This is a genomic window from Flavobacterium sp. ABG, from assembly GCF_001027725.1.
GTDB lineage: Bacteria > Bacteroidota > Bacteroidia > Flavobacteriales > Flavobacteriaceae > Flavobacterium > Flavobacterium cupriresistens.
Genome location: NZ_LEKS01000020.1, coordinates 1 through 57671 on the forward strand (window position 1 = coordinate 1; position 57671 = coordinate 57671).

Below are 57671 nucleotides of genomic sequence, written 5' to 3' on the forward strand. Positions count from 1 at the left end.
CAGTTTGTCCTTTCGACGAAGGAGAAATCTCCGCAAGAAACTCCGTAAAAACAAGCTCAGCAAAGGCAGATTTATTTGGTTTATTCGCTTTCGTTCGGGTCACCTTCGTGAAAAAAGACAGAGTGAGTGTCTGACTTTTGTAGCCTTAGTGACTCTGTGAGGTTTTATTATTTCTCTACAACAATGTGTCTTGATCCGAAATAATTCGTGCAAATTGGTGCAACTCGTGGCAAATGGTTAAAAAATGTCGCAAAGTCGCAAAATCGCAAAGTTCTAATGAAAAAGTAGAAAAAACTTTGAGACTCCATAACATTTTTAGAAATCCAAGGTGAGAAAGTAGAAAACGGAAAGGGTGAGCTAAAGAAAAGAAAAAAAACTTAGCGGCTTGGCGTCTTTGCGAGATCGTCAAAGACAGAAGTTGAGGAATAGAGGCTTAAGAAGCTATGATAGAAAAGTATAAGATCGTCAATAAGTGTTTTGTATTGTATTGTTTTTTGAAGAAAGAGCAGAGTAGATAAGAAAAAAACCGCCCCTTCCTAAGTTCTCTCATATTTACCTTCCCATTGGAATTTGGAATTTAAAAAATTTGGAATTTTAAAAAAAAATAAGCCCCTCAAGGCGCAATTTTTTTCTTTAGGTATTCCAGCATCGGTTGTGTGACAGGTTTGGAAAGAAAATCGATGATAATAGGATATTTTTTTGCTTTGGCTAAATCTTCAGGGTCAATTGTGGAAGATAATACGATGACATTGGCTGTATTGAATTCGGCATAATCCGGAGAGGTAAAGTGGTCCAGGAACTCCCATCCGCTCATAACGGGCATGTTAAGGTCTAAAAAGATTAATTCCGGTTTTTTGTTGACTTTGTTTTTGCAGTTATTGTATTTTAAGGTGTTAAAGTGATGTAATGCTTCTTCGCCATTTTGTGCTGTGATAATTTCATTTGAGAATGAAGATTTTGAAATTACTTTTTTGCATAACATTAACGTGATTGGATCATCGTCAATGCATAAAATTTGCTCAAGCATAATGTTAATTTTTAAATGTTATTGTAAATGTAGTTCCTTTGTTGACTTCGCTTTCGATGCTTATTGTTCCTCCCATGGTTTCTACCTGTGATTTTACGAGATATAAGCCTAGGCCTTTGCTGTCAGGATAATTGTGAAATCTCTGGTATAGCCCGAATACTTTGTCTTTATTTCTTTCCAGATCTATTCCGATTCCGTTGTCTTTAAAGGTTAATATGGCTTTGTGGTCGATTTGTTCAGCGATAATAGATATTTTTAACTTTCTGTTTTCGGATTTGTATTTGATGGAATTGGTTAACAGGTTGAGTAAAATACTTTCAATATAAGCTTTATTTGTGTTTAATAAAGGAACTCTGTCGAATTTGAGTTTGATAATTGGTTTGTGTAGTTCGATCTGAAAAGACAGTTGACTGAAAACGTTTTCAAAAACTTCTTTCAAAGAAACTTCTTCTTTTTGCATCGAAGGGTTGTCTTTGATGATGATTACTTTTACTAAATCGTTTATTGTTTCGTTTAATAAATGTGTCGATTTGTTGAAACCGGCTAGGATTTCTTCGAGTTCGGGATTTTCTATCGGAATATCCTCTATCAGGTTTAAAAGTCCGATTAGATTAGAGAGCGGTGCCCTTAGGTTATGAGATGTTATATAAGAGAATTGTTTTAAATCTTTGTTGTTTTGTGTTAGTTCGCGAATAAGATGTTCTTTCTCTGTTTCTAGTTTTTTCTCATCTGTAATGTCTCTTTGAATGGAGATCCAGTGGGAAATAACCCCTTCGTTATTGAAAATCGGAATCATGGAAAACCGAACCCAATATTCTTCTTTTTGTTTGGTGTAGCCTATCGTTTCGATCAGGCATTCCTCTTCGTTTTTAATTGCTTTTAATAGTTTTTTCAACTCATCTGAATCTGAATTTGGTCCTTTGTTGAAAATGTTTGTTGATTTTCCTATTATTTCATTGGGCTGGTAACCCGACATTTGTGAGAAGGCGGGATTGATGTAAACTATTTTAGGAATTCTGCCGCTTGCTGAATTGGCTTCTGTGATTAAAATCGAATCTTTAGATTGTGTGATTACCGTTTCTAAAAGTTTCAATCGTTGTTCTTCTTCTTTCTGTTTTGTAATGTCCTGAATAGCTCCAATCATTCTGATGGCTCTGCCGTTTTCATCTTTCAATAAAAACCCTCGGTCTAAAACATATTTATAAGTTCCGTCTGCGCATCTGAAACGATATTGATCCTGCCATTTTTCTGTTTTCTGTTCAATAAAAGAATAAAGTTTAATAGACATTCTGATACTGTCTTCCGGATGGATTTTATCAAACCACCATTTTGATGTTTTGCCTACCTCTTTATGGTTATATCCAAAAACGCTTTCTATTCCTTTGTTCCATCCGATGCTGTCTTTCTGAATTTTCCAGTCCCAAATGGTATCGCTCGTTGCTTTTGCTACAATGTCATATTTTTCGTTCGATTCTTTAATGTCTTCGTTTGTTTTCTTTAATTTTTCAAAAACGGCAACATTTTTACTTTCGTTTTTTGCTAGTATGTATTTGAAAATAAGACCAGTTATAAGTATGAATAAAATGTCTTTAATGAAAAATAAATAAAAATTTTCTTTGGAGGAAATGAAGCTGGCGAGTAGTTTATGACAGATTATAGCCATAAATAACGAAATGATAATATAAATTAGAGTAATTTGGAGAGTTTTACTTTTCATCACTCAAATATAGTTAAATTAACCATAATTAAACAATAATTAAAGTTCATTTTGAGGCGTAAATTTACATTGATTTAAACAACTAATTGCTTGTCTGTACGCAAACTATCGCAGAAACGTTTTTTATATCAAAATAAAGTGTACCTTTGCACCCATTAAAAATCACAGATGGAATCTATTAGAAACATTGCAATTATTGCCCACGTCGATCACGGTAAAACCACTTTGGTTGATAAAATTATGTATCACTGTCAATTATTTCGTGACAACGAAAACACAGGTGATTTAATTCTTGATAATAACGATTTAGAGCGCGAGAGAGGTATTACTATTACTTCTAAGAACGTATCAGTTCAATATAAAGGAACAAAGATCAATATTATTGACACTCCTGGCCACGCGGATTTTGGAGGTGAAGTAGAACGTGTTTTGAACATGGCCGATGGTGTATGTTTGCTAGTGGATGCTTTTGAAGGTCCAATGCCACAAACGCGTTTCGTATTACAAAAAGCGATTGACTTAGGTCTTAAGCCTTGTGTAGTTATCAACAAAGTTGATAAAGAGAACTGTACTCCTGAAGAAGTTCACGAAAAAGTTTTTGACTTAATGTTTGAATTAGGTGCTGAAGAATGGCAGTTGGATTTCCCAACCGTTTATGGTTCTGCTAAAAATAACTGGATGTCTGACCATTGGGAAAACGTAACTGATAATGTTGAAGCATTATTGGATATGGTTGTTGAAAATGTACCAGCTCCTAAAGTATCAGAAGGTAATCCTCAAATGTTGATTACATCTTTAGATTTCTCAGCTTTTACAGGACGTATCGCTATCGGTCGTTTAGAAAGAGGTGTCTTGAAAGAAGGAATGCCAATTTCTTTGGTAAAAAGAGATGGTACTGTATCAAAATCTAGAATTAAAGAATTACATACTTTTGAAGGTCTTGGACGTAAAAAAGTAACTGAAGTAATTGCTGGAGATATTTGTGCTATTGTTGGTGTTGAAGGTTTCGAAATTGGAGATACTATTTCTGATTTTGAAAATCCTGAAGGTTTAGCTTCTATTGCTATCGATGAGCCAACAATGAGTATGTTGTTTACTATTAATGACTCTCCTTTCTTTGGTAAAGAAGGTAAATTTGTAACTTCTCGTCATATTAGAGAAAGATTGACAAAAGAATTAGAGAAAAACTTAGCTATGAAGTTAGGTGAAACTGATTCTGCTGATAAATTCATGGTTTTTGGTCGTGGAGTACTTCACTTATCTGTTCTTATTGAAACAATGAGAAGAGAAGGATATGAGTTACAAATCGGACAACCACAAGTTATCATCAAAGAAATTGATGGTAAAAAATGTGAGCCTATCGAGGAATTGACAATCGATTTACCGGAATCACTTTCAGGTAGAGCGGTAGAGTTTGTTACCATGCGTAAAGGTGAAATGTTGAGTATGGAAACTAAAGGGGAACGTATGATTGTTAAATTTAATATTCCATCTCGTGGAATTATTGGATTGCGTAACCAATTACTTACTGCAACAGCTGGTGAGGCTATTATGGCACACCGTTTCATTGGATATGAGCCTTACAAAGGTGAAATTTCAGGACGTAACAAAGGTTCGTTAATTTCTATGGAAAAAGGAAAAGCTATTCCTTATTCTATCGATAAATTACAAGATCGTGGTAAATTCTTCGTTGAGCCAAATGCTGAAATCTATGAAGGTCAGGTAATTGGAGAAAACTCTCGTGGTGATGATATGTGTGTAAACGTAACGAAAGAGAAAAAACAATCTAACGTTCGTTCTTCTGGAAATGATGAAAAAGCGAGAATTATTCCTCCAATCATTTTCTCTCTAGAAGAAGCATTAGAGTACATTCAAAAAGATGAATATGTAGAGGTTACTCCAAAATCTATTCGTTTGAGAAAAATCTACTTGACAGAAACTGATAGAAAAAGATTTAAATTCTAAGTTATTTAAATTTCAATATAAAAATCCCAAATTCCAACTCAGGAGTTTGGGATTTTTTTTACAACAAATATTGGAATTTGGAAATTAGAAAATTGGATGTAAGAATTGAGTTTGTCCTTTCGACGAAGGAGAAATCACACAAGAAATTCCGTAAAGAAAAGCGCCAATCTTTGTCGAATATTGGATGTGATTTCTCCTTCGTCGAAATGACAGAACCATAGGCAGAGGTTTAAAATCCAATATAAAAAATCCCAAATTCCAATTCTGGAGTTTGGGATTCTTTTTTTTATATAAGTATTGGAATTTTAAATTTTTAATATTAGATGTAAAAATTGAGTTTGTTTAAAAGAATTATTTCAAAAAACGCACTTAGCTTGTCCTTTCGACGAAGGAGAAATCACACAAGAAATTCCGTAAAGAAAAGCGCCAATCTTTGTCGAATATTGGATGTGATTTCTCCTTACGTCGAAATGACAGAACCATAGGTAGGGGTTTAAAATCCAATATAAAAAATCCCAAATTCCAACTCAGGAGTTTGGGATTCTTTTTTACAACAAATATTGGAATTTGGAATTTAGAAAATTGGATGTTAAAATTCAGTTTGTCCTTTCGACGAAGGAGAAATCACACAAGAAATTCCGTAAAGAAAAGCTCCAATCTTTGTCGAATATTGGATGTGATTTCTCCTTACGTCGAAATGACAGAGACATAGACAGAGGTTTAAAATCCAATATAAAAAATTCCAAATTCCAATTCTGGAGTTTAGGATTCTTTTTTTTATATAAGTATTGGAATTTTAAATTTTTAATATTAGATGTAAAAATTGAGTTTGTTTAAAAGAGTTATTTCAAAAAACGCACTTAGTTTGTCCTTTCGACGAAGGAGAAATCACACAAGAAATTCCGTAAAGAAAAGCACCAATCTTTGTCGAATATTGGATGTGATTTCTCCTTACGTCGAAATGACAGAATCATAGGCAGAGGTTTAAAATCCAATATAAAAAATCCCAAATTCCAATGCCGGAGTTTAGGATTCTTTCTTAATAAGTATTGGAATTTGGAATTTAAAAAGATTGGAATTTATTGAAAGTCATCTTTTAAGACTAAAATGACCTCTAGAGTTTGGAATTCTTTTTTTACAATATGTATTGGAATTTGGAATTTAAAAAGATTGGAATTTATTAAAAGTTATCTTTTAAGACTAAAGTGCCCTTTAACATTTTTGCCATTAATGAAGTTTAAATCAAACCAATAATCCGCTGCGGGTAATTGCTGGCCGTTGAATACTCCATTCCAGCCTGAGCTGTTTTGATTCATTTGTTTTAATAATTTTCCGTAGCGGTCAAAAATAGAAATGGTGTAGTTCGGAAGTTGGTCTAAGTTTTCGATTAGCCATAAATCATTATGGCTGTCTCCATTTGGAGTAAAAAATCTTGGGTAGTCTAATACATAGACCAAAAACAAATTGGAACTACCACAACCGTTTTTGTCTCTCGCAATGGCATTATAGATTCCCGGGCTTACTCTTGTGAATAAAGGGTCGTCTTGAAAAGAAATTCCGTCTAACGAAAATTCATAGTTTCCAACTCCGGTATATTTTAGTAGAACAGAATTATCATTCGCAGAGAAATCTTTAATAATAGCATCGGTAATAACAGCCGGTTCAGATAAGGTTACTTTGTATTTTTTAGTCTTTTCGCAGCCGTTTACATCAGTCACTTTTACCGAATAATCTCCGGGATTAGTAACGGTAATACGATTGCTTGTGTCTCCTGTAGACCAAACGTAGCTGCTAAAGCCGGGATCTGCTACCAGATCAATCTGATTTCCTTTGCATAAATAAGCGGCTTCATCTTCAAAATTTGGCGGATCAAAAACATTTACAACCAAAGTAATTGGGGTAATGTCATAACAATCGGCTCCATTGACCACTCTTGCATAAATGGTTTGGGAATACGCTGTAGTGTTTTTAAAGAGATTTGGTAACGCATTTACTTCCGTTATAGCATCAATTGCATTGAGATAATAATAAGGAGTTAATCCGCTTGGTAAACCTGTGGTAAGTTGTGGGTTCACTTGTGCTTTAAGATCAAATTGATAGAACCCATCAGGATTGCCATCGTCGTCACAGGTTTTTATTGGATTTTGATCAGCGATTGTTGTGGTTGCAATTTGTAAAGTGACTTCGACAATTTTATAACATTTGTATTGGTTTTCAATTCTGGCATAGATAATTTGATTGGGGCTTTTATTGATATAGTTTCCCGGATTTGCAATGGCGTTTGTTTTAGCTTGTGCATTAGTCAGGGATTCGTAATACCCATTGTTTGTAATGGTCGAAACATTGTTTTTTATAATATTATCTACTTTGGTCAAATTGAAGATTGAAAAACCGTCGGTATCATCATCACATTGTAAAAGGAGAGTATCTGTTGAAAGTATTTCGGGAGCATAATCAATTTTGATTTCTCCATAGGCTGTACAGCCTGTTGTTTTAAGTGAAGCTTCAATTTTATAAGTTCCGGCATCAGTCACTTCAAAAGTTGCATTTGTACCTAAAATAGTTGTAGGGTCTTCTTTTTTATACCATTTAAAATTATAGTCTGCGATGTCCAGTTTGGAGTCTAGTACTACCTTTTCTCCAAAACAAGCAGGATTATTGGCAGCAATCGTACGGTCTTCACCTAAGTTAATTTTCGAAAGAAAACTTCCGGCTTCCAGAAAAATGGCTGACTCGAGATTTTTATTTTGATCATCGGCTATGACTAATTTTACATGGTATGTTTTTCCTGAGACTACAGTAGACTGAGCGGTCATAACTACTGTTTGTCCTGCGTAATTTACCGGACTGGTATTGGTATTTAGACCATTAAAAAAGTTTAGATTTGAAGCAGGGCAACCCGTATAGGCAATCCCTCCTGGTCGCACTCCGGGACCAATTGCCGGACGAATGTTTACAGAAGAAACGGGAGTGGTAGTTTTGGGTAGTACCGCCAGATTGGTGTAGGGATCGCTTGTTCCGGCTTCTCTAATTAAAAAAGCAAACCCATCCGAATATTGACACGGATAATCGTATTGGTATTCGTTTGAAGCAAAAATATAATTAAAACTCAATGAATTTGCGGTAGCAACAAAATCAAATTCCAGCACTGTTGCATTTACAGACTGAATTCCTAGTACCTGATCCAGATTAGTATCCCCTATCCAGCTATCACTATCACTGCTTACAACATTACTTACATAGGGGCCTATAGCGCTTTGAGCAGTTGATGTTGCTATTACGATTCCTTCTGCAAAAGGAAAATTGCTTCCATTTCGGTTAAAATAGGCAAAACTTTTTTTCCCAGGTCTAAACGTATCCCCCAAACCTGTCGCGTTGGTAGCAGCAGCACAAGAGCTGGTAACTAAAACGTCTTCAATGAGAAACGTAGGATCTTTTTGATCGTCAATAGTGATGTTTTGCGCATTTACTTTCGCAAATGCGCAACTGATAAATAAGACTAATAAAATGTTTTTTAAATAGTGCATAGTATAACAAATATACTATAAATCTCTATTTTTTAATAATTTGTATGAAGAATAGACGAAGATAAATGTCCAGATTAAAACAATCAATATAGGAAGATAATGTACACCATAATCTTTAGTACTTTCAACTCCCATTTGAGTTCCGATAGTTTTTATTACCGACAGTCGTGAAAAGGGTTCAATGATTAAATTTGACATTGCTTCTAATGGAAAAAATTGCATTATGTAATGACCGATGTTACTATCCGGGAAAATTTTAAAAGCCAAAATTCCTTTAACGACTCCTTCGATTATACTCCAAACCAAAAGAAAACCCAAAGCAAATGCAGATCGTTTTACCAAAATTCCTAAAAACAAACAGAACGAAAAGAAGCCCGTTAGTTTTACAAAAAAGGCTAAAAGATAATCCAAATCTGTAAAAATAATTCCGAATTCGGTATAAGAAGAAAAGCACAATCCTAAGATTAAGCTCATCACAAAGACAAAAATTGTAGAGCACAATGCAAAAACAACAACGGTTAGAAATTTAGACAATATAAATTCTTTTTTGCTTAAACCGTCAATCAGATTTTGTTTTAAAGTCCCGTAACTATATTCATTAGCCATCATAGAAACAATAACAATGGCGAGGAAAAACTTGAGCCATGCCGCAATATAAGTGTTAAAATGCCAGATAAAAGGGAAATTGAAAATTCCCATTTCTGCCAGATGGAATTTAAAAACACCAATATCAAATTTGATCGAAGCAATTAAGGCAATGAAGGAAAGTAAAATGAAATAGGTTAACGTTAAGACACGACTGGCTTTGTTTTTCCAGATTTTTTGCAATTCTATAGAGATAAGTCTGTTCATGGTTTAGTTGTTTTTTGGAGTGGTATTTTTGGTTAATTCTAAAAACTGGGCTTCTAAGCTGTTTTTGCGTTTTACTAAATGACTTAGTGCAATGTCTTTAGAGAATAAATACAAATTCAGTTCAGAGGCAGACAAATCGGACTTTAGGTATACCAAAACCTTTCCTTCTTCTTCGACCACATGGTCTACGGTCGGATGTTCTTGCAGCACGTTTTTCAAGGCTTCATTATCATTGGCCTGAACTTCAAAAAAGCCTTCGTTAGCAGACATTCCGTCAACAGAACCGGAGTATAGAATTTCTCCTTTTCGCAGTACAATTACATGCGAACATACTTTTTCGACTTCGTCCAGCAAATGAGAAGCCAATAAAATAGTAGTTCCTTGTGAAGCAATTTTTCGGATAATATCACGAATCTGGTGAATTCCCTGTGGGTCTAAACCATTTGTTGGTTCGTCTAAAATTAAAATTTCAGGATCATTTAACAGCGCCGAAGCAATAGCGAGACGTTGTTTCATTCCTAAAGAAAAAGTGCTGAATTTGCTGTTTTTTCTTTCCGTTAGACCCACTAAATCCAGCTTTTCATTAATTTTAGAATAATCAATGCTTTTTATTTTGCAAACCAATTTCAGGTTTTCTTCTGCCGTCATGTAGGGGTAAAAGTTCGGTCTTTCTATAATGGCACCTACCTTTTTTAAGGCATCGTGGGTTTGGATTTGTCCGTTAAACCAACTGTAGCTCCCTGATGTTCGGTTTACAACATTCAGGACAATACCCAAGGTGGTTGATTTTCCACTTCCATTGGGACCTAGTATGCCATAAACACGGCCTTTTTGTATTTCAAAAGATACATTTTTTAAGGCTTGAATGCGGCCGTATCTTTTGTGAAGATTTTCGATAGTAAGAATGGTTTCCAAATTTATTTCGGTTTTAGTTTTTAGTATGACGATTCAAGTTGTTTATTGTTACGTCAAATTTTATTTATGTGTTTAAAATTATAATTTACTGTAAATTTGTATTAAAGATATTCAAAATGAGCGAGCCTTTAATGGTCTTAAAAAAACCATCTTACCCTTTATTACCCTCTCTTTTAAGTTACTTGGAACGATACGAACGAATCTCGAAAGTATCTGTGTTCTATGATGATTTATTGCGGTTTTCCGGTTCGGTAAATGTCTATGATAAAAATGAAACAGACACTTTATGGATTCGGGTGTATTACAATGAATTTGAACGAAATGAAATCGATTTAAATTTAAAGAAAATTTATTCTCTTTTACATTCTGATGGTAATAGCGAGATCATACAGTTTTTGAATATTGATGCGATTGATTACTGTACCTTCGGAAATTCGAAACCATTCCGGATAAAAGTCCGAAATATTCTCAATGACAATTACGTTCATTTTTATATTAAAAAAGCAGATGCTTCGAGGATTTACGGACTGGAATTGGAAGATATTCTTTCGCCGGATAAAATTAACTTTTTAGTTTATAAAGATACTCTAATCGAAGAGCATATTATTGGGATTCCCGGTGATGTTTTTATGGATACGTTGTTGCACAATTGTACAGAGATGGAAAAATCTCAGATCGCAAAAGAGTTCGTAAAGTTTAATGAGCGTTGCATGATTCGGCTTTTGGGAGACATGAGGGCGTATAATTATGTGATTGTACCGATTCATGATTTTGATCAGGTGGTTTATAAAATTCGCCCAATAGATTTTGATCAGCAGTGTTACGAGGGAAATTTTAAGGTCTATCGTCCTCAGTTTTTTAAGGAAAACTATCCGATGATTAAATTGATTAAAGAAAAGTTAGAAGAACGTTCGATCCTTCAGTATAAAGATGAGGAAAGGGCTATTTTGGCCAAACGTATTCATTCTGCCGAGAACCGAATGAAAAAGTTGTTGAATATTATGTGTCACGACACGATTTCGACAGAAGAACATCTGAATCAACTAAAAATGGAATTGTATCGTTATACTAATGATATGAAATTTAAAAATGCCAGATCGATGGGGCATATTATGTTTGCTGCTTTTGAGTTTATTACGCGTAATTTTAAAAATACGAATTTAGTTTAAAATTAGCTTGCCACAGATTGCACAGATTTAAAGGATTTTTTTAATCATTGTAATCTTTTAATCTGTGGCAAAAACTTTAAAATATTTATTTATGAGAAAATTTTTTCTACTTGCTGTTTCAATTGTTTTATTAGCTTGTCAGCAACAATCAGGTAATGATTTAAAAACGCTTTTTTCGCTTCCGAAAAAGCTTAAGGAAGTTTCCGGGATTACTTATTTTCCTAAATCTAATTTGATTTATACTTTGGAAGATAGCGGGAATGCCAACAAAATCTATGCATTAAATGCGGAGGGCAAAATAAATAAAACCATTACCGTTACCAACGCCACAAATGTAGATTGGGAAGATATTACAAAAGATCAGGCCGGAAATATTTACATAGGAGATTTTGGGAATAATGATAATAAACGCAAAGACTTGTGTATTTATAAAGTGGCTAAAAACGAATTGAATAAAGAAAATGCCGTTTCAGCATATAAAATTTCCTTTTCGTATCCGGAACAAACCGAGTTTCCTCCAAAGAAAAAAGAACTATTTTTTGATGTTGAAAGTTTCTTCGAATATCAGAACAACTTTTATCTTTTCACCAAAAACAGAAGCAAAGGCTTTGACGGTACCGTTTTTATCTATAAAATCCCAAATGCGGCAGGAACTCAAAAAGCCACTAAAATTGGTGAATTTAAAACCTGTGCCAACTATAATCATTGTGTTCTGACCAGTGCAACAATAAGCCCTGACGGAAAAAAAGTGGTGCTGTTAAGTCATGATAAACTTGTTTTATTCAAAGGATTCAAAGGGGATTTATTCCACAAAGGCTCGCAGACTGAAATAGAACTGAATGATTTTTCACAAAAAGAAGCCATCGTTTTCAAAGACAATACAACCTTACTCATCGCCGATGAAAAAACAAATAAAGTAGGAGGTAAGGTTTATGAGTTTAAGCTGAAGTAGTTGTGGGGGATAATTAGATAATTAGAAAATGTGATAATTAGAAAATGGATAACGTGAAATGGGGATGGTGACATGCCTGTTTTAAAAGCTAAAAGTGAGCTATGAAATGGTAATTGCCAAATCATAGCTCACTTTTTTAATTATGAATAAACCTCTGTTCCTTTGAACCTTGTTAAAAGCTATAGGCCGCTCCAAAAGTTAAATAATGTGAAATGTGAGTTGTGAAACAAAATGTTTTTATTGTTTATTTTTTACGTCATTATTCTAAAAAGGGTCGATATCATTGAGATGCACCCATTTCGTATTTCACATTTCACAAAGAAAAAACTTAGTTACTTAGCAGCTTAGAGCCTCAGCACCTCAGAAAGCTAAAAACTATAGGCCGCCCCAAAAATTACTCTACCCACCTCGTCAGGGGATTTAAAATAAGAGATTCTTGCTGTGACTGTATTTACGGCATTGATCCAAAGTCCGCCACCGTAATCCTGGTGCCATTTTCTGGAGTTTTCTCCGTCTAGCCAAATTCTTCCGTAATCAAAACCGGCCAGAATTCCGTAGGTTAATGGTACGATAGTGCGTTGAATTTTACCGATAGAAAGTCTTAAATCACTGCTTTGAGAGAAGTAAGAATTTCCTAAGAAACGCTCGTTTCTATAACCGCGGAGATCTTTATCACCTCCCAGAGTGGCTCCTTGATAAAACTCGTAATTGTCATTTAATATTGCTTTTCCTTTAAGGTAAGTGGCCAAAATCAGTTTGCCGTTTTTGTCAATTTTATGTGTAAAACCTAAAATACTTTCTAACGATGGGAAGTTTTGTTTTGCATCGTCTAAATTGGCGGTCCAACTCGCTTCAATCGAAAAAGCCATTCCTAAAGTCGGTTTTGCTTTAAAGTCGGAATTTTTAAAACTGTATTTCACTTTTACACCTCCAAAAAGTTTACTGTCAAAAACATCAGGATTGATACTGTTAGGTACGTTTATGAATCGGTCTCTGGTTTCTTCCACTTTCATTTGTTCCAGGAAGGGTTTGAAAGTAAACTCACTTCCGTAACGACCAACGTGTCTGATGGCTCCAGCGACTTTAAATTGCTGAATGCGGACTCTGTTGTAATCCATGTCAAATTCCTGATCCTTATTTTGGGTTTCATTTCCGTAACCAAAATAGTTGATGGCAAAATTAGGTGTGGTGTATTTTGACTCCACATCAATAACCCATTTTCCTAATAACCCGGGGAAATGAGCATCATAAGTAAATTCCAGACCTCCCGTTGCAAAATAATAAAAACCGTTTAAAACATGTTTTTGCGTATACGGATTCTGTTTAAAATTGTTAACCGTATAATTTAAATTGAAACCCAACTTCACACCATCATCGGGATTATAACCAATGTTCGGAAGCCCCGAAACTACATTGTATTTGGGTTTTTCGTAATTGTATAAATTGACATCATAATCGTCAGTCAATTGTGTTTGTGTTTTAGAATCTAAATTATAAGTATTTTGTTTTGATTTAAAATCATATACAATCACTCGTTTTCCGTTTTCAATGTTGTAAATGTCATTGTTCTGACCTCCAATTAAACGAATCTTTATATTTGATTTGTGCTTTCCAATTACTTGAAAAGTATCGTTGTCATCTAAACCATACACCCATAAATTTTCGGTTTTGTCGTCGGTGATGTTTTTGGTGTAAATTAAATCATCTCCTTCTTTTTTAACTCTGTACACCTGAATCTCGATGCTTTTTGCGGCATTGTGATTGATGATAAATTTGTCTTTTTTGTCTGTTCCGGCAATCATGACCGTATGGCTCAAAACTTTAAAATAGGTAGAAGCATATTGATCAAGTTCCTTTTTTCGGTTCTTTAGTTTTGCCTTAATCTCTTCAATGGTTTGATCCTGAACTTCTTTTGGCAGTTGTTTAAAAGCATGATCGATATCGCTGTCGGTTAAGTTTTCCTGAATAAATTTTGCCTGCGCCAGCCAGTCTTTTTCGTTCGAAGTTTTTAGAAAGGCCAAATCAAGTGGATAAGGTTCTCTGTTGAACCATTTAACGTTGTCGATTTTATCCTTAAAAGTGCGCATATGACGAAGTGCCGGAATGTTCATTAACAACGAAAGCAAAGCTCCGTCGTATTTTGAAAAGGCCTGATCGCGATCGCGCGGAATCGGTTTGTAAATTACCTTGCCGTCTTTTTTATATTCGCCCCAACGCCATTGATCGCTATGTCTGTCCCAATCGCCAATAAGCATATCAAACAAACGGGCTTTTATATATTCATTTTCATCAACACTGTATTTTTCATCCTTGTGAAGATTCAGCATCATATCGGTAGTGCTGATAATATCGCTTGGATTTCCGTAACTTTTAACGTCTAAATGGTTGTCGGCAGGTCGTTCTTCCACCATATACAATGCATCTCCGAAGTTGGAGTTGTATTCTTTTAAAGTGCTTTGTTTTGGAATATAGTATAAAACCGGATTTGTATGTGGTAAATTCAATTTATCTGCCATTTCACCAACCGCAAAGGGCGTGTAAGGATGAGAAGTGGTATAAAAATCCAACAAGAAATCTTCGGCATACGTATCCTGAAAATCATTTACAATATACTGATCCTTAAAAGCTACAGCTTGTAAAAACTGTGTAGCGCTTTTTTTCATGGCACGCATTACATATTCGCGACCTTTAGCATCAGACATTCTTAACGAAATAGATTGGTGACCGCCACCTTCGCGAATCGGTTTCACCCCCCCCATAAGCGTATCCAATGTGGCCGTTTTAGCTTCAATTGGCAGGCTGTAATATTTTCTGTAATGTTTTCCGAATAGAAACGAATGAACGAAACTTTTTCGGGTCATTTCCTTAGTATAAATTGAAGTAGTAAAGGTGGGCGGAAAATTATTTGGAATCTCGGAAGCCCAGTTAAATTCTTTTGCTTTTATAATTTCATGTTCAAAAAGCTTTTTTTCTTTATTGTTTTCATTTCCAAAATACGTCACTTTAGCATCCCCGCTTTTAAACAAAGTCAGTGTAGCGTACCCATTTCCACCATACGAAAAATCATTGGCGTTAATCGCTCTGGCAGCTTCAGATTTGGAGCCGGCACCGCTTATGATCTGTTTGATGTTTTCTTTATTGACATACTGCAGATTATGATCGTGTCCTGAAACAACGATCACATTTTTTTGCTTTTGTAAAAGAGTTTTAATCCGTTTGATATAAATTGTATATTCTTTGTTTTGAATATCCTGTGGACTTACCCCGGAGGTTTGACGTAACAAATTGATAAAAGAACCTATAATCGGAAGCGGAATTTTTTGTTCTAAAGGGAATAATTGTTTTTCTAATGAAAATTGTCCACCATGCGATCCATTGCTCATCAGAGGATGATGAAGGGCAATGATTACAGTCTTCTCTTGATTTTTGTTTAAAAGGCTTTCCAGTTCATCAAAAAAAGCTTCTCTGGTTTTGATTTCGCAATTGTCATTGATAGTGGGGTGGTTGTCCCAATCTTCCAGAAACCATTCACTATCAATAGCTATCAGCGTGGTGATACTGTCGATTTTAACATCCTCGATTGCACAGCTTTTTCGGGGTAGGAATGCTTTTTTATCCTTAAGATAATCGGTTACAAAAGCAGCCTGACGCTCCAGCCCTTTAATGCCATTATACCAATCATGATTTCCTGGAATTACAATGGTTTTTCCTTTAAATCCTTCTGTTAGTTTTAATTGATTGGTAAGTTTTGTTTCCGCTAAAGTCTTCTCAGCAGCATTGTCGTTACTGGGAAAACCTTTTGGATAGATATTATCCCCTAAGAAAAGTAAAGTGGCTTTTTTGCTTGATTTTTTTAGTTTTTCATGCAATAATTCCAACGTTTGTTGTGCTTGTACCTGATCTGCATTGCCGGCATCGCCCACTAAATAAAAAGTGTGCGCAATTTTTATGGTATCGGTTGCGTTTTCGTCTTTATTGGCACTCACATTTTTCCCGTATTGGGGTTTATGTGTTGCACAAGAGCCTAGTATAAGCAGCAAAGTTAAAGTAGTGGAATAATTTTTAATTATAGTAATGAAAGGATTATCCGAAAACATTTTCATAATTTCGTAGTATTAAAATATTCTTTATGAATCTAATAGAACAGTCCGAAGATTTCGTTAGTAAATTACTCAAAGATAAACTTTCTAATTTATATTCTTACCATAATATTAACCATACTTTTAATGTAATAAGTGCTGTTAATAAGCTTTGTGCAAAGGAAAATGTAGATGGGGCAGAGAAAGATTTACTTTTGGTAGCGGCATGGTTTCATGATACCGGTTATGTAAACGGTGTTGTAAACCACGAAAGTGAAAGCGTAAAGATTGCCACAATGTTTCTAAAAGAGAAAGGGCAGTCTGATGAATTTATAAATGAAGTTTCTAAATTGATTTTGGCTACCGTAAAAGAATATGTGCCACAAACTGAATTAGAAAAGATCATTAAAGATGCCGATTATGTTCATATTACGAGTTTAGAATATGAGTCGACTTGCGAATTATTGCGTTTTGAATTAAAAAACAGCATGAATCTTTCTTTTTCTGATCTGGATTGGGCGAGGGAAAATTTGAATTTTTTAATGAACAAACATCGATTTTATACCGATTATGCGATTAAAAAGTGGCAGCCATTAAAAGAGAAAAATATCGTCATGGTTCAAAAAAGAATCAATAAGCAGGAACTGAAAAAGGTAAAAGAGCTTGAGGACGAAGAAAAAAAGAGAGAAAAGATTGAAAAACCGGATCGCGGAATCGACACCTTGTTTCGCGTTACCTTAGGAAATCATACCCGTTTAAGCGGTATTGCAGATAGTAAGGCCAATATTTTATTGTCTGTAAATGCGATTATTATTTCGATCGCGCTCTCTACGATTATTCCAAAATTAGACAGTCCAAAAAATGTACATTTAGTAATCCCGACTTTTGTCATGCTGATGTCAAGTGTGATTACGATCATTTTTGCTATTCTGTCAACACGACCAAAAGTAACTTCAGGATTTTTTACACGAGATGATGTAGAAGCAAAAAAAGTAAATCTGATGTTTTTTGGAAATTTCTACAAAATGCCTCTTGAAGACTATGATTGGGCTATGAATGAAATGATGAAAGACCGTGATTATTTGTATTCGACCATGATCAAAGATTTGTATTATTTGGGATTGGTTTTACAGCGTAAGTATAATTTACTCCGAATTGCGTATAACTTTTTTATGTTCGGAATTATTATAACGGTTATTGCGTTTGTAGTAGCGTTTAAAAATCTTTAAAAAAAAGCTCAACTAAAAATTAGTTGAGCTCATCTAATAAATCTTGATAAGTGATTTTTTTTGCGTTTGTATTCGTAATGTTGTTAATCACTTTTACACGAATGGCTCTCAAGCCTGAAACCCCTTGCAAATCTTCAACTTCAAATTGTTCGATGGCAGGTTCAAGTATTTTTTTGTGCTGTAAGTACTTAATATACTTTAGATATTCTGTTTCTTCGCTGTTTTGAGAATATACAATTGTAATTTTTTCTTTCTCTGTAATACGATCCTTTGTTCCTTTGATGTTGGCTTTATCAATACGTTTTTTTACAACTTCATATCGGGCATTATAAGTCCCGTCAACATCAAAACGTTTTTCATCCATTCTGAAGCGAATAGAAATCGCTGCGCTGAATACCAGGATCAAAGAAGTTACATCCAATTCATAAGGTAGAGACTCTTTCAGTTGATGATGCTCCAATTCCATTTCACATAAAGTCTGCAATTGCCATAAACGCAGGTTGTGCAGGTACATGATATCAAACGGTTTTGTTGGCGCAATCGAAGCGCCTATATACAAATTGTGCTCCACACCATCCGTTTTAAAACGTTCATAATAGTGCGGATATATTTGTTGTGCTTCTACTTGTTTTCTGTCCAGAACCGAAGCCAGTTTTTTATTGATAATCGACATCGCATTATCAAATTTCTTTCTTTCCTGATAAAACATTCCGGTTTTTTGATCCAGAGTAGCAAAATACAATTCTTCCAGTTTTTCACTTTTAGCCGTATTTTTTGTGTTTTTCAGGATCGGATGAATTTCCTCCTCAATATAACGCTGAATGTGCTGTTCTGTATCTGCTTTTAAAGGCTGATCCAATTCGTCACGAAGTGATTCCAGTTCAAATTTACGCTGTTCCAAAAGCATCAGATTCGTGTTTGGCTTTTGGTTTTCGAAAATTTCTAAAATCGTAGTCAGCTGATTCTTCAAATCTCGTTTTACGGTTTCGTTTCGGTGTTCCGATGAACCTTTAATATCGATTTGTCCGTATAAAGGAAAAACATTTTTAAAGACAATTTCCTTAAAAATATAATCTTTGGTCGGATTGGTGTTTTGAAAATAGTTTTGAGATTCTTTTTTAAACTTCCAATATACACTTGGATGAATCGTCGTATACTCCCGCTGAATTATCGCTTCAACCTGATGTTGCATATCGGTATTATAGCGGTCAATTGTATCGGTTAAATACGGTAACACCAATTCGAGTTTGGTAGCGTTTATGCTGTTGAGCTCTCTTGGTTTTTTAGAAACTAATTCTACAACGCCCAATAAATGCCCGTCTTTTATAACCGGTGCAAAAACGCAGCTCTGAATATTTTGTTTTAATAAATGCTCGCCCAGTCTTTTATTTTCCGATGCTTCGGTAAATTTTTGAACGTTAGAGATCACAAAAGGCTCTTTATTGTCCAGTAAATTTTCAAAAGAACAGCCAAAAAAAGCATTTTTACAATCTACTTCCTGATCAGACGAAAGTAAAAAACTTTGCATTTGATGATCGTATTTAACCGGTTTGATAAATTTTTCGTCTTCGGGATTGTAAATAATAAAACCAACTTCAAGGTCCGGAATTTTGAAAATAGACCTAAAAATGGCAGCAATCACTTCGTTGGTAGCAACGGACTGTGTATCGGGTTTTAATAAATTGCTTTTTAAATTAGAGATGGCGCTTTCTGTAGTAGCATCAAACAAAGAAACAATTCCAAAACCCTTCAAAGTCCAACTTCCGGGTGGGAACTTAGATTTCCAAAGTGTTATGTCATTGTAATTGTCGATTAACAGATCAATATCGTCTTGTGTAAGCGGTAATGCGTTTTCTGTTGGCGTGATTTCCATAAAATCGGCATTATACAAAATGCGATAATGTTTTTCTACACCGTCTTCATCCGGGATATCATAAAAGAAGGGTTTATTAAAATCGATCTTTTGTTTGTAATAACTGCTTAGAATTAAACAACAGTTATTGATATAGAATTGATGACTGTCAAAATCACGAATTTCCATGTAAAATTCATCGCCCGCATTTCGTAAAATTTTCTTGAAACGCTCGGTATAGTTGAAGGAGATATTTTGAAAGGGGATTGTAATCGCTTTTATCTCGTTATTGGTTAAAGCAGTTGGGAATAAATCAGCTGATATGTTTTTGATTAAAGCTTCATTTTTTTTAATGATGCTGAAATCTTCAATTCCGGTTCTGAACTCGGGTATCGTTTCTATTTCTTTCAAAATAGCTTTGGCGTAGTTAGAGCGATAATCAACATTAGATAAGGCAATTTCCTCAAAAGATTCAATTAGCCTGTGAAAGGAGATTATGGTTTTGAAAGGACTTTCGCTGTTTAAAAGACTATCCATTTTAATTTGTTTTTAGGCTGTAAATTTAAGTATAAATTAAAGATGTTTACTCCTTTTATTATTTCTTTCGTTTATGACCCCATAGATTTTTTTACTAAGGGAGCAGCGCAATTGCGGAGGTTGTTTTTTTTTAACAAAGTATTAACTAAACCAATAACGGAACGATCGTTCCGTTATTATATCTTTGCCCTGTAATAATCAATTAATCAATACTATAAAAATAATAAAATGAGAAATTTAGAAAAAAAAGTTGCCATTGTAACGGGCGGAAATAGCGGAATTGGGTATGCAACAGCAGCGGAATTAGCTGAACGTGGAGCCAGTGTAATTGTTACGGGAAGAGACCAAGAGACATTAACGAGAGCTGAAAAAGAATTAAACGTAACAGGAATTGTTGCCGATCAATCGGATTTGAAATCAATTGATAATTTGGTCTCAGAAGTTTCAGCGAAATTTGGCAAAATTGATATTGTCTTTTTGAATGCCGGAATTGCTTCTTTTGCTCCATTAGAATCAGCATCTGAAGGACATTATGATTCGATTATGGATATCAACGTAAAAGGCGTTTATTTCACACTTCAAAAGTTATTACCTATTTTGAATGATGGCGGTTCGGTTATTTTTAATACTTCAATAAATGCCAGTGTCGGGATGCAAAACTCAGGAGTTTATGCCGCAAGTAAAGCAGCGCTTTTATCTTTAAACCGTGTCTTTGCGACTGAATTAGCACCAAGAAACATTAGAATAAATGCTATCTCACCAGGACCAATTGAAACACCGATTTTCGGAAAATTAGGTTTAGAAAAAGAAGAAATCGATGGATTTGGAGCAGCTTTAAGCGATAAAATTTTATTAAAACGTTTTGGTAAACCTTCAGAAATTGCAAAAACAGTTGCTTTTCTTGCTTCAGACGACGCTTCGTTTATAACAGGGACAGAGATTGTCGTAGATGGTGGGCTTATCGTAAACACTGTTGTCTAATTTTTTGCTCTAATTACGGAACAATCGTTCCGTAATTTTTTGTATCTTTGTAACGGAATTTAATTACGAAGTCATGGCCAGAACAAAAGAATTTGATGAGGATCAGGCTCTGGATAAAGCGATAGAAATCTTTTGGTGCAAAGGGTATAACGGTACTTCAGCGCAGGATTTGGTATCTCATTTGGGCTTGAGTCGTTCGAGTTTGTACGATACTTTTGGAGATAAGCAAAAACTTTTTTCAAAAGCTTTAAAAAGATATCTCAAACAGGGACAGGAGGAGGCTAAGGACCTTCTAAACCAACCCGAGGACATAAAAGTCATACTGACAGAACTCTTTAAACAAGCCATCATTGAAAGTTTGGACGATCGAATGACAAAGGGCTGTTTTGTAGTAAATGCTGCCGTTGAACTGGCGATGCATGATGAAGAGATTGCTAAAATTGTTGCTGATAACAGACAAACAGTAGAGGAGATTTTCCTGGCGGCTGTCAAAAAAGGGCAGGAAGCAGGACAGATTTCAACACGACTGGAAGCAAGAACACTGGCTCGTTTTATCTTTAATAATTATACCGGAATCAGAGTGCTGGCTCGTTCGGGCGAGAAGGACAAACAAGTTTACGATGATATTCTCAAAGCACTGTTTTCTTTGTTTTGATAGTTGGAAAATATACCTATTAAAAAACGGCAATTACAAAGAGTAGTTGCCGTTTTTTGTTTAAGTAAGTAATAGAAAATGAATGACTACTAGCTTTTTTCTTCTTTATTGAAGTAAACTAAATAGTAATACATTTGTTTTTCTTCATCCCAGCCTTTTTCAACAAATTTTTCTGCACTTTCAGGGTTGATAAAATCCATTTTAATCTGAATATGAGTATCCAGGTTAATTACGTTTTTAATCGATTTTCTAGCGTCAGAAACCGCTGAGTTGGCAATAGGGAATGAGGTTACATCTTCGATGCTGTATTTTTCTCCTTTATCAACTTTATAATTTTTGAATTCAGGAATTAAGTCAGGATTATCTAATACTTCATTTAAGAAATTTTGTTCTTCAAACTGATCGTTTTTAGCGAAATAATTCACAGATCGGTTCATAAACATTACCTCTTCTTTTTTGTCTTCGGCCGGTAAAACCACATCTTTCGCGAAGTTTTGACAGAACTTTAAGTATTTTTTAGTGATGAAGTTTTCATCTTCAAAAGCATCAACAGATAAAAAGTGCTCTAACCAATAACGTGCATCATAACGGTTGCTGTCTACAGTCAGAATTTTGTATCCTTCTTCTTTTTTATAATTAAAAATCAAACATCCTTTGTCCAGTTTACTCAAGTTGATTCCTTGTTGCAGGATCATCTCAAGGTTACTGTTTTTTTCTTCAAATTGTAAAAAGTCAGCCTGTAATTCGCTCTTAAAAATTCCAATCGCATCAACTACATTGTTGTCAATGCTCAGATTGGTTAAATACGTTACATAAACCTCTCCGTTTTTAATGTGTGGATGGTTCGACTGCTCAAATAAATGTGTCGTGATTCTTTTAGAAATCTCTTGTACATTACCCGGATTATCAAAAATCTCCGAAGCATATTTGTACATATCATTATAATCCAAATCTACTTCGTGCGCAAACTGATAATAGTTTTCTTCTTTTTCTCTAAAAGGCTTAAAAAAGTACTCTTTTATCAGAGGCACAATTTCGTCATTTAAGTTAAATGGTTGTTCCGATAAAAAAATCGCTTCATTTCTGCTTTTGTTTCCTACGCGGTGTATCGAAAGCGACTCGATGTGGGTGTTGAATAAGTTGATCATATTTAAAGGTTCTGAGGTTCTGAGTTGCTAAGGTTCTGAGGTTTTAGTTTCTTTCTTTTAATTTCTTAATAAATGAAACTAACATTCTCTCTACTTCGCGACTGTCCTCATATAAATTATTAAATTCGTTTTCGTTTAGATAAGCAATGTTTTTTGCTATTTCTAATTGGGTTTGCATTTCAAATAATGAACCTATCGAAATACTTAAAAAGCGTAAAAACTCTTTATTGCTTTCTCTTCCAAAACCTTCCGCAATATTACTGGGTATTGAAATTGAACTGCGTCTTATTTGTGAAGTTAATCCAAATATTTCTTCTTTTGGAAAATGGTTAGTGGAAATATAGATTTTGGTAATCAAGCTCATTGACTTCTGCCAGATTAAAAGCTTTCTGAAATTGCTCATTTGTAATAATTTAAATTTTATTAAAAATAAGAAAATTCTGTAAATAAAAAAAACTTAGAACCTCAGTAACTCAGAACCTCAGAACCTTACCTTAGTTCCAATTCTCCTCAAATCCGAAATCTTCAAAACTATCGTCTCCTTCAAACATATCCAGATCATCTTCGTCTAAATCGTCCTCAAATTCGCCGTAGATATCATCGTGCATGTCTGCTTCAAAGTTTTTTTCTATGGCTTCGTCCGGCATTTCTCCGTGAGAGAATAAGGTTTCCGGATAAGTTGCTCCTGCAGATTGCTCTTCGATAGCAGCCAATTCAACTAAGAAAGTCCACATGTTGATAAAATCGTACACATAGATAATTTTGGTATTTTCTTTGTCTAAGATATCAGATAATGGATAATCACTCATGATTTTATGTTCACCCGGAACGTCGCCAGTATCAAAAAGTGGAATTTCATCTTCCTGATTCCAAGTTTCATCGCAGGTATAAAACGAAGCTACTTCCATTCCGTCAAAACCAAATGCGTTGAAGATCGCATTGTGTAAATCCTCAAGCGTATCGTCTTCAAGAATTGCAATGTCTCTGAAAATGTCTTCTTCGGCGTCTAGAATTACTCTAAATTTATAAACCATAATCTTTGTATTTATTGAGAGGTCAAAGGTAAAATATAAAAAACGAAATACGAATTGTGAATTACGATTTGTTGAAAATATTTTAAAGACGAATTAATCTTACGGATCTAAGCCTTCGACTCCGCTCAGGGTGACATAAATGCGACTGAGACTGAAAACCGAGACTAAAAACCTCCAACTGTCAGGCTGAGCGAAGTCGAAGCCCTTCTCAACGATCAAGCCTTCGACTGCGCTCAGGGTGACATAAATGCGACTGAGACTGAAAACCGAGACTAAAAACCTCCAACTGTCAGGCTGAGCGAAGTCGAAGCCCTTCTCAACGACCAAGCCTTCGACTCCGCTCAGGGTGACATAAATGCGACTGAGACTGAAAACTGAGACTAAAAACCTCCAACTGTCAGGCTGAGCGAAGTCGAAGCCCCTTCTCGACGAACCAGCCTTCGACTCCGCTCAGGGTGACATCGTGTTACAGAAAGAACTTTACTTCCGAGTCAATCGCTGTCTAATTTTATGATAGTGTTTGTGATAAGTACTATGACTTGGATAACTTCTACTCGAAGTCATATTATTAAAAATCAAAGCGGTAAGCAGCAGCACTAAAACCCCGATTAAGACAGGTGAGAATACATATTCATACCCCAGGTTTTTGATCTGATCAGAGCCTGTAACGGCAATAAGTGCTGTTGCGCCTCCGGGAGGATGTAGCGTTTTGGTAATTTGCATGAAGATAATCGAAAACGAAACGGCCAGCGGGGCAGAAAGCCAGGCAATGTCCGGAACTAATTTCTGAATCGTTACGCCAATAAAAGCAGAGATAATATGTCCGCCAACTAAATTTCGAGGCTGTGAAAACGGGCTCTGAATGATTCCGTACACTAAAACACTCGAAGCGCCAAAAGAACCAATTAAATAAACAGCATCGCTGCCGGAGAAGTTTTTAGACTGCAGGTAAGCCAGAATTCCGATTCCGACGAAAGAACCTAAAAAGGACCAAAAGTGCTCTTTATAGTCGATTAGGGTTTCTTTATAAAGGATGTAGCGTGTTTTGCGGTAGCTTCTTTTTATTTTCTGAACAGGCATGTTTTTATTTTATTAGACTTGGTGAATACGTATAAACGGTATACGGATAAATCATTTTTGCCGTGTATTTAGAAATCAGACAAACTGCTAAAATGGGTAAAAATAAGGTATAGTCATTTGTTAATCCACAAACTAAAAATATCGCGGTAAAAGGAGCATGGATACTGGCGCTCAGCACTGCTGCCATTCCGATAATCATAAAATTGACCGGAATTACCTGGGTATTAAAAAACGTATTTAAGATTGAAGCTACTAATAATCCTAAAAAAGCACCGATAAAAAGACTCGGAGCAAAAACACCACCATCACCACCTGAGGCTAGTGTTACAGAAGTTACGACTGGTTTTAGGATCAAAATTCCGATGAAAGTTAAAGCTAAAGTAATCGTCAGAGGAAGCTCGGAAGAAGTGCCAAAAATCATTTTAATAGCATGATAACCTTCTCCATACAATTGTGGAAAGACAAATAAAGAAATGCTTAAAACAATCGAGCCTAAGAGAATTTTGTAGTAATGCGTTTGGATCTTACCGAATTGAGATTTGAAAAACAATACACAACGCGTTAAATAAACCGAATTTATTCCCGCTAAAATCCCTAAAAGAATAAAATACGGAATGGCTTTTAAGTGCCAGGTTGTAACGTTGACCGTAAATAAAGGTTCTTCTTTTAGAATCGTAATCAAACCAAAAGCGATTGAAACCGCAATTCCGTTTGTGAGGATAAAGGCACGGGTCACTTTTCGGGAAATAACCTCAACTGCAAATAAAATTCCCGCAATCGGACTGCTGAATAATGCCGTGATTCCTGCGGCAACTCCTGCGCAGATTAATTCGGTTTTGTATTTTCGAAAAACATTTTCTTTTTGCTGTGCTACCGAGCCAATTGTTGCTGTGGCAACTACAGTTGAAACTTCGATTCCGGTTGAACCTCCGAAAATAACGGTTAATAATCCGTTTATAAAGTGAGACGGTATTTTGTACGTTGGTAAGTTTTTAGATTTTGATTGGGTGCTTTCAAAAACTTCCTTAATTCCTTTATTCTCTTTCTTTTTGAAAAGATATTGTCTTAAAAAATAAATAACGGACAATCCGAAAACCGGGAAAATAACGTAGAAGATAGGATTTACCGAAACTTCATGAAAAAAGATTTCTTCGTAATACTCTGTAATTTTTTTTAGTGAAATTCCTAAAAAAGCAGAGAGAAAACCAATTAACAGGGAAACAACAACTAATTTTTGAAAGACAATAAATTGATGATTTTTTTTGATTTGCGCCGTTTTGTTCATCAGAAGTAAATTTGAAAATCGCACTATTTTTATGCGATTCACAAAATTAAAGAATCGAAGTAGTATTCTCCTAATAAATCAGCATATTATTGTGTTAAAAGTAACTGAGTGGAGATTTTATGTGGATTTGCCTGAATTTAGGGTTCTTTTTCGGCTAAAGCCTTTCATTGGGTAATTTCTATTTTACCTCCATCTAAAGCTGGAGGCAATTGATAAAATGATAACAGTTTTGAAATCAATTTTATAATGTGTTTTGTTGGGCGATATAACAGAATATTTTTTTTAGAATTTTAGCAATGAATTGTTTTTTACACTAATTTCATTTTAAAGGTAAAAGCAATGTTTGAATAGCCTCCTGCTTTAGCTGGAGGATAATTCAAGGAAGAAGATAAAGGCTTTAGCCAAATTTATGGCGCTTTTTTGCTAAAGTCTGTCATTATGAGATTTCTTTTTTACCTCTAGCTAAAGGACGTTGTCATTAAGTTAAGAGCTTTTTCACGCAGATTTTGCAGATTTTTTTATTTGATTCTGCTAAAATCTGCGTGAGACTTTTTTAAAGAGCAGAAAATCCAACTAAAGAAGGATAAACGATTTATCTCTCGTAAAATTCAATCGGCAGTAAATCCGGATCCGCTATAAAAGTGAATCTTTTTTCTGTTGTTTCATCTATTCGGATTGGCTCTGATGTTATGTTTTTTGTGTTCAAAAAAGCAATCGTTTCTTCCAAATCGGTAACTTCAAAAGCCAGATGACGCAAGCCAACAGCTTCCGGTCGTGACGGTCGTTGTGGCGGATTCGGAAAAGAGAATAATTCAACAATATAACTGCCGTTTAAAGCCAGATCGAGTTTATACGATTGGCGCTCGTCGCGGTAGATTTCGCGGATAACAGTAAGTCCGAGAATTTGAGTGTAGAAATATTTAGATTGCTCATAATCGGAACATAAAATAGCGATATGATGCACTTTATTTAAGGTAAGCATTATAGTTTTGATTGAGGTTCTTGATTTAATTTTCTAATCACTTTTGCCGGATTGCCAACGGCTAAGGAATTGTCCGGAATGTTTTTGGTTACCACAGATCCGGCTCCAATGACACAGCCTTTACCGATAGTGATGCCGGGACAGATTACAGAGTTACCACCAATCCAACAGTCGTCTCCGATAGAAATAGGTAATGCATTTTCTAATGTTTTCCTCAATTCGGCATCCAGTGGATGAGTTGCAGTATAAATTTGAACATTGGGTGCAAAAAAAACATTAGATCCAATAGTTACGGGGGCACAATCTAAAACGACACAGTTTACATTAAAATAAACATTATCTCCACAAGAAATATTATACCCATAGTCGCAGTGAAAAGGGGGCTCGATATAGAAATTTTTACCTGCATTCGGGATTAATTCGGCTATAATTTCTTTTGCTTTTTTTGTCAAACGATATTCAGTTACGTTTAAACGATGTAAGAGATTTTTAGCTTTTCGGCGTTCTTTTATTAAAATAGAATCGCCGGATATATAGTATTCGCCGGAAATCATTTTTTCTTTTTCAGTTTTCATATAGGGAGTTACATTTTTTTCTTAGCAATTTTATCGTGAAGTTTTAGCACTTCCTGCAGGCTTGCTGATGAGTACCAAGGAGTAAGTTCAGCTTCGAGTAATTTGGCCTGAATGGCAGGGTCTGTCGCGACAAGCGCATTGGCTTCTTCGATAGTTTCGACATTAAAAATATAAATTCCTCTGTAATTTCGTTCGTTTTTCATAAAAGGTCCCGCGATCACTAATTTTCCTTCTTTAACCAGTTTGCCGATATTGGTCATATGTCCTTCAAACAATTTTTTGGTTTCTTCTTTAGATGCCGTTGTGTTAGTTCCGGATTTTAAAAGACAGAAGACATATTTCTTCATGCCGTATTCGTCGGCATTTAGGGATTTTGCTAATTTTTCGTCGTATTTGGATTCGGTTGCTTGTGCGAAACCAACTAAATTCAAAAGTAAAAAGGCGAGTGTGAATATTGATTTTTTCATAATAGTAATTTTTTTTTAAACACATAGAGACATAGTTTGAAAACTTGGTAAAAGGCGTTTCACTTAACATGAAATCGCATAGAAAAAATGGTGATTTTCTAGAATAATCTCAAGTATGATCTATAAAATCTATGTGTTACAAAATGGAGTATTGAAGTTTATTTTTTTCATAATAGTAATGATTTTTTTTAACACATAGAGACATAGTTTGAAAACTTGGTAAAAGGCGCTTCACTTAACATGAAAACGCATAGAAAAAATGGTGATTTTCTACAATAATCTCAAGCAAAAACTATAAAATCTATGTGTCTATGTGTTATAAAATTGAGGTATTGAAGTTTGTTTTTTTTTTTTCATAATAGTAATGATTTTTTTTTAACACATAGAGACATAGTTTGAAAACTTGGTAAAAGGCGTTTCACTTAACATGAAATCGCATAGAAAAAATGGTGATTTTCTAGAATAATCTCAAGTATGATCTATAAAATCTATGTCTCTATGTGTTAAAAAAAATTTTGAAACGAATTTAAAGCAACTTCTTCAAAATAACAATCTGTCCCAAATGATAAACGTCATGTTGAATGATTCCATGAATGTGCTCGTAGTAGGTGTGATTGTTAGTAGGATATATTTTTTCAAAATTGCCATCATCAAAAGTATCCAGAAAGGCATTCCATAATTCTTGCGATTTGGCCAGACTTTGTAGAGATTGTTCCCACGCGGCTTCAGAAGAATCTAATACGGGGACAAAATAATTATGATCCGGAGTGGTGACCGTTTCGCCCTGAACACGTCGTAGAATGTTTCTTCTCCATTGTATAAGATGATTGACAATTTCCCAAATCGTATTCAGTCTGGGGTTTATTTTTCGATAAGCCTGAGCTGCAGTTACATTTTTTAAGGTATTTTCTAAAGTTACTTCCAGCCAGGGATCTCCATTATAGATGGATTGATACAAATTTGAAACTCTTTTACTTTCTAACATAATCAGTAGTTTAAAAACGCAGTAGCTAAGATACAAATAAGTAATTTACAACTCATCCATGAAATTCTACAATTGGGTTATTAAATGTTTTTTAACTAAAAGTGTTAAAATATATTTGTCTCATCAAAAACCAATGACATGAAAACCAAGATTATTTTTACAGTTGCATTTTTATTTACAACGGCTTTTATTTTCGCCCAAAATACCATTTCAGGAAAGGTGGTAGATCAAAAAGGAAAACCAGTTCCGGGAGCCAGTATTTATATCGATGGGACTTATGATGGTGCTACAAGTTCTGATACCGGTGAGTTCTCTTTTGAAACCACAACAAAAGGAAATCAGTTTTTAATAGTGAGTTTTTTAATTTATGAAACGTACAAACAAGAAATAGATGTTGCGAATTTTAAAGACCAGACAGTTAAACTTCGAGAGAATGTAAATGCGCTTGATGCTGTTGTCATTACCGCAGGAACATTAGAATCGGGTGATAAAGCCAGAGTTTCGGTACTTAAACCATTAGATATTGTAACAACAGCGGGTTCTGCCGGAAATATTATTGCAGCCTTACAAACATTGCCCGGAACACAAAATGTGGGGGAAGACGGTCGTTTGTTTGTACGTGGAGGAGAAGCCAGCGAAACACAAACTTTTGTTGACGGACTTCGTGTAGCGCAACCGTATGGCGCAACCACCAATAATTTACCAACCCGTAGCCGTTTCTCTCCTTTTTTGTTTAGTGGAATCGCTTTTTCTACAGGAGGATATTCGGCAGAATACGGGGAAGCGCTATCCAGTGTTTTGCTTTTAAACACACAGGATGAGCCGGACCAAAATAAAACAGATATTGCTTTGATGACGGTTGGTTTAGGAGTAGGGAATACCCAAAAGTGGAAAAAAAGTTCGTTCAGTATCAATACCAATTATATCAATTTGGCTCCGTATCAGGCCGCTATTCCGCAAAACGTGGATTGGAATAACCCTTATCAATCTTTGGGTGGTGAGGCGGTTTATCGCTATCACTTTGAAAGAGGGGTTCTTAAACTGTATGCCGCTTTTGATTCGGAAAGATTTGATTTAAATTCAAAAAATGTAAACTTTGTTGATCCGATCAGAACCGATTTAAATAATAACAACTTTTATTTGAATGCTTCGTATAAAGGAAATTTCGGAACGGGATGGCAAGTGACTTCAGGAATAAGTTACGGTTACAGTAAAAATAAGGTGTCGTTTGATATCAATGATGTTGACAGTAATGAGAATGCCGCACAGCTGAAATTGAAATTGAGAAAAGATTTTTCTAATTATTTTAAATTGTCTTTTGGAGCAGATTATTTCATCACCAAATTCAATGAAAATTTTGATGATAATGCATCCCTAAAAGTGGCTAACGGGTACGATTCAGGAATCGCTGCTTTTTATACAGAAGGGGATATTTTATTCTCTAAAAAACTGGCCGCCAAAGTAGGTTTCCGACTTTCCAACAACAGTTTATTAAACGAAACGAATATTGCTCCAAGAGCTTCTATTGCTTACAAAGTTTCCAAAAACAGTCAGTTTTCTTTTGCTTACGGAGATTTCTCGCAGACTCCTGTAGTGGACTATATCAAATATTCAAAATACCATCAGTTTGAAAGTGAAAAAGCACAGCATTATATCTTGAACTATCAATTTACAAAACCGGGTCAGACTTTCAGAGCTGAAGCATATTATAAGAATTACAGCAATTTGGTAAAATATGACACTAGAGACATTCAATACAATTCAGCATTCAATAACAACGGTTCGGGGTATGCAAAAGGATTGGATTTATTCTGGAGAGACAGCAATCTGTATAAAAACTTAGAATATTGGATTTCGTACTCGTACATTGATTCAGAAAGAGAGTATAAAAATTTCCCAACGATGGCAACGCCTAATTTTATTGCCAATCACAGTCTGTCAATTGTAACTAAATATTTCATAACCGATTGGAAATCACAGATCGGTTTTACCAACAGCTTTAGTTCAGGAAGACCTTATAATGATCCCAATCAAACGCAATTTATGAATGGAAAAACAAAATCGTATAATAGTTTGAGTTTTAACTGGGCATATTTGCTGACCACGCAAAAGATTCTTTATTTCTCGGTTTCGAACCTTTTAGGAACTCAGAATGTTTTCGGATATGATTACGCAAGATCACCGGACACAAACGGAGTTTACAACAGACAAGCCGTTATACCAACAGCAGACCGATTTTTCTTTGTTGGTTTCTTCTGGACAATTAGTGAGAATAAGAAAGAGAATCAGTTGAAGAATCTTTAACGGAGGTGCTAAGGTTCAGAGTTTCTAAGTCTCTAAGAAGAAAAACTCAGAAGCTTAGCCACTCAGAACCTCAGAATCTTAAAAAAAAAACATTTCAGTCACCAAATTCAACAACTCGGTAGGAATTAGTTTTTAAAGCGGAAGAACCGACCTACTTTTGAAGTATAAATTAAAAGAGTTTCAATCAGTATCAAAAATCAGAGTCTTAGAGATTCAAAAAACTAAATAAATAACTTTTTAAAAACAAGAAATCATGACCAAAATTATTACAGCCATCACATTGTTTATCTGCGGTTTATTATCTGCACAAACACAATTCGAACAAGGAATGGGAAAAGCATTCGGACTTTGGAAAGAAGGAAAAAGTACAGAAGCATCGGCTATGTTCGAAAGAATTGCTTCTGCTGAAAAAAATAGCTGGTTGCCTAATTATTATGTGGCTTTAGTGAATACAACAGCAGCTTTTTCAGAAAAAGACGGATCTAAAGTTGATTTGTTATTGACAAAAGCGCAAGATGCACTTGATGTTGAGTTCATAAAAGATCAAAACAATGCAGAATTATATGTGTTACAAGCTTTACTTTACACGGCTTGGGTGGTACAGGACCCAATGACAAATGCTCAGAAATATTCGGGTAAAATAATGGAAAATTATGCTAAAGCAAAAGCTATAGATCCAAATAATCCAAGAGCAGTTTTTGGTGAAGCGGATTATCAGTTAGGAGGGGCAAAATGGACAGGTGTTGACACAAAACCATTATGTGCTCAGGTTGACAAAGCTATAGAACTTTTTGCTACATTTAAACCGGAGACTCCTTTTTCACCAAAATGGGGATTAGACAGAGCTTTAGAAACACAAAAAAGTTGTAAAAAATAATACTAAAAATAGTTTGTAATGAAAGACCATAAAAATCCATTTGCCAATTTGAAAAGCGGAACAATCATTTGTTTAAAGATTTCTATGGTCATTACAATACTGTTTTCTATTTTTTTGGGATCTGAATTTAATCTGAAAAATGTAGCGCTGACGTTCTTAGTGAGTTGCGCTTATTCTTTTGGACTTGGCTTTGGTAACGGATTCCTCAATGTTCTTTTAGATAAAAAATGGGATTGGCTCGAACAAACCAATTTGAGAGTGTATTATGGAATTCTGTGTACGGTACTCTATACTGTTCCGGCAGTTTTAGGAATCAATTATGTCATTTTTGTATATGTGCATGATATGTCTCCGGAACAATTTCTAAGCGAAAGAATGATTTGGACGCACCTTTTTTACATTATTTTATCATTAGGGATTTCAACTTTTATGCAGGCCAGAAGCTTCATGGTAAAATGGAAACAGGCTTCTAAATTTGAGGTAACCCAACAAAAGATTATTGCCGGAACTGCCAGTGCTAAATTCGAAAGTTTAAAAAATCAGATCGATCCACATTTTTTGTTTAACAGCCTAAACGTTCTGAGTTCTTTGATTGAAGAAAATCCTGATAATGCGCAGCGTTTTACGACTTCCTTGTCTAAAATTTATCGCTATGTTCTGGAGCAAAAAGATAAAGAGTTGGTGTCGGTTGAAGATGAATTGTCATTTGCCAAAACGTATATGAATTTGTTGAAAATGCGTTTCGAGAATAGTTTGTTTTACGAAATGCCAACAACAGATATAAATCCTGATGCAAAAGTGGTTCCGTTGTCTTTACAGCTTTTGCTTGAAAATACTGTAAAACACAATGTAGTAAGTGAGCAGAAACCGCTTCATATCAGAATTTTTATTGATGGAGACTATCTCGCGATCCAAAATGATTTTCAGAAAAAAGAAGTTTTGCAAGATCGCCAGGGAGTTGGTTTGCAGAATATTGTAAATCGTTACGCAATCGTATCCAACAGAAAAGTAGTGATCGAACAAAATGAACAAAATTTTACGGTTAAAATACCAATTTTAACAAAACAAGTTACAGTTATGGAAACAAGTTCAGATTATAACGATGAAACTAAAGCCTATTTCAGAGCTAAGAAAAGAGTGCAGGAATTAAAAGGATTCTATGGTAATGTAATTTCTTATTGTTGTGTAATTCCTTTTTTAATTTTTATAAACTTAAGATTTTCTCCCGGATTTCAATGGTTTTGGTTTTCGGCTTTAGGCTGGGGATTTGGTGTTGTAATGCATGCTTTTAAAGTGTTTGGTTACAGTTCAGATTGGGAAGAAAGAAAAATCAGAGAGATTTTGGAAAGAGAGGGTAATAAGAAAAATTGGAAGTAAGGATGGAAAGAATTTATACAGAAGAAGAAAAGCGTTATCAGCAAGCTCAAAAAAGAGTAACAGAGCTTAGGAAATTTTACAAGCATCTTGGAGAATTTGTGATTGCAAATGCCATTTTAGCAGTCATAAATCTGATGACTTCACCGGGATATTTATGGTTTTTATGGTGTCTGTTTGGCTGGGGGATTGCCATAGTAATGGATGCAGCGAAGGTTTTTAATGTTTTTCCTTTTTTTACTAAGGAATGGGAAGAACAAAAGGTCAAAGAAATTTTAGAAAAAGAAGCTAAGAAGGAAACTAAGAAATAGGTATGGAAACAAATTTTAATAAGAACATTGAAGAGTATGAACTCCAAAAAATGGCAAGTAAAAAAGTAGTAAAGCTAAGATCGTTTTACAGGCATCTGATTATCTATGTTATTGGCGTACTTATTTTTGTTTCAAAAGAGTATTTCGGAGCGCCTCTAAATTTCTTTCCGATAAAGCATCTCAATCTGCTTATAATGGGAGTCTGGACAGTCTTTTTAGTAGTGACGGCAATTGATTTGTTTGCTTCTTATAAAATATTTGGAGAGGAGTGGGAAGAGCGTAAAGTAAAAAGTATCTTAGAGAAAAAGTCAAAAACGCAAAAATGGGAGTAATCATGGAACTAAATTTTAATGAAGAGGATCGATATTTTTCCGCTAAAAAGAAAGTAGAAAAAATCAAAGGGTTTTACGGTAATCTGGCATCTTTTATAGGTGTAAATATAGTTTTACTGGTTATAAATTTATTGACATCACCGGAGTATTTATGGTTCTATTGGCCCTTAATGTGGTGGGGTTTAGGAGTTCTTTTCCATGGACTGAAGGTTTTTGATGTGCTTCCGGTTTTAGGAAAAGACTGGGAAGAAAAGAAAATTAAAGAACTCATGGAAAAAGAAAAAAACAATAATAAAGAAAAGTGGCAATAATCTAATAAAAATAAAAATGAGACACTATAAAAGAGATACACGAGAAGATTATTTTGAGCAATTTGGTGATGATGAGAATTTTGATGCAGCGTACAAAAAAATGCGCAGAATCAAAGGGTTTTACTCGCATTTGAGGATTTATGTTATTGTAAATATAATCATAATAATAACCAACTTAAATCGAGATTGGTTCGGGAGAGGAGCAGATCTTTATGAGAGTGGATTGTTAGACTGGCATACCTATTCTACAGCGCTTTTTTGGGGGATTGGTTTGTTTTTTCATGCATTATCTGTTTTTGGAGAGAACTTGTTTTTTGGTCAGGAGTGGCAAGAAAAGAAAATTCAAAAATATATGGATAAGGAGCGATCTAAACTCAAAAAATAGTACTAATTTTAAGGTTATTTTTGTAAATCCTTGCATTTTATTAAATGACCACATTAATTATTGAAGACGAAAAGCCGGCAGCAAGATTGTTGCAGCGCAAGCTTGAAAAGCTAAATATTAGCGTAGAAACCATGTTACATTCTGTTGAAGAATCAATAGACTGGTTTTCGAATAACAACCATCCCGATCTGATTTTTTTGGATATACAGTTGTCTGATGGTTTATCGTTCGAAATTTTTGAAAAAATAGACATTAAAAGCGCTATTATTTTCACTACTGCTTATGACGAGTATGCTTTGAAAGCCTTTAAACTGAACAGTATCGACTACCTTCTGAAACCTATTGACGAAGATGATCTTGATGTTGCCGTTACTAAATTTAAAAGTCGTCTTCCTAAATTAGATATGGAGAATACCAATCTTCAGCTTGATTTTGAACAAATCAGGAAGATGTTGTCAAATCCCTTTGAGAAAAACTACAAAAAACGCTTTACCGTTAAAATCGGTCAACAGCTCAAAGTAATTACAATCGACGAAATTGAATGTTTTTTTAGTGAAAATAAAGGAACCTACATTCATACTTTTGAAAACAGAAACTATTTAATCGATTCGACTTTAGAGATTCTCGAACAAGAAGTTGATATGAAAGATTTCTTTCGTGTAAGCAGAAAGTTTATTGTACCACTAAAGGCAATAAAAGAAATACAAGTATACACCAATTCCCGTCTTAAAGTAATTTTACCTTCGTATAAAGAAGATGAGGTAGTGGTAAGCCGTGAAAAAGTTCAGGATTTTAAGAATTGGCTGAACTAGGTTTTTGCGCTTCCAAAATCATATAAAACTGAATTCCGAATAAGATAGAGGCCAATACTAAATGTATGGCCTGACTTCCAATTGGGAAATCAAGATAAGCCATAGCCATTCCGGTTAGAATTTCAATTCCGATAAGAGCCAATACCCAGTTCATCTTTGAAAATCCTAAGTTTAGTTTTCTGTTTTTAGTGAATAAATACACATTTACAAGTAAAACAATAACAGAGAAAGAACGGTGAATATAAAAGGTAATAGTAGGGTTTTGCAGCCAAAGAATACTTTCAGTTAGTCCGTTTTTTATTTGCTGATCTACTTGCTGACGTACTTGTGTACCAATAGCCACTTGTATTAAGGTCAGTAAAAGAGAAAGTAGTAGTACATTTTTGAACGCGCTATTGTACGTTACTGCTGCAAGTTTTGGTCTTGCTACCTGTATAATGTATAAAATCACGGCAACAATAACCAAAGCCATAACCATATGGACAGTAATTTTGATCGGGTTTAATACCGAATACACCACTTTTGCGCCTAACCACGCCTGAAAGCCCATCATAAAAACAACTAACCAGGAAAGAAGGGTAATTCTTTTCTTTTCTTTCCAAAATTTAAAGGAAGCAATAGCCATAAAAAAACAAGCCATTCCTGCCAAAGCACCACACAAACGATTGATATATTCGATCCAAGTATGAAGCGGATTAAAAATGGCATAATCGTGTTTGGTGTATTTCTCCCAATGCGAAACATCAAAATTAGTCTGAGTTGTAAAATTGTCTTTGGCAACCAATAAGGTTTCGTCTTTAATGATTACCTGTCCTTTTTCGAAAACACGATTGGGTGCCCAGGTCAGTTCTTTTAAATCCGTTGGGGGAATGTAATATCCAAAACACTTTGGCCAGTCCGGACAACCCATCCCGGAACCTGTCATACGTACTAATGCTCCTGCAACAATTACTAAATAAACTAAAACTAATGCTGTTTTTGCGATTGTAGGGAAGTGTTTTTTCATTCTTTTTAAAAGTTGCTGAGGAACTAACTTGCTGAGGTTCTGAGTTTGTAGTGGTTGACCACGTCTTTTTTTAAACAGCAAATGTTCTATTTACAATATTTTATTTTTTAATAATCAGTATTTTGCTTTCGTGAGCGCTGTAGTCTTACAGTCTTAGAAACTTAGTTACTTAGAGGCTTTTATCAACCCCATCTTCTCCGCTCTTTTTACAACAAAATCATAAGCAGCCTGATATTCGTTAGGGATTTCACCTTCTAAAATGGCTTCTTTTACCGCTTCTTTCAAAACGCCGATTTCACGCGATGGCTTCAAATCGAATAGCTCCATAATTTCCTCACCCGAAATTGGTGGTTGAAAATTACGCACATGATCGCGTTCTTCAACTTCAACAATTTTTTTGCGGACCAATTCGAAGTTTTTATGGTATTTTTTGAACTTAGACGGGTTCTTAGTTGTAATATCAGCTTCGCACAAGGTCATTAGATTTTCTACATCTTCTCCGGCATCAAAAACCAAACGACGCACAGCACTATCGGTTACAAGATCCTGTGCCAATACAATTGGACGTGAACTCATAATAACCATTTTCTGTACAAATTTCATTTTGTGATTCAAAGGCATGTGCAAGCGTTCGAATATTTTCTTAGCCATTTTTCCACCTAAAAACTCATGTCCGTGAAAAGTCCAGCCTTGTTTTTTATTGAAACGTTTTGTTGGTGCTTTTCCAATATCGTGCAATAAAGCAGACCAACGCAACCAAACATCATCGGTATTAGGACAAATATTGTCTACGACTTCCAGTGTATGGTAAAAATTGTTTTTGTGGGTATGACCTTCAATTTCTTCCACCTGATTCAATGCAGTCAATTCGGGTAAAATAAGATCTAAAAGTCCGGTTTTATATAAAAGTAAAAACCCGATAGAAGGTTGGTCTGTCGAAAGGATTTTGTTTAATTCATCGACAATTCTTTCTCCTGAGATGATATTAATTCGGTCTGCATTTTTAGTAATGGCATCCAAAGAATTCTTTTCAATCTCAAAACCTAACTGGGTAGCGAAACGAATGGCGCGAAGCATTCGCAACGGATCATCAGAATAAGTAATACTTGGATCTAAGGGTGTTTTGATGATTTTATTTTCTAAATCTGCCAATCCGTTAAAAGGATCAGAAAGATCTCCGAAAGTTTTTTCGTTTAGCGATAAGGCTAAAGCATTTATCGTAAAATCACGACGATTTTGATCGTCTTCAAGTGTTCCGTTTTCGACAAGTGGATTTCTACTGTCAAAATTATAAGATTCTTTACGGGCTCCGACAAATTCAATGTCCGTGTCTTCAAAGCGCAACATAGCAGTTCCGTAAGTTTTGAAAACTTGTACTTTTGGATTTTTAGGAAGTAATTCAGATACTTTTAAAGCCAATTCGATACCGCTGCCAACGGCCACAACATCAATATCTTTTTTTGAACCACGGTTTAAAAGTAAATCCCGTACAAAGCCGCCAATGACATAACTGTCTACGTTTAGTTCTTGAGATGCCTGCGAAATGATTCCGAAGATTTTATGTTGTAAAGCTGTTTTGTAATTTGTTTGTATAGCCACGAATTCACGAATTTTAAATAGTACGTCTTATTCTTGAAGAGAATGGAACGCGTGCAAATTTACAACATTGAAAATGCCTTTTATAATCTATCGCTCACTTTTTTATCGAAAGTCTTAGTTTTATGGTGTAATTATGGAATGTTAGGCGTAAACAGGAAAAAGGCTTGACACGAATTACACGAATTATCACGAATTTTTTGGTGCGGCTTGTGGAGTTTGATTCGTGAAAATTTGTGTAATTATAGAATGTTAGGCGTAAACGGGTAAAAGGTTTGCCACGAATTACACGAATTATCACGAATGTTTAAGTATGGCTTATGCAGTTTAATTAGTGAAAATTGGTGTAATTCGTGTTTAAAAAAATAACCAACGAATCGGTTATTTTTATAAGAGCAATTTGTGTTTAGATAAAAGGCTTGCCACGAATTATCGCGAATGTTTAAGTATGGCTTATGCAGTTTAATTAGTGATAATTCGTGTAATTCGTGTTTAAAAAAAAATGAAGCAACGAATAGGCCTATATCACCATCGAACAAATCAATCCTGATTAGTTATTTTTAGAAATGCAATTTGTATTTTTGGGTCACTTAAAAATGCACAAATGAAAATTGTTATATCGCCTGCGAAGTCATTAAATTTCGAAAAAGAATTACCAACTACTCAATATACAGAACCGTCTTTTTTAAAAGAAGCCCGTGTGGTTCATAAAGTTTTAAAACCTAAAAAACCGGCAGATTTGGCTGCGTTGATGTCGATTTCCGAAAAATTAGCCGATCTGAATTGGCAGAGAAATCAAGTTTGGAAAACACCTTTCACTCCCGAAAATGCACGTCCGGCAGTTTATACTTTCGATGGTGATGTATATACCGGTTTGGATGTGTATACTCTTCCGTTAGAAAAGTTAGAGGTACTGCAAGATAAACTCAGAATTTTATCAGGACTTTATGGAGTCTTAAAACCTTTGGATCTCATGCAGGCGTATCGTTTGGAAATGGGTACAAAACTACCCATCGAAGAGTATAAAAATCTACATGATTTTTGGAAAGGACCCGTTACAAAAGCGCTGAATAAAGAACTGAAAAAAGGAGAGTTGTTTGTGAATTTAGCCAGTACCGAGTATTTCTCCGCTGTTGATGTTAAGAATCTAAAAGTTCCTGTAATTACCCCTGATTTTAAAGATTATAAAGACGGCAAGCTAAAAATAATCAGTTTCTTCGCAAAAAAAGCAAGAGGAATGATGGTGCGTTACATTATCGATACGAATGCTGAAACGATTGATGATTTGAAAGGCTTTAATTATGAAGGGTATCAGTTTGATGCGAATCTTTCGAAAGGGAATCACTTGGTTTTTACGAGGTAGGTTTTTTTGTTTAAAGTTTCAGGTTTCAGGTTCCAGGTTTAATAGCCCCCAGCTTCAGCTGGTGGGACCAGGGGTGTTTTTTTTAAAGGCTTTAGCCAAATTATTTAATTTATAGACCTTAAAATCTCATTATAGAATTTTTCGAAGTAAAAAAGCCGAATTCAATTTTGAATTCGGCTTTTTCAGTTTTATTAAAAATTAATGCATCGCATCAGCAGGATTAATTTTATTTTTTCCTTTTTTGATGAAAAATATAATCGGAATACAGCATAAGAACATAATTCCTAAATACATAAAAATATCAATGTATGACATTACTGTACTTTGTTTCAAAATAGCATAATCTATTGCCTGATAGGCCTTTTTAAGGGCAACATCGGCACTATATCCTTTGGACATAAAAGCATGTTGCATTCCTGAGATACGTTGCTGCACATCATGATTTGCAGGATCTAAATTGTTGATCAGATTAACTCGGTGTTCTTGACTGAAACGGGTGATAAAAGTGGTGATAATGGCAATACCAAACGATCCACCTAATTGACGCATCATTCCGGTAAAAGCAGCTCCTTCACCAATATGTTTCCCTTTTAAAGTCGAAAGCGAAAGTGTTGTAATCGGCACAAAAAGTAAACCTAATCCAATACCTCTTAAAATCAACGGCCAATACATATGTTCTACTCCGGTATCAGGTGTCATACGGGTTTGCATCATAAAGGTAAAGAAGAAGAAGACTAAAAATCCAACTCCAACCATATACCCTTGCGGAACCCCTTTCTGTATCATGTTTCCAACAAATGGCATCATGATCGCTGTTGTAATCGAACCCGGAATCAATAATAGTCCCGCATCAGTTGCCGTCCATCCTAAAATGGACTGGGTGTAGATCGGGATAATCAATGTCGATCCGTATAAACCGAAACCTAGAATAAAACACATTACCGTTCCAATTCTTAGATTTCCATCTTTTAATACACTCAGATTTACAATCGGATATTTATAAGTCAGCTCTCTCCATATAAAAAGCACTAATCCAAAAACGGTAAGGACACTTAATCCTGTAATTAAGGGATCATTAAACCAGTCGTCTTGTTGTCCGTGTTCTAAAACAAATTGTAAAGAACCGATAAACGTTGCCAAAAGAATAATTCCCCACCAGTCAACCTGATTTGCTTTTAGTTTTTCTCCATATTTCGGACTTCTAACAAAAGTTAGTGCTAAAATAGTAGCAATAATTCCCAAAGGAATATTGATATAAAAGATATAAGGCCAGGAATAATTATCTACTAAATAACCTCCTAAAGGCGGACCTAAAGTTGGACCAACAATTACACCCATTCCGTAAATAGCCTGTGCCATACCACGTTTTGCTACCGGATAACTTTCGGTAATAATGGTTTGAGCGGTTACCAGTAAGGCACCTCCACCCATACCTTGTACGAACCTGAAGGCTACCAGTTCCCAGATATTACTGGCATTTCCACATAAAAAGGAGCAGACTGTAAATAAGATGATAGAGGCCACAAAATAATTACGTCTTCCAAATTGCTGCGAAAGCCAGCTTGTCATCGGTATTACAATAACATTCGCAATGGCGTATGCTGTAATAACCCAGGCCACATCAGTCAAAGTAGCACCAAGGCTACCTCGCATGTCTGTTAGTGCTACGTTTACAATCGTGGTATCAACAATTTCCAGTAAGGCACAAAGTACCGCTGTAATCGTAATAATGACACGTCTGAAACCGTATTCTACTAAATCATCTTCTGCTTGTACTGCTGTTGCCATATTTTATTTCAAATGTACATCTACATCAACATTCATCCCCGGACGCAATAATTTTACTTTTTCAGGATCGTTTGATTGATCTAAACTGATTTTTACCGGTAGTCTTTGGATTGTTTTTACGAAGTTACCTGTAGCATTATCAGGAGGTAATAAAGAAAAACGAGATCCTGTTGCCGGTGAAAATGAAGTTACAACTCCTTTAAACTCATAGTTTGGATAAGCATCTACTTTTAAAGAAACTTTTTGCCCCACAACCATTTTGTTTAATTGTGTTTCTTTAAAATTTGCTACAACCCAAGCCTCATTGTTATTGATGATATAAAATAAAGATTGTCCCGGTTGAACTAATTGTCCCGGCTGAATATCAACTTTAGAAACCTGACCGTCAATAGCGGCAGTTACAACCGTGTAAGTAAGGTTTAATTTCGCAACATCCAACATTGTTTTAGCTCTTTTAATATTGGCAGCTGCAACTTCTGTTTGTTTGTCAGAAGCCTTAGATTTTGATTCAATTACCGATTTTTGAAAAGAACTTGCTCTTTGTTGTTGTTGTAAAACACGTACCTGATTTTCTGCTTCTTCTTTTGCAGTCAAAGCTTGCTCATACTGTTGTTTTGTGATGGTATGTGTTTTGTACAAATTATTGTAACGGTTGTAATCGTTTGTAAGTTGTCTCAATCTTATTTTTGCACTTTCGATAGAACCACTTGCAGATTTCATGTTGGCGTCAGAAACAGAGATGCTTGCGTAAGCACTTCCAATATCGGCTTTTGCGGCTTCGTATTGGCCTTCAGCTCCTAATACTGCAGCAGTAGCTTCGTCAATTTTTAATTGATAATCTCTTTTGTCAATAGTAAATAAAGTATCTCCTTTTTTTACAAAATCATTATCTTTTACATATACTTTGCTAACATAACCAGATACTCTCGGGATAATCGGGTTCATTTTTTTCTCAATCTGAGCATCATCCGTTTCTTCGTGAGCTAAAGAATGCATGTATTTTGTTATTCCGTAAGTTCCGCCCACTAAGACCAATACGGCTAGTATAATGATGAATTTAGTATTTGTTTTTTTCTTTTCCATGAGAGCTATCGATTATATTTTAGAAAGATTGAATGATTGTGATAATTGTCCTGATACTGAAAGTAATTCGTAATATTTTTGAATAATGGTTGCCTTAGATACAGCCGTATTGATTTTAGCGCTTAGATGCTCAACATCAGCTTCAACTAAATCATTGGTATCAGATAAACCATTATCAAATTTGTCTTTTACAAGTCTGTAGTTTTCTTCGGCCTGTTGTAACGCTTCATCATAAACCACACTTTGATTGATTGCCAAGTCATAGTCCTCGATAGATTTCTGAACTTCAACTTTAATTCGATCCGTCATGATAGCCTCTGTGTTTTTTACTTCCAAAGCCTTGCTTTCAGCCGCTTTTACAGAAGCGCTGTTTTTTAGAATTCCCGATAAGTCATAAGATAAACCTACTCCAAAATTCATAGCATATTTTACGGTAATAAAATCTTTAAGGTCAAAAGCAGTGTAACCACCTAATAAAGCTAGTGTCGGATAGTATCCTGATCTTGCAACCTTGATGTTTGCCTCACTTGCTTTTTGTTGAAAACGAATTGCTTCGAGATCTTTTCTGTTTTCAAGTGCCATTGCATCCGAAGTTGGTGCATTGTTTGTTTTTAGATTGAAGAAATCAGACTCATTAACCTGAAGTTTTACGGTAGGATCTAATTTTAGTAAGGTCGTCAGGTAAAAATTGATGTTATTGAGGTTATTATTTGCTTCATCAATAGATAATTGCGTTTTTGAAACCAATAATTGCGCTTTCAATAAATCATTTCGTGGGATGATGCCATTTTTCTCTAATTCTTTGAAATCAGTAACACGTTGTTTGGCTTGCTTCTGATTTTCGTTTAATAGATCTAATGTTTTCTGCGCTTTGTACAAAGCAGTGTAGTAAGTGATGACACGTAAGGCTACATCCTCTTTAGTTTTAGCCGCACTTGCAGTTTCAGCTTCGTAAAGATTATCGTAAGCGTTGATGCTGTTTTGAATTTTAAATCCGGAGAATATCGGAAGACTTAGAGTCGCCTGACCAAATAGTACCTGATTGGGTGCCGGCATTGGTTCGCTACTAGCCTCGTCATTATGCATATCAATCGACGCTTTTGTTAAACGCTGGTATTGACCCGCAATTTTAATATCGGGATATTGATTGTTTTTGACGTTTTGTAACTCGTATTTTTTTGAGTTTACCTTAGTGTTGGCAAGCGTAACTTCGTTACTTTTTTCCCAAGCCAGTTTAACGGCCTCGTCTAAGGTTAAACTTGTTTTTTCTTGAGCTTCTATTGATGAAATTCCGATAAAGAAAATCCCAAAGAGCATTAATTGACTAATTTTCATAAACAAGTAGCGCTTTTATAGTTTGTTGAATGTGATTTGTAAGACTGGTTTTAATGTAAGCATCATACTTCGCTTCGGTATCTAATTGAAGTAAATCCTGAAAGAATGTTTTATTCATATGAAAGTGGAAAAAAGTCCCCATTATAGTTGGAGTGATTAATGGAATGATAACATCTTTTCTAAAAACACCCTTTGCCTGTCCTTCCTGAATAATGCTTTCTACAAGTTTTAAATTCCCTTTTTTCAGTTCTGTAAAGGCTTGTAGATTCTCTTCTTTCTTTCTGGACGCAAATTCAAAGTGTAAAACTCTGAAAATCCCTTTGTTACAATTGATTCTGTGAATGTAAATTTCGATTAATTTATTGACTTTATCAATGGGTTCCAGATTTTCGTGTAATAAATTTTCAATTTTTAACTTCAGATCAGAAGTTTTGTAGATGATTAAAGACTCTAACAAGCGGTCTTTAGAACCAAAATAATACGAAACCATGGCAATATTTATTTTTGCCGCTTTTGAGATGTCCCGTATAGATGTGCCTTCAAATCCTCGTTCAGAAAAAAGTTTTTCTGAGACTTCCAGAATCTGAATTTTTTTATCGTTTAATTCGATTTTAGACATGGTATTTTTCTAATAGAGTACAAAATTAAACAAGCGTTTAATTTAAACGCTTGTTTAATTTTATTTTAACAAAATATTAACATAACGTGAAGGGGAATTTTTATGAAAAATTATCATAAATAAAAATTGGTCTTAACGCTGAATTTCGAACTCAGTGTTAAGACCAACTGTACAAAGATTTTTTCTCTGTGGATAAAAAAAGACCAAAGTATTTTTATCGCATATAATTTTTATAGTAGGGAGTGAGAGTGTCCTCTTTTTCCATAATGGGAAAGATGTTTTTAGTTTTATTAACTTTATTACAAATACAGTAGAGGCATGAGTAACTAAGATTGCGATCAGAGCGTTTTAAATTTAAACGCCGTTTTTGATTTATAAACTAAAAAGAAATCTATCTGATTCCTCCAATAAATTCTTCAATTTTTCCACTTCCGCTTTCCGCTAAATGTTTGATAAAAGCACTTCCAATTATAGCCCCTTTTGCAAATTTGGTTGCTTGCGTAAAAGTTTCTTTATTCGAAATTCCAAAACCAACAATTTGTGGATTTTTTAGCTCCATGGCTGCGATTCTTTCGAAATAATTTTCCTGTGTATTTCCGAATCCTGCCTGAGAACCGGTTACACTTGCAGAACTTACCATATAAATGAATCCGTCTGAAACACTATCGATAAAACGAATGCGTTCCTCTGAAGTTTGCGGAGTAATCAACAGTACATTAATTAAACCGTATTTTTCGAGAATGGCTTTGTATTGGTCTGCATAAACATCAACCGGAAGATCCGGAATAATTAAACCATCGATACCAATTTCAGCACATTTTTTGCAGAATTCTTCAACCCCATATTGTAACATCGGATTGAAATACCCCATAATAATCAAAGGAATTTTTACGCTTTCGCGAATATTTTTCAGCTGATCGAAAAGAAGTTGTGTGGTCATTCCGTTATGCAAAGCCTGTGTAGAACTTGCCTGAATAGTTGGTCCATCAGCCAAAGGATCGCTGAAGGGCAAACCAATTTCAATTAGATCAACACCGTTTTTTTCCAGATCCTGTATAATTTGAGCGGTGTCATTTAAGTTTGGATATCCCGCCGAAAAATAAATAGAGAGTATCTTTTTATCTTCTTGTAGTTTTTGAGTTATTCTGTTCATCTTAATGTCTTTTTATTTAATCCTAACCGATTTCAAAAACCGGTTAGCTATAGTGTTATATTTAGTCAATGATAATCTCACTTGTCCAATTATCATTTTTGTTTTCCAGTAGTAAAACACCGGAATCTGAATCGTTCATTTGGGCAACCAGTTCTCCTTTGTTGTTCCAAAAAGCACTTTTTCCGGCAGCAGGAGATCCCCAAGATTCCCCACTAAAATTGGCCATTAAAACATGCATCTGATGTTTCTGGGCATAACTTTGTAAATTCCGGTACGCATTCGGAATCCCGTTTGGAGAAAAGAAGATACTGGCAACATAAATCGAAGTTTCCTTTTTACTTGCATTTTCGGGATGTTGCGGATGGTCAGTATCGGCACAAATAGCAAATGAGATCTTCTGGTTTTCAAGGGTAACCGTCGGGTTGTAATCGAATGAGGACTGGAAGAATTCGTCCTCGCCTTCATGCAGAAATTGCTTGGTATAAATAGAAACCGATTGATCCGGAAAAATAATAAACTCCCCAAGAAATAATTCCGTTTCGGTTTGGATTGGAGCTCCGGCAATAATTATGATATTATATTCAACCGCTAATTCCTTTAAATGATCGATTCTGGAATCGTCTTTGGTAAAGGCAAGTCCCGCAGCATTTTCTGTTTCATAACCGGTAATCGACAGTTCGGGAAATGCGATTAAATTGGCGCCTTTTTCTCCGGCAATTTTGATCAGACGATAATGATCTAGTAAATTGGAGTCGATATCTCCACGTTTTGGTTTTGTTTGAGCAGCTGCTAAGATCATTTTGGTTGTTAATTATTCTTTATTAGTTATACTTTTTAAAATTTTATCTGTTTAAAAGCCATTCAGATTTGATGTATATCGTTACGTTTTTGCGATCATTAACTTTCAATATAAATCCACGCAATAGTTCCTGATTTCAGTGTTATTCGGACTCTTTTATACGCATTCGATTCAAATTGATCTGCTTTGGTTAGGTCTTCGTTGGAAATTGTAAAAACAGTCCCTTTAATACAATCTGCAGGGTTTTCACTTGGTACCGCTACAAAATAGTCAGTCATACCAAATTCTTCTTCTATTTTCAGGTCTTTTAGTTTATAGGCCGTAAGCTGGTCTGCTTTTCCGGTCAATAATTTATTAAAAACCTGCATTTGAATTTCTTTTGAGCGTAAGGTTCCGTAAGAGAATATCTGTTCCATAATTATTATTTTTCTCGTTATTTGTTTGCGTCAAGGATCATTTCGTGAAGCAATTATTGTTGAGTTGCGTTTGTGATATTTTTTGTGAAAAAGCAAAAGATCACGTAAACAGTCCGACCCTTGAGAACATGCAAATTACGATTTTTATTATAATTTAAAGTACTCGATGTAATTGTCTAAATCTTTGTCACCACGACCGGAAAGACTGATTACCACAACATCTGTAGGTTTGAATTTTTTCTGATCTAAAACGGCAAAGGCATGTGCACTTTCAATTGCCGGAATAATGCCTTCTAATTTGGTAAGTTCTAAACCGGCATTCATGGCTTCATCATCCGTTACAGAGAAAAATTCACCACGACCCGTTTGTGCCAAATGCGCGTGCATAGGACCAACTCCCGGATAATCTAGACCGGCAGAAATCGAGTAAGGTTCTGTAATTTGACCATCCGGAGTTTGCATCAAAAGAGTTTTGCAACCATGAATAATCCCTACTTTTCCTAATTTACTGGTGGCGGCGCTGTGACCACTGTCAACCCCTTTTCCGGCAGCTTCGACGGCGATAATGCCTACTTCAGGTTCGTGTAAAAAGTGGTAATAGGTTCCGGCTGCATTGCTTCCTCCACCGATACAAGCGACCACGTAATCCGGATTCTCACGACCTTCTTTTTCTTTTAACTGCCATTTGATCTCTTCGGAAATAATGCTTTGAAAACGGGTTACCATATCCGGATAAGGATGCGGGCCAATAGCAGATCCGATGATGTAATGGGTATCCACCGGATTGTTGATCCAATCGCGGATGGCTTCGTTTGTAGCGTCCTTTAAAGTTTTTGAACCCGAAAGTGCCGGACGAACTTCTGCTCCAAGCATTTTCATACGGGCAACGTTTGGTGCCTGACGTGCGATGTCAATTTCACCCATGTACACAATACATTCAATCCCCATTAAGGCACAAACGGTTGCTGTAGCCACACCGTGCTGACCTGCACCAGTTTCTGCAATAATTCGTTTTTTACCCAAACGTTTGGCCACTAATATTTGTCCAATTGTATTGTTGACTTTGTGTGCCCCTGTATGATTTAAGTCTTCTCTTTTTAAATAAACCTTGGTATTGTATTTTTCAGATAAACGTTTGGCGTAATATAATGGACTAGGGCGTCCTACATAATCTTTTAATAATTGATCAAACTCTGACTTAAAATCAGGCTCTGCTATAATTTTTAAATATTGCTGACGTAATTCTTCTACATTAGGATACAGCATTTCGGGAATGTAAGCCCCTCCAAATTCGCCGTAATAACCTTTTTCGTTAACATTATAATTCATTGTATAGTTGTTTAGGGTTTAAAGTAGCAGGTTTTAATTTTTTCTGAAACTTCTTTAATAGACTTGTGTTTTTTAATCCCGGTTCAATCTCAAATTTGCTGTTTACGTCAATAGCGTATATCGGAATTTTGAGGTCTTTTATCATTGGAATTTCTTCAATTCCGATTCCACCACTTAAGAAAAGGGGTTTCTCGGATTTATAATTTTCCAATATCTTCCAGTCGAAAGTGGTTCCGTTTCCGCCCGGTAATTTTCCTTTTGTATCAAATAGAAAATAGTGACAAACCTTTTCATAAGGTTCTAAAACGCTGAAATCAAAACTTTCATCAACAGAAAATACTTTAATGATTTCTGTATTAATGTCAATTCTGCCATCGATTTTAGCTTTTAATTCCTGACAAAATGCAACGGATTCTTTTCCGTGTAACTGAACCGTTTGTAAATGGTATTTGTCGATTTTCGACATAATATTTTCAACGGTTTCATCTACAAAAACGCCTGTTTTTTTAATTGTTTTAATCAGTTCCGGAATCGTTCCGTCAAAATAACGAGCAGATTTTTCCCAGAAAATAAATCCCATATAGTCGGGTAGGAGCGCTCCTACTTCAAGTATATTATCGAGATGTTTCATGCCACAGATCTTGAGTTTCATTTTTTTCTTTTTTTAACCGCAAAGGGCGCAAGGTTTTTTTATGTTGGTCTTTGTAAACGCTAAGTTCGCAAAGCTTTGTGTTTGTTTTTTTTGCTACGAATTACACGAATTTTCACGAATCGAATTGGCGTAAATTCGTGTAATTCGTGGCGAAACTTTTAGTTTCTATTTTTTTTGAAGCTTCTTAAAGCTTACGGTTTACAGCTGTGCAATAAATTCCGTTGCTGCTTTTCCGGCATTGTCCGTTTTCATGAAATTTTCTCCAATTAAGAAGCCTTTGTATCCGTATGGTTTTAGTTCAGAAATGGCTTCAACGGACGAAATACCGCTTTCTGAAACTTTCACAAAATCATCCGGAATTTGCGACGCCAGTTGTTTGCTGAAATCCAGGCTTACTTCAAAGGTCTTAAGGTTTCGATTGTTCACGCCAATCATGTCAAGCGTTGGCATAATCGATTTTTCTAATTCTTCCTGATTGTGAACTTCCAACAGAACTTCCAAACCTAATTTTTTAGCAAATTCAGACAACGTCTTGATTTCTTCACGAGTCAAAACGGCTGCAATTAGTAAAATCAAATCGGCACCAAATGCTTTGGCTTCCAAAATTTGGTATTCATCTACAATAAATTCTTTTCGCAAAAGCGGCAGATTTACAGAAGCTCTTGCCAAAAGTAAATCGTCAAGTGAACCACCAAAATATTTTCCGTCGGTTAAAACAGAGATTCCACAAGCACCCGCATTTTCATATCCTTTCACCACTTCTTCTACCGTAAAATTGTGATTTATTACTGATTTTGAAGGGGAGCGACGTTTGTGTTCTGCGATGATTCCCGTTGCACTTTGCTGTAACTTTTGACTTAAAGAAATCGTTTGTCTTTCAAAAAAAACAGAGCTCTCCAATTGAGAAACTGGAATAATTGCCTTTTTAAGAACAACTTCTCGTTGTTTGTCGAATATTATTTTATCAAGTATATTCATTGTTGTTTGTTTCGGGGTTCAGGTTTCAGGTTTAACGTTTCAAGTTTCAGGTTTAACGTTTCAACAACATGAAACCTGAAACAAAAAAACTTGAAACTATATTTTTTTTACTTACTTAATTCTTGTAATTTTTTTAGTGCTTTTAATCCTTTTCCGGAGAATAAACTTTCTTTGGCTTGTTTAAAACCTTCTTTCGCAGAGCATTTTGTTACGGTTGCAATGGCCATTGCGGCATTCGCACAAACAACATTATTCTGCGCTTCACTTCCTTTTCCTGAAATGATATTGGTAAACATATCTGCAGATTCTTCTATTGTTCTGCCACCTTCAATCTCTCTTTGTGATAAAAGACGAACTTTAAAATCTTCTGGTTTTAGCATGCCTTCCATGTCACTGGTAATGATTTTTGTTGGACCGGTTAAAGAGATTTCATCATAACCGTCAAGCGAATGTAAAATCGTAAAATTTACATCGGTATTTTGGTATAAATAGGCATACATTCTGGCTAATTCTAAATTGAAAACGCCAACCAACTGGTTTTTAGGAAACGATGGGTTTACCATTGGTCCTAACATATTGAAGAAGGTTTTTACAGCCAGTTCTTTTCGTATCGGCCCGACATTTTTCATTGCAGGGTGAAACAAAGGGGCATGTAAAACACAAATTCCCGCCTGATCGATACATTTTTCTAAAAAATCGGGATCGCTGCTAAATTTAACTCCCATTTTCTCCATCACATTGCTTGATCCGGAAATAGAAGAAACACCATAATTTCCGTGTTTGGCTACTTTTATTCCAGCTCCTGCCGCGACAAAAGATGCCAAAGTAGAAATATTGAAAGTATCTTTTCCGTCACCTCCCGTACCACATAAATCGATGGCGTTGTAGGCAGATAAATCTACTTTAATACATAACTCCAATAAAGCTTCACGAAAACCCGAAAGCTCTTCAATCGTGATACTTCTCATCATAAACACGGTAAGGAATGCCGAAATCTGACTCGGATTATACGCCCCGCTTGAGATATTAATCAATACGTTTTTTGCTTCCTCTTTAGAAAGTACTTCGTGATTGATTAGTTTATTTAGTATATTTTTCATTTTTTTTTAAGTTGCTAAGGTTTTGAGATGCTGAGGTTCTGAGGTTTTTTTTTTAAGTTTCAAGTTTCAAGTTTTAGGTTTCAAGTTTCAGGTTTCAGGTTCTGCTGAGACTGAATACTGCGACTGAAACCTGTCAATGTTCATTTCCTTGATAAATCCACATCGGTTCTGTTTTTCCGGCGCGTTCAAATCCGTTCTTTTTATAAAAATCAACCGATCTTCCGTCTGCTGTTAGCATTTGCATGTGAAAATGACGGTATTTCTCTTGTAGTTTATCTAAAATCATCTTTCCAATTCCTTTGCCCTGATATTCGGGAAGTATTAGTAAGTGTGGGTAATAAACTGTTAAATGTCCATCAGAAATGGCATTTCCAAGTCCAACCAGTTTTTTTCCTTCCCAAGCGGTTATCAAAGTTTCGGAATTTAAAAGACCGTTGTATAATTCATTAGGTTTACTGGCCGAACTCCATTCGTTCGCTTCGTAAAGCGGCAATATATCTTCGATTCTGATTTCTTTGGTTGCTAAAATTTCTATGCTCATTTTTTTTTAAGTTGCTAAGGTTCTGAGATACTGAGATACTGAGTTTCTGAGGTTTTGTTTCAGGTTTCAAGTTTCAAGTTTCAGGTTTCACGTTCCAATAACCTGAAACTTGAAACTTGAAACAAAAAAAATGCCACTACCCCTTTATCCAATTCTCCAAAATCCTTTTTCCGTTTGGTGTTAACACACTTTCGGGATGAAACTGAACACCTCTTACATCAAAAGTTTTATGTCTTAGCGACATGATTTGTCCGTTTTCATCGATTGAAGTGGCTTCTAAAACTTCCGGTAGATTGGCATCAACAACCCATGAATGGTAACGCCCTACTTCAAATTCACTACCCAAACCTTCAAACAAAATTTCATCAGAAACCACCGTTTTGACATTTGTGGCAACACCGTGATATACTTTGTCAAGGTTAGAAAGTGTTCCTCCAAAAACTTCTCCAATAGCTTGCTGTCCTAAACAAACGCCTAAAATGCTTTTGGTTGCTCCGTATTTTTGAATCACGGCTTTTAATAATCCTGCTTCATCCGGAATTCCAGGCCCCGGAGAAAGTAAAATTTTATCAAAAAAACTGATCTCATCGATATCAAATTCGTCGTTTCTGTATACGGTAACTTCGCAATTTAAATCTTCCAGATAGTGCACAAGGTTGTAAGTGAAACTATCGTAATTGTCTATAACTAATATTTTTTTCATGATGTCTTTTTTGTTTTTTGTTTTTGTTTCAGGTTTCAAGTTTCAAGTTTCACGTTCCAACAACTTGAAACAAGGAAAACATGAAACTTTTTTTGTTCTGTTTCAGGTTTCACGTTCCAACAACTTGAAACGTGAAACAAGAAAAACGTGAAACTTTTTTTATCTCTCTCGAACGTATTTCTCTACAATAACACGATCAACTCCTAATTTTTCTATTTTCTCAATTCCTTTTTGAATCAGGGTATCGTTTTTAACTTTTACCACAAACTCAAATTTGTTGTTTTCCCACTGACGGTTATTGAAATATTCCAAGTTTTCAGTGTAAACACTATCCTTTAAAGTATATTTTCCGCCTCCTCCAAAAAACACTGCCGCGGTTGAATCTTTCCCATTATTTAAATCATGATTAAAAAAAGCAAAGTGCGAACCGTTTATAATTTTAATCATTTTTGTTTTTGAATTGAAAGTAGAAAAAGTAGAATCCTTTTCTGTCGTTTCGGCGGATATTAAACGCCAGGTTCCTTCAATCAAGTTTTGTTTTTTATCTGAATTACAGGCTGAAATTGTGATTAATAGTACTAAGAAGGATATTGTTTTTTTCATTTTTATGTTGTGGTTTTTATGGGTTGGTTTTTTTTGTTTCAAGTTTCAGGTTTCAAGTTTCAAGTTTCACGTTCTGAGAACTGCGACTGCGACTGAGCCTGAGCACTAATTACTATCAAATTTTCTCCGCCATTTCCAAGGCCGTATTCAGTGCTTTTAGTTTGTTGTAGACCTCTTGCATTTCGCTTTCTTCGTCTGAGCTGGCTACAATTCCGGCTCCGGCTTGACAATGCAATTGGTGATTTTTACTGAGGAAAGTTCGAATCATGATGGCGTGATTAAAATTGCCTTCAAAGTCCATGAAGCCAATGGCGCCTCCGTAAAAGTTACGATTGGTTTTTTCGTAATTTTCAATCAGTTGTATGGCTCTGTGTTTTGGCGCTCCGCTTAAAGTTCCGGCAGGGAAAGTATCTGCGACAACCTGCATAGTGGTGGCTTTTTCATGTAAATGCCCGGTAACTTTTGAAACCAAATGAATGACATGAGAAAAGAACTGAACCTCTCTGTATTTCTCTACGTTGACATCGTGACCATTTCGGCTTAAATCATTTCGAGCTAAATCAACCAACATTACGTGTTCACTGTTTTCTTTTTTATCTTCAGAAAGTTCTTTGGCCAAAAGGGCATCGCGTTCATCATTTCCGGTTCTTTTGAAGGTTCCGGCGATTGGATGAATTTCGGCTTTTCGGTTTTTTACGATGATTTGCGCCTCAGGTGAAGAACCAAATATTTTGAAATCACCATAATCAAAAAAGAACAAATACGGAGAGGGGTTTATACTGCGTAAAGCTCTGTAAACATTAAATTCATCTCCTTTGAAACCCTGTGTAAAACGACGAGATAAAACCAGTTGAAATACATCACCACGGAAACAATGTTTTTTGGCTAAAGCCACATTATGTTTGAATTCTTCGTCAGTTAAATTTGAATATCCTTCTCCTTCTTTGGTGAATTTATAAGAAGCTATATTTCTGGATTGCAGTAATTGTTCAATTTCAGAAATGTTGTTTTTGTCGTCTACGCTGTGGCAAAATATATAAGCTTCATTTTTGAAGTGGTTAATGGCGATAATGTTCTGATAAACGGCATAGAATACATCGGGAATTGAAGTTGCATTGTCTTTTTTGGCAATGGAAACTTTTTCGAAATAACGAACGGCATCATAAGAAATGTATCCGAACAAACCATTATTGATGAATTTAAAATCGTTTTTCTCTGATTTAAACTGCTTTGAAAATTCCTGAATTATTTCCGGAATATTCGTCGAACTATCAATTGAAATTGTTTCTGATGTTCCGTCAGGAAATGTTTTTGAAATGATTTCGTTTTCGATTTTGATGGTCGCAATCGGATTGCAGCAAACGTAGGAGAAACTGTTGTCATTTCCATGATAATCACTACTTTCCAATAACAGACTGTTTGGGAATTTATCTCTGATTTTAAAATAGATACTTACCGGCGTAATGGTATCGGCCAGAATTTGTTTGTAGTGTGTGTTGAGTATAAAAGGTTTCAATGTATTTAGTTTTTGTAGTTGATATTATTTTTTAAGTTCGATTTTTACCAAAAAAAAAAGGCTTGTCGTCATGACAAGCCTTTTATATTTATAGTTTTTAAAGTACCATAGGAAGCTTCGTTCACGACGTTTGACGTAAATTCTTCCACCACCAAGTATTGTTTAAAATTGTTCTCATTTCTTTTTTTGTTGTGACAAAGATATAAATGTAATTTGAATTAGAACACATAAAATTTCAAAAAAAACTTTTCTAAATTTAGAAATTTGTTAAATTTTAAAATATTAAATGGTTTTTAAGTGTCTAATTTCCAATTGCAATTGTGTTGTTTACGTTGGCTCTAAAGTCAGGATTCCCTTTGATATTGGGCGTTGTAAACAGTTCGCTGTTTTTTAGTTTAGAGTATCCGATAGCAAATTCCGGTTGGTCGTACCAATTTTGAAGTGACGCATTAGTACCACTGGATTCACTGGTAACTCCGCCATTACAATTGTTCGCTATTATACTTTTGAAGGTGATTTTGGATAAATTTACAGTACCGTTTCCGATATTTTCTTCTAATAATACAAAAGGGGAGAAGCCCGAAACAATACTATTGGTTAGGTTAAAAAAAGGTGTTTTCTTTTATATAAATGGATTCTCTGACTAACCCCTGATTGTTTTCTTCCAGATTGACCAGTGTAATGTTGCTGGCATTGATATGAGTCAGTTTTTTGCTCATATCTGTGTTTTGGATTTTATCGTAAGAGTCTACTTCAAAACATCTTGATCCTGAAACGTCTGAAGAAAAAGGGTGGCGAATCGCGATACTGTTGCTAATGTTGATTTGAGCACCTTGCGTAAAATCAAAATCATCATCGGTAGTTCGGTAAGAAATCAGATTGGAAAGGTTTAAATCGCCACCATAACATTCGAAAGAATCATCATTTGAATAGCTAATCTGAATGTTGTTAAGAACCGTTTTTCTTCCAACTCCGGCTAAAGAAAGACCGTTAAGTTCTTTAAGGGCGCTCAGTTTTCTTCCGGCATATTCAATTCGTATGTATTTTAAAATCCCCGAATTATCTTCAGCATCAGGACCTCCGTAATGGTTCAAAAGAGGTTCCAAATCAAAAGGCAAAGTATGTAAACCACCAAGCGTATTGATAGGAGCTTTTCCTAAAACAATTATTCCGCCCCAATCGCCCGGACGTCTTTCTGTTTTTTCTTTGTTTGAAGTAAAAATGATCGGATCAGTTTCTAAACCTTCGGCCATAATTTTAGAACCATTGGTGATTACAAGAGTTCCGCAGGTTTTATCGTCTCCACGGATTACAGTTCCGGGTTCTATGGTTAAGGTCGCATTATTGGTAACGTAAACGACACCCACTAATTGATACGTATTGCGTTTTAGTAGTTTGGTGTCCTTGTTTATGGTTCCGGCAATGATGTTGGTAGCTTCATTATATTCGTTAGCGAAAGGCTTAAAATTAGTCCAATTGTTCATCCAGTTTGTAGTACCAATAATTCCTTTTTGCTGTTGTTGTGCGTGTAAAATAAAAGTGCTGATAAGGGTAATAATGACAAGGCATACTTTTGTTTTCATAACTATTTGATTTCTAGTTTTTGATTTTTTTAATTTGCTCAAAAGTAGAAGGCCAATGTTAATCAACGCCCTGATGGATATTACCAAAGTGTTACATTACTATTAAGAACGTTATTTTTTTGGAAATAGAATAAAAAAAAGTAGCCCCAATAGTACAAACTATTGAGGCCACCGGCATTTCTGAATTAGTATATCTGAAATATTAGAATTTTAAAGCTACAGTCAATTCGAAATCGTCATTGATCGTTTTGTCTCCTAAGTTTTCGAAGAAGTTACCAGAATTGTATTTGATATCGTATTTAGTTCTGTCTACTTTGAATGCAGTAGTTGCAGTGTTTCCTGCTACAGTAATATCAAAAGTTACCGGTTTAGTGATTCCTTTTATTGTTAAATCAGCCGTTACAGTATAAACGTCAGTTGCTTTAGCCGCTACAGTTTTGAAAACTAATTTTGCAGTTGGGAATTTTGCAGTTCCAAAGAAATCATCCGCTTTTAAGTGACCGTTTAATTTTCCTTGGTATTCTCCTGTAATATCAGTTGCAGTTAATGAATTCATATCAACAGTAAAGCTACCACCAACTAGTTTTTTCCCTTTTAAAACAACAGCACCTTCTTTAAAGTTTACTGTTCCAGAGTGCTCTCCTGTTACTTTTTTACCTACCCATTTGATAGTAGACGCTTTTACGTCGATTTTCTTAGTTTGTGCGTTTACTGAAACGCTAGCTACTGCTACGAATAATGCTATTGCAATTGTCTTTAAATTTTTCATTTGTTAAAATGGATTTTGATTGTTATTAATAATTAAAGTGTAATAAATAATTCTTCGTTTGATTTTCGAACTTTTTTGTAATGCTGTGTGCTGTCTTCATCGTGTCTGTAGCCTACAGTTGCAATTACAGATGCATTTAGACCCAATTTGTCAAATCCTAAGATTTCATTGACAGCAGTTGCATTAAAACCTTCCATTGGCGTAGCGTCAATTTTCAATTCAGCTGCAGCGTTCAGTAAGTTTCCTAAAGCAAGATAAGTTTGTTTTGAAGTCCAGTTGTTTTTGGCTTCTTGAGGTAATCTGGAGATTGCTCCTTTCATCATATCACTAAATCCGGCTAATGCATCGGTAGGAACACCTCTTGTTTCACTGATGGTGTTGATATAATTGTCTACTGATTCTGCTCCTGTATTGGTATCATTTGCAAAAATAAATAGGTGAGAAGCATCTGTAATTTGAGTTTGCCCGAAAGCGACTCCTTTTAATTGCTCTCTTAATTCCGGATTTTCAATGATTACTACTTTATAAGGTTGTAATCCGTAAGAAGAGGCACTTAGTCTAACGGCTTCTTTTAGGGTATTTAAATCTGTTTCTGCTATTTTTTTGGTTGCATCAAATTGTTTCGTTGCATATCTCCAATTTTGATTTTCTAAGAAAGTGCTCATAATATTAATTGTGTTGATTGCGGTATTTTTCTAATAATTGATTTAATAATTCTAATTCTTCCGGCTCCACATTCTGAGCAAACGTCTGCTCGTGGTTGTCTACTTTCGGATCTAGCTCTTTTAATGTATCTAATCCCTTTTGGGTAATTAAAACTTCTATTTTTCTTCGGTTGTTCGGGCAAACATTTCTTGTTACCAGTTCTTTTAGTAACAATTTGTCTACCAGACGGGTGGTGTTACTGGTTTTGGCCAGCATACGCTCTTGGATCACACACATATTAGCGGGATTTCCTTTTTGCCCTCTTAGTATGCGCAACACGTTATATTGTTCTCCTGACAGATCATATGGCTTTAA

At 35.2% G+C, this 57671-nt stretch carries 52 protein-coding genes (1 of these 52 running past the window's edge); 15 read left to right on the forward strand and 37 right to left on the reverse strand.

Annotated features, from left to right (window positions below; translation table 11 throughout):
* Positions 1 to 613: 613 nt before the first annotated feature.
* Entirely contained in the window at positions 614 to 1027 is a 414-nt protein-coding gene (locus AB674_RS17630) for a response regulator (protein ID WP_047778595.1), read from the reverse strand.
* 4 nt (positions 1028 to 1031) lie between these two features.
* The gene (locus AB674_RS17635) at positions 1032 to 2744 is read right to left on the reverse strand and encodes a PAS domain-containing sensor histidine kinase (RefSeq protein ID WP_047778596.1); all 1713 of its coding nucleotides are present in this window, start codon (positions 2742 to 2744) and stop codon (positions 1032 to 1034) included.
* A gap of 168 nt (positions 2745 to 2912) precedes the next feature.
* Here AB674_RS17635 and typA point away from each other — a divergent pair, with 168 nt between their 5' ends.
* The gene (typA, locus tag AB674_RS17640) at positions 2913 to 4709 is read left to right on the forward strand and encodes a translational GTPase TypA (protein WP_047778597.1); all 1797 of its coding nucleotides are present in this window, start codon (positions 2913 to 2915) and stop codon (positions 4707 to 4709) included.
* A gap of 1187 nt (positions 4710 to 5896) precedes the next feature.
* Here the strand turns inward: typA and AB674_RS17650 are convergent.
* The 3 genes from AB674_RS17650 to AB674_RS17660 are packed head-to-tail and all read right to left on the reverse strand — an operon-like array spanning position 5897 to position 10003.
* On the reverse strand, positions 5897 to 8236 hold the full coding sequence (locus AB674_RS17650) for a T9SS type B sorting domain-containing protein (protein WP_047778599.1): 2340 nt from the start codon (positions 8234 to 8236) through the stop codon (positions 5897 to 5899).
* A gap of 15 nt (positions 8237 to 8251) precedes the next feature.
* Complete coding sequence (locus tag AB674_RS17655) at positions 8252 to 9088, reverse strand: ABC transporter permease (RefSeq protein ID WP_047778600.1); 837 nt, start codon at positions 9086 to 9088, stop codon at positions 8252 to 8254.
* Positions 9089 to 9091: 3 nt separating this feature from the next.
* On the reverse strand, positions 9092 to 10003 hold the full coding sequence (locus AB674_RS17660; RefSeq protein WP_047778601.1) for an ABC transporter ATP-binding protein: 912 nt from the start codon (positions 10001 to 10003) through the stop codon (positions 9092 to 9094).
* Positions 10004 to 10119: 116 nt separating this feature from the next.
* On the opposite strand from AB674_RS17660, the gene AB674_RS17665 reads away from it, so the two are divergent.
* Together AB674_RS17665 and AB674_RS17670 are read left to right on the forward strand one after the other, a co-directional pair.
* The gene (locus AB674_RS17665) at positions 10120 to 11172 is read left to right on the forward strand and encodes a hypothetical protein (protein ID WP_047778602.1); all 1053 of its coding nucleotides are present in this window, start codon (positions 10120 to 10122) and stop codon (positions 11170 to 11172) included.
* Positions 11173 to 11263: 91 nt separating this feature from the next.
* A complete protein-coding gene (locus tag AB674_RS17670) occupies positions 11264 to 12124 on the forward strand; it encodes a hypothetical protein (protein ID WP_047778603.1) in 861 nt (286 codons plus the stop codon).
* Positions 12125 to 12492: 368 nt separating this feature from the next.
* Here AB674_RS17670 and AB674_RS17675 read toward each other — a convergent pair whose 3' ends face one another.
* Positions 12493 to 16227, reverse strand: a complete 3735-nt coding sequence (locus AB674_RS17675) for a metallophosphoesterase (protein ID WP_047778604.1) — start codon at positions 16225 to 16227, stop codon at positions 12493 to 12495.
* A gap of 26 nt (positions 16228 to 16253) precedes the next feature.
* On the opposite strand from AB674_RS17675, the gene AB674_RS17680 reads away from it, so the two are divergent.
* Positions 16254 to 17432, forward strand: coding sequence for a Pycsar system effector family protein (locus AB674_RS17680; RefSeq protein ID WP_047778605.1), 1179 nt, complete (start codon positions 16254 to 16256; stop codon positions 17430 to 17432).
* A gap of 19 nt (positions 17433 to 17451) precedes the next feature.
* On the opposite strand, the gene AB674_RS17685 is transcribed toward AB674_RS17680, so the two are convergent.
* Positions 17452 to 19821: a GAF domain-containing protein gene (locus AB674_RS17685; protein WP_047778606.1), complete on the reverse strand. Its 2370-nt coding sequence runs from the start codon at positions 19819 to 19821 to the stop codon at positions 17452 to 17454.
* A 228-nt stretch (positions 19822 to 20049) separates the two neighbouring features.
* On the opposite strand from AB674_RS17685, the gene AB674_RS17690 reads away from it, so the two are divergent.
* A complete protein-coding gene (locus tag AB674_RS17690) occupies positions 20050 to 20802 on the forward strand; it encodes an SDR family oxidoreductase (RefSeq protein WP_047778607.1) in 753 nt (250 codons plus the stop codon).
* A gap of 73 nt (positions 20803 to 20875) precedes the next feature.
* On the forward strand, positions 20876 to 21457 hold the full coding sequence (locus AB674_RS17695) for a TetR/AcrR family transcriptional regulator (RefSeq protein WP_047778608.1): 582 nt from the start codon (positions 20876 to 20878) through the stop codon (positions 21455 to 21457).
* An 89-nt stretch (positions 21458 to 21546) separates the two neighbouring features.
* On the opposite strand, the gene AB674_RS17700 is transcribed toward AB674_RS17695, so the two are convergent.
* The 9 genes from AB674_RS17700 to AB674_RS17740 form a co-directional block, all read right to left on the reverse strand.
* Positions 21547 to 22605, reverse strand: coding sequence for a nucleoid-associated protein (locus tag AB674_RS17700; RefSeq protein WP_047778609.1), 1059 nt, complete (start codon positions 22603 to 22605; stop codon positions 21547 to 21549).
* A 43-nt stretch (positions 22606 to 22648) separates the two neighbouring features.
* On the reverse strand, positions 22649 to 23008 hold the full coding sequence (locus AB674_RS17705; RefSeq protein ID WP_047778610.1) for a four helix bundle protein: 360 nt from the start codon (positions 23006 to 23008) through the stop codon (positions 22649 to 22651).
* Between the two features lie 91 nt (positions 23009 to 23099).
* Positions 23100 to 23639 (reverse strand): IS1096 element passenger TnpR family protein, encoded by a 540-nt coding sequence (locus AB674_RS17710; protein ID WP_047778611.1) that lies wholly within the window; start codon positions 23637 to 23639, stop codon positions 23100 to 23102.
* 480 nt (positions 23640 to 24119) lie between these two features.
* Complete coding sequence (locus tag AB674_RS17715; RefSeq protein ID WP_047778612.1) at positions 24120 to 24719, reverse strand: HPP family protein; 600 nt, start codon at positions 24717 to 24719, stop codon at positions 24120 to 24122.
* A gap of 4 nt (positions 24720 to 24723) precedes the next feature.
* Positions 24724 to 26004: a chloride channel protein gene (locus AB674_RS17720; protein ID WP_047778613.1), complete on the reverse strand. Its 1281-nt coding sequence runs from the start codon at positions 26002 to 26004 to the stop codon at positions 24724 to 24726.
* A gap of 592 nt (positions 26005 to 26596) precedes the next feature.
* Positions 26597 to 26986, reverse strand: a complete 390-nt coding sequence (locus tag AB674_RS17725; RefSeq protein WP_047778614.1) for a VOC family protein — start codon at positions 26984 to 26986, stop codon at positions 26597 to 26599.
* The gene (locus tag AB674_RS17730) at positions 26986 to 27561 is read right to left on the reverse strand and encodes a sugar O-acetyltransferase (RefSeq protein WP_047778615.1); all 576 of its coding nucleotides are present in this window, start codon (positions 27559 to 27561) and stop codon (positions 26986 to 26988) included. Before AB674_RS17730 ends, AB674_RS17725 begins: the two co-directional genes overlap by 1 nt.
* A gap of 8 nt (positions 27562 to 27569) precedes the next feature.
* The gene (locus AB674_RS17735) at positions 27570 to 28028 is read right to left on the reverse strand and encodes a YciI family protein (RefSeq protein WP_047778616.1); all 459 of its coding nucleotides are present in this window, start codon (positions 28026 to 28028) and stop codon (positions 27570 to 27572) included.
* A 526-nt stretch (positions 28029 to 28554) separates the two neighbouring features.
* On the reverse strand, positions 28555 to 29013 hold the full coding sequence (locus tag AB674_RS17740; RefSeq protein ID WP_047778617.1) for a DinB family protein: 459 nt from the start codon (positions 29011 to 29013) through the stop codon (positions 28555 to 28557).
* Positions 29014 to 29151: 138 nt separating this feature from the next.
* On the opposite strand from AB674_RS17740, the gene AB674_RS17745 reads away from it, so the two are divergent.
* The 8 genes from AB674_RS17745 to AB674_RS17780 all read left to right on the forward strand — a co-directional run bounded on the left by AB674_RS17745 (position 29152) and on the right by AB674_RS17780 (position 35719).
* Positions 29152 to 31317 (forward strand): TonB-dependent receptor, encoded by a 2166-nt coding sequence (locus tag AB674_RS17745; protein WP_047778618.1) that lies wholly within the window; start codon positions 29152 to 29154, stop codon positions 31315 to 31317.
* 253 nt (positions 31318 to 31570) lie between these two features.
* Positions 31571 to 32194 carry a hypothetical protein gene (locus AB674_RS17750; RefSeq protein ID WP_047778619.1) on the forward strand — a complete coding sequence of 208 codons (624 nt, stop codon included), beginning with the start codon at positions 31571 to 31573 and terminating at the stop codon, positions 32192 to 32194.
* An 18-nt stretch (positions 32195 to 32212) separates the two neighbouring features.
* On the forward strand, positions 32213 to 33571 hold the full coding sequence (locus AB674_RS17755; protein ID WP_047778620.1) for a 2TM domain-containing protein: 1359 nt from the start codon (positions 32213 to 32215) through the stop codon (positions 33569 to 33571).
* Between the two features lie 2 nt (positions 33572 to 33573).
* Entirely contained in the window at positions 33574 to 33879 is a 306-nt protein-coding gene (locus AB674_RS17760; RefSeq protein WP_047778621.1) for a 2TM domain-containing protein, read from the forward strand.
* Positions 33880 to 33881: 2 nt separating this feature from the next.
* Positions 33882 to 34211: a 2TM domain-containing protein gene (locus tag AB674_RS17765; RefSeq protein ID WP_047778622.1), complete on the forward strand. Its 330-nt coding sequence runs from the start codon at positions 33882 to 33884 to the stop codon at positions 34209 to 34211.
* A gap of 2 nt (positions 34212 to 34213) precedes the next feature.
* Positions 34214 to 34522 carry a 2TM domain-containing protein gene (locus AB674_RS17770; protein ID WP_240478108.1) on the forward strand — a complete coding sequence of 103 codons (309 nt, stop codon included), beginning with the start codon at positions 34214 to 34216 and terminating at the stop codon, positions 34520 to 34522.
* A gap of 16 nt (positions 34523 to 34538) precedes the next feature.
* On the forward strand, positions 34539 to 34907 hold the full coding sequence (locus AB674_RS17775) for a 2TM domain-containing protein (protein WP_047778624.1): 369 nt from the start codon (positions 34539 to 34541) through the stop codon (positions 34905 to 34907).
* Between the two features lie 44 nt (positions 34908 to 34951).
* Positions 34952 to 35719 carry a LytR/AlgR family response regulator transcription factor gene (locus AB674_RS17780; RefSeq protein WP_047778625.1) on the forward strand — a complete coding sequence of 256 codons (768 nt, stop codon included), beginning with the start codon at positions 34952 to 34954 and terminating at the stop codon, positions 35717 to 35719.
* Here AB674_RS17780 and AB674_RS17785 read toward each other — a convergent pair.
* Together AB674_RS17785 and AB674_RS17790 are read right to left on the reverse strand one after the other, a co-directional pair.
* Positions 35700 to 36725, reverse strand: a complete 1026-nt coding sequence (locus AB674_RS17785; RefSeq protein WP_047778626.1) for a COX15/CtaA family protein — start codon at positions 36723 to 36725, stop codon at positions 35700 to 35702. The genes AB674_RS17780 and AB674_RS17785 overlap by 20 nt on opposite strands.
* A gap of 165 nt (positions 36726 to 36890) precedes the next feature.
* Complete coding sequence (locus tag AB674_RS17790; protein ID WP_047778627.1) at positions 36891 to 38324, reverse strand: CCA tRNA nucleotidyltransferase; 1434 nt, start codon at positions 38322 to 38324, stop codon at positions 36891 to 36893.
* 601 nt (positions 38325 to 38925) lie between these two features.
* On the opposite strand from AB674_RS17790, the gene yaaA reads away from it, so the two are divergent.
* A complete protein-coding gene (gene yaaA / locus AB674_RS17795) occupies positions 38926 to 39684 on the forward strand; it encodes a peroxide stress protein YaaA (protein WP_047778628.1) in 759 nt (252 codons plus the stop codon).
* A gap of 198 nt (positions 39685 to 39882) precedes the next feature.
* Here yaaA and AB674_RS17800 read toward each other — a convergent pair whose 3' ends face one another.
* From AB674_RS17800 to AB674_RS17890, 19 genes are all read right to left on the reverse strand, one after another.
* A complete protein-coding gene (locus tag AB674_RS17800) occupies positions 39883 to 41472 on the reverse strand; it encodes an MDR family MFS transporter (RefSeq protein WP_047778629.1) in 1590 nt (529 codons plus the stop codon).
* A 3-nt stretch (positions 41473 to 41475) separates the two neighbouring features.
* Complete coding sequence (locus AB674_RS17805) at positions 41476 to 42555, reverse strand: HlyD family secretion protein (RefSeq protein ID WP_047778630.1); 1080 nt, start codon at positions 42553 to 42555, stop codon at positions 41476 to 41478.
* Positions 42556 to 42567: 12 nt separating this feature from the next.
* Positions 42568 to 43890 carry a TolC family protein gene (locus tag AB674_RS17810; protein ID WP_047778631.1) on the reverse strand — a complete coding sequence of 441 codons (1323 nt, stop codon included), beginning with the start codon at positions 43888 to 43890 and terminating at the stop codon, positions 42568 to 42570.
* Positions 43880 to 44509 (reverse strand): TetR/AcrR family transcriptional regulator, encoded by a 630-nt coding sequence (locus tag AB674_RS17815; protein WP_047778632.1) that lies wholly within the window; start codon positions 44507 to 44509, stop codon positions 43880 to 43882. Before AB674_RS17815 ends, AB674_RS17810 begins: the two co-directional genes overlap by 11 nt.
* 391 nt (positions 44510 to 44900) lie before the next feature.
* Positions 44901 to 45662 (reverse strand): tryptophan synthase subunit alpha, encoded by a 762-nt coding sequence (gene trpA / locus AB674_RS17820; protein WP_047778633.1) that lies wholly within the window; start codon positions 45660 to 45662, stop codon positions 44901 to 44903.
* A gap of 61 nt (positions 45663 to 45723) precedes the next feature.
* On the reverse strand, positions 45724 to 46461 hold the full coding sequence (locus tag AB674_RS17825) for a carbon-nitrogen hydrolase family protein (protein ID WP_047778634.1): 738 nt from the start codon (positions 46459 to 46461) through the stop codon (positions 45724 to 45726).
* Between the two features lie 98 nt (positions 46462 to 46559).
* Positions 46560 to 46877 (reverse strand): gamma-glutamylcyclotransferase family protein, encoded by a 318-nt coding sequence (locus AB674_RS17830; RefSeq protein ID WP_047778635.1) that lies wholly within the window; start codon positions 46875 to 46877, stop codon positions 46560 to 46562.
* 147 nt (positions 46878 to 47024) lie between these two features.
* Positions 47025 to 48206 (reverse strand): tryptophan synthase subunit beta, encoded by a 1182-nt coding sequence (gene trpB, locus AB674_RS17835; RefSeq protein ID WP_047778636.1) that lies wholly within the window; start codon positions 48204 to 48206, stop codon positions 47025 to 47027.
* Positions 48196 to 48858: a phosphoribosylanthranilate isomerase gene (locus AB674_RS17840; protein WP_047778637.1), complete on the reverse strand. Its 663-nt coding sequence runs from the start codon at positions 48856 to 48858 to the stop codon at positions 48196 to 48198. Before AB674_RS17840 ends, trpB begins: the two co-directional genes overlap by 11 nt.
* A 198-nt stretch (positions 48859 to 49056) precedes the next feature.
* Entirely contained in the window at positions 49057 to 49836 is a 780-nt protein-coding gene (gene trpC, locus AB674_RS17845) for an indole-3-glycerol phosphate synthase TrpC (RefSeq protein WP_047778638.1), read from the reverse strand.
* Between the two features lie 107 nt (positions 49837 to 49943).
* Positions 49944 to 50936: an anthranilate phosphoribosyltransferase gene (gene trpD, locus AB674_RS17850; protein WP_047778639.1), complete on the reverse strand. Its 993-nt coding sequence runs from the start codon at positions 50934 to 50936 to the stop codon at positions 49944 to 49946.
* A 133-nt stretch (positions 50937 to 51069) separates the two neighbouring features.
* Positions 51070 to 51477 (reverse strand): GNAT family N-acetyltransferase, encoded by a 408-nt coding sequence (locus AB674_RS17855; RefSeq protein WP_047778640.1) that lies wholly within the window; start codon positions 51475 to 51477, stop codon positions 51070 to 51072.
* A 136-nt stretch (positions 51478 to 51613) separates the two neighbouring features.
* Positions 51614 to 52180: an anthranilate synthase component II gene (locus tag AB674_RS17860; protein WP_047778641.1), complete on the reverse strand. Its 567-nt coding sequence runs from the start codon at positions 52178 to 52180 to the stop codon at positions 51614 to 51616.
* A gap of 159 nt (positions 52181 to 52339) precedes the next feature.
* Positions 52340 to 52783 (reverse strand): hypothetical protein, encoded by a 444-nt coding sequence (locus AB674_RS17865; protein WP_047778731.1) that lies wholly within the window; start codon positions 52781 to 52783, stop codon positions 52340 to 52342.
* A gap of 115 nt (positions 52784 to 52898) precedes the next feature.
* Positions 52899 to 54299: an anthranilate synthase component I family protein gene (locus AB674_RS17870; protein WP_047778642.1), complete on the reverse strand. Its 1401-nt coding sequence runs from the start codon at positions 54297 to 54299 to the stop codon at positions 52899 to 52901.
* 602 nt (positions 54300 to 54901) lie between these two features.
* On the reverse strand, positions 54902 to 55882 hold the full coding sequence (locus AB674_RS17875; RefSeq protein WP_240478109.1) for a hypothetical protein: 981 nt from the start codon (positions 55880 to 55882) through the stop codon (positions 54902 to 54904).
* 202 nt (positions 55883 to 56084) lie between these two features.
* Complete coding sequence (locus AB674_RS17880) at positions 56085 to 56651, reverse strand: YceI family protein (protein WP_047778643.1); 567 nt, start codon at positions 56649 to 56651, stop codon at positions 56085 to 56087.
* Between the two features lie 32 nt (positions 56652 to 56683).
* Entirely contained in the window at positions 56684 to 57316 is a 633-nt protein-coding gene (locus tag AB674_RS17885; protein ID WP_047778644.1) for an NAD(P)H-dependent oxidoreductase, read from the reverse strand.
* 4 nt (positions 57317 to 57320) lie between these two features.
* Positions 57321 to 57671 carry the 3' portion of a MarR family winged helix-turn-helix transcriptional regulator gene (locus AB674_RS17890; protein WP_047778645.1) on the reverse strand. It continues 111 nt past the right edge of the window, so 351 of the gene's 462 nt are visible here — the last part of the coding sequence; its start codon lies off the right edge, out of view; it ends in the stop codon at positions 57321 to 57323.

Bases quoted from the DNA above. Each gene is read 5' to 3' on its own strand.
- AB674_RS17630 (WP_047778595.1), bottom strand. From the start codon at position 1,027: ATGCTTGAGCAAATTTTATGCATTGACGATGATCCAATCACGTTAATG.
- AB674_RS17635 (WP_047778596.1), bottom strand. From the start codon at position 2,744: ATGAAAAGTAAAACTCTCCAAATTACTCTAATTTATATTATCATTTCG.
- typA (WP_047778597.1), top strand. From the start codon at position 2,913: ATGGAATCTATTAGAAACATTGCAATTATTGCCCACGTCGATCACGGT.
- AB674_RS17650 (WP_047778599.1), bottom strand. From the start codon at position 8,236: ATGCACTATTTAAAAAACATTTTATTAGTCTTATTTATCAGTTGCGCA.
- AB674_RS17655 (WP_047778600.1), bottom strand. From the start codon at position 9,088: ATGAACAGACTTATCTCTATAGAATTGCAAAAAATCTGGAAAAACAAA.
- AB674_RS17665 (WP_047778602.1), top strand. From the start codon at position 10,120: ATGAGCGAGCCTTTAATGGTCTTAAAAAAACCATCTTACCCTTTATTA.
- AB674_RS17670 (WP_047778603.1), top strand. From the start codon at position 11,264: ATGAGAAAATTTTTTCTACTTGCTGTTTCAATTGTTTTATTAGCTTGT.
- AB674_RS17675 (WP_047778604.1), bottom strand. From the start codon at position 16,227: ATGAAAATGTTTTCGGATAATCCTTTCATTACTATAATTAAAAATTAT.
- AB674_RS17680 (WP_047778605.1), top strand. From the start codon at position 16,254: ATGAATCTAATAGAACAGTCCGAAGATTTCGTTAGTAAATTACTCAAA.
- AB674_RS17685 (WP_047778606.1), bottom strand. From the start codon at position 19,821: ATGGATAGTCTTTTAAACAGCGAAAGTCCTTTCAAAACCATAATCTCC.
- AB674_RS17690 (WP_047778607.1), top strand. From the start codon at position 20,050: ATGAGAAATTTAGAAAAAAAAGTTGCCATTGTAACGGGCGGAAATAGC.
- AB674_RS17695 (WP_047778608.1), top strand. From the start codon at position 20,876: ATGGCCAGAACAAAAGAATTTGATGAGGATCAGGCTCTGGATAAAGCG.
- AB674_RS17700 (WP_047778609.1), bottom strand. From the start codon at position 22,605: ATGATCAACTTATTCAACACCCACATCGAGTCGCTTTCGATACACCGC.
- AB674_RS17705 (WP_047778610.1), bottom strand. From the start codon at position 23,008: ATGAGCAATTTCAGAAAGCTTTTAATCTGGCAGAAGTCAATGAGCTTG.
- AB674_RS17710 (WP_047778611.1), bottom strand. From the start codon at position 23,639: ATGGTTTATAAATTTAGAGTAATTCTAGACGCCGAAGAAGACATTTTC.
- AB674_RS17715 (WP_047778612.1), bottom strand. From the start codon at position 24,719: ATGCCTGTTCAGAAAATAAAAAGAAGCTACCGCAAAACACGCTACATC.
- AB674_RS17720 (WP_047778613.1), bottom strand. From the start codon at position 26,004: ATGAACAAAACGGCGCAAATCAAAAAAAATCATCAATTTATTGTCTTT.
- AB674_RS17725 (WP_047778614.1), bottom strand. From the start codon at position 26,986: ATGCTTACCTTAAATAAAGTGCATCATATCGCTATTTTATGTTCCGAT.
- AB674_RS17730 (WP_047778615.1), bottom strand. From the start codon at position 27,561: ATGAAAACTGAAAAAGAAAAAATGATTTCCGGCGAATACTATATATCC.
- AB674_RS17735 (WP_047778616.1), bottom strand. From the start codon at position 28,028: ATGAAAAAATCAATATTCACACTCGCCTTTTTACTTTTGAATTTAGTT.
- AB674_RS17740 (WP_047778617.1), bottom strand. From the start codon at position 29,013: ATGTTAGAAAGTAAAAGAGTTTCAAATTTGTATCAATCCATCTATAAT.
- AB674_RS17745 (WP_047778618.1), top strand. From the start codon at position 29,152: ATGAAAACCAAGATTATTTTTACAGTTGCATTTTTATTTACAACGGCT.
- AB674_RS17750 (WP_047778619.1), top strand. From the start codon at position 31,571: ATGACCAAAATTATTACAGCCATCACATTGTTTATCTGCGGTTTATTA.
- AB674_RS17755 (WP_047778620.1), top strand. From the start codon at position 32,213: ATGAAAGACCATAAAAATCCATTTGCCAATTTGAAAAGCGGAACAATC.
- AB674_RS17760 (WP_047778621.1), top strand. From the start codon at position 33,574: ATGGAAAGAATTTATACAGAAGAAGAAAAGCGTTATCAGCAAGCTCAA.
- AB674_RS17765 (WP_047778622.1), top strand. From the start codon at position 33,882: ATGGAAACAAATTTTAATAAGAACATTGAAGAGTATGAACTCCAAAAA.
- AB674_RS17770 (WP_240478108.1), top strand. From the start codon at position 34,214: ATGGAACTAAATTTTAATGAAGAGGATCGATATTTTTCCGCTAAAAAG.
- AB674_RS17775 (WP_047778624.1), top strand. From the start codon at position 34,539: ATGAGACACTATAAAAGAGATACACGAGAAGATTATTTTGAGCAATTT.
- AB674_RS17780 (WP_047778625.1), top strand. From the start codon at position 34,952: ATGACCACATTAATTATTGAAGACGAAAAGCCGGCAGCAAGATTGTTG.
- AB674_RS17785 (WP_047778626.1), bottom strand. From the start codon at position 36,725: ATGAAAAAACACTTCCCTACAATCGCAAAAACAGCATTAGTTTTAGTT.
- yaaA (WP_047778628.1), top strand. From the start codon at position 38,926: ATGAAAATTGTTATATCGCCTGCGAAGTCATTAAATTTCGAAAAAGAA.
- AB674_RS17800 (WP_047778629.1), bottom strand. From the start codon at position 41,472: ATGGCAACAGCAGTACAAGCAGAAGATGATTTAGTAGAATACGGTTTC.
- AB674_RS17805 (WP_047778630.1), bottom strand. From the start codon at position 42,555: ATGGAAAAGAAAAAAACAAATACTAAATTCATCATTATACTAGCCGTA.
- AB674_RS17810 (WP_047778631.1), bottom strand. From the start codon at position 43,890: ATGAAAATTAGTCAATTAATGCTCTTTGGGATTTTCTTTATCGGAATT.
- AB674_RS17815 (WP_047778632.1), bottom strand. From the start codon at position 44,509: ATGTCTAAAATCGAATTAAACGATAAAAAAATTCAGATTCTGGAAGTC.
- trpA (WP_047778633.1), bottom strand. From the start codon at position 45,662: ATGAACAGAATAACTCAAAAACTACAAGAAGATAAAAAGATACTCTCT.
- AB674_RS17825 (WP_047778634.1), bottom strand. From the start codon at position 46,461: ATGATCTTAGCAGCTGCTCAAACAAAACCAAAACGTGGAGATATCGAC.
- AB674_RS17830 (WP_047778635.1), bottom strand. From the start codon at position 46,877: ATGGAACAGATATTCTCTTACGGAACCTTACGCTCAAAAGAAATTCAA.
- trpB (WP_047778636.1), bottom strand. From the start codon at position 48,206: ATGAATTATAATGTTAACGAAAAAGGTTATTACGGCGAATTTGGAGGG.
- AB674_RS17840 (WP_047778637.1), bottom strand. From the start codon at position 48,858: ATGAAACTCAAGATCTGTGGCATGAAACATCTCGATAATATACTTGAA.
- trpC (WP_047778638.1), bottom strand. From the start codon at position 49,836: ATGAATATACTTGATAAAATAATATTCGACAAACAACGAGAAGTTGTT.
- trpD (WP_047778639.1), bottom strand. From the start codon at position 50,936: ATGAAAAATATACTAAATAAACTAATCAATCACGAAGTACTTTCTAAA.
- AB674_RS17855 (WP_047778640.1), bottom strand. From the start codon at position 51,477: ATGAGCATAGAAATTTTAGCAACCAAAGAAATCAGAATCGAAGATATA.
- AB674_RS17860 (WP_047778641.1), bottom strand. From the start codon at position 52,180: ATGAAAAAAATATTAGTTATAGACAATTACGATAGTTTCACTTACAAC.
- AB674_RS17865 (WP_047778731.1), bottom strand. From the start codon at position 52,783: ATGAAAAAAACAATATCCTTCTTAGTACTATTAATCACAATTTCAGCC.
- AB674_RS17875 (WP_240478109.1), bottom strand. From the start codon at position 55,882: ATGAAAACAAAAGTATGCCTTGTCATTATTACCCTTATCAGCACTTTT.
- AB674_RS17880 (WP_047778643.1), bottom strand. From the start codon at position 56,651: ATGAAAAATTTAAAGACAATTGCAATAGCATTATTCGTAGCAGTAGCT.
- AB674_RS17885 (WP_047778644.1), bottom strand. From the start codon at position 57,316: ATGAGCACTTTCTTAGAAAATCAAAATTGGAGATATGCAACGAAACAA.